Genomic DNA, 57671 nt, shown 5'->3' on the forward strand with positions numbered 1-57671 from the left:
AGAAGCCCAACTCGTTCTACGCGCGTACCGATCCGACGGACGTCGCCCGGGTCGAGGAGCGCACCTACATCTGCTCCGTCGACGAGGCGGACGCCGGCCCCACGAACAACTGGATGTCGCCGCCGGAGATGAAGCGGACGATGACCGATCTCTACCGCGGCTCGATGCGTGGTCGGACGATGTACGTCATCCCGTTCGTCATGGGCCCGGTCGAGGCCGAGTCCCCGATGTTCGGTGTCGAGATCACCGACAGCCCCTACGTGGTCGCCTCGATGCGGATCATGACGCGGATGGGCGCCCGGGTTCTCGAGGCGATGGGTGACGACGCGGACTTCGTGCACGCGCTGCACTCGATCGGCGCACCGCTCGCGCCCGGCCAGCAGGACGTCGCCTGGCCGTGCAACGAGACGAAGTACATCTCGCACTTCCCGGAGACCCGGGAGATCTGGTCGTACGGCTCGGGTTACGGCGGCAACTCGCTGCTCGGTAAGAAGTGCTACTCGCTGCGGATCGCGAGCGTGATGGGCCGGGACGAGGGCTGGCTCGCCGAGCACATGCTGATCCTCAAGATCACCTCGCCGGAGGGCAAGACCTACCACATCGCCGGCGCGTTCCCCTCGGCCTGCGGCAAGACCAACCTGGCCATGGTCGAGCCGACCATCCCGGGTTGGAAGGTCGAGACGATCGGCGACGACATCGCCTGGATGCGGTTCGGCCCGGACGGCCGCCTCTACGCGGTCAACCCGGAGTACGGGCTGTTCGGTGTGGCGCCCGGCACCGACTGGAAGACCAACGCCAACGCCATGCGCACCCTGGACCGGGGCAACTCCGTCTTCACCAACGTCGGCCTCACCGACGACGGTGACGTCTGGTGGGAGGGCATGGGGGAGCCGCCAGCGCACCTGATCGACTGGAAGGGCAACGACTGGACGCCGGAGAGCGAGGGCCTCTCCTCGCACGCGAACAGCCGTTTCTGCACCCCGATCACTCAGTGCCCGATCCTCGCCGACGAGTACTTCGACCCGAACGGCGTGCCGATCGACGCGATCCTCTTCGGTGGCCGCCGCAAGGACACCATCCCGCTGGTGACCGAGGCCCGCGACTGGGTGCACGGCGTCTACATGGGTGCCACGCTCTCCTCGGAGACCACCGCTGCCGCGTCCGGCGCCGTTGGCGTGGTCCGGCGGGACCCGATGGCGATGCTGCCCTTCATCGGCTACAACGCCGGGGACTACTTCCGGCACTGGATCGAGATGGGCAAGGGCGCCGACGGCGACGAGGCGAAGCTGCCGAAGATCTACTACGTCAACTGGTTCCGTAAGGACCCGGAGGGTTCGTTCCTCTGGCCGGGCTTCGGGGAGAACTCCCGGGTGCTCAAGTGGGTCGTCGAGCGGATCGAGGGCACGGCCGACGCGGTCGAGACGCCGGTGGGCATGGTTCCCGCACCCGACGCGCTGGACGTCGAGGGCCTGGACATGACCCCGGAGGACGTTCGGATCGCCCTGAAGGTCGACCCGGACGAGTGGCGCAACGAGCTTCCGATGATCACCGAGTGGTTCGAGAAGTTCGGTGACAAGCTGCCGGGCGTGCTCTGGGCCGAGCTGGACGCGCTGCGCGCCCGCCTCGACGCCGCACAGCCGCAGCGGTAGGTGTGAAGACCGCCCCCTGCGGGCAACATCGGATCCCATGAGGACGGCCGCCGAGACCCAGGTCCGGCGGCCGTCCGCCGTCCGGGTGCTCACCATCCTGCTCGCGACGACGGCGGCGGCCACCGTCGTGGTCGAGCTGCTCAACTGGTGGTACGCCCCGGAGCAGGGTTTCGGGCTGGCCGTACGGACCGGCTGGGCCATGCTGCGCTCGTTCGGTTTCCTGTTGTTGATCGGGCACGTCCGGAAGGGCCGGACGGTGGCCCGCCCGTTCGGGCTGATCCTCGCGGTCACCACGATCTTCGCCGTCGGCCGGCTCATCGTGCCTCGGCAGGGGGTGCCGCCGCTGCCCGGCCTGCTCGGCTTCGCGATCCTCACAGCGCTCTGTGCCGCAGTGGTCTGGCTGCTCTACCGCTCGTCGGCGTTGGCCGGGCACCTGGTCCGGCACCGTCCACGCCTCGTCATCGACCGGGCCGGCATCTCATGGCGGGAGACCCCTCCCCGCCGACCGCAGGCCAGCGCCTGGCTGCTGACCAGCCGGGTGGCGGCGTTCACCTACAGCCCGCTGATGCTGGTGCCGGCCCTGGTGGCCGGGGGTTCCATCCTGGACGGGCGGCTGACCGCGGTGCCGGCCGTGCTGCTCTGGTTCGGCGCCGGCATCGCCGCCAGCTACGCGGTGCTGTTCTGCACCGCGTTCCTGATGCGGGGCAAGGACTGGGCGCGTGGGCTGCTGGTCGTCGTCACTGTGGCCGTACTCGCGGTGGACCTGCCGCTGTGCTGGTGGCTGCTGGGCGTGGACGGCCTGGTCCGCGACGGCGGCCCACTGCTCGCCGCGGCAGGGCTGGCCCTCTACGGTTTGCGCCGGGCTTCCCGCGCGAACGATGCCGCGCCGGCCTGACGGCGGCGCCATCCCGGGCCCGGCTGGCCGCCATCCCTCAGCTCTGACCAGGTAGTGACAGCCGCTGGAGAGCTGCCCCAGATATGGGGCGACCCGCGCTGAAGCCGCTCCGGCTCCCGCTCCGGCTCCCGCTCCCGCTCCGGCTCCGGCTCCCGCTCCGCTCCGGCTCCGCTCCCGCGTCCGTGTCCCCGCCGCCCAGGCTCTGCCCGATGCCCCATATTCGGGGCAGGTCTACAGGCTGTTGGACAGGTAGGCCCGCCTCCCCGGCGCTGATGCCTCCCGACATGAGCGGCCCTACTTTGGCCACGCCTGGACTGCTCGCGCCTGCCGCTGGCGGCGTTCGCGTTCCTCACGGCAGGAAGTCAGCGCCGTGCGGGTGCGGCCCGCACGAGCGGACAGAGGGCAGGATGTCGGGTGGCGCCGGTCACAACGGTCGGCGTGGGCGGCGCGGGTGGATCGTCGGGGCGGTGCGGGGACGGGCACGGCCGCACCGCGTTGGTCGGAGGGAGGCGCGGTGAGCGACGAGTTCGACGTGGTGGTGGTGGGAGCGGGGCCGGCCGGGGCGGCCGCCGCGCTGACGGCGCGACGGGCGGGTGCCAGTGTGCTGCTGCTGGACCGGGCCGACTTTCCCCGGGACAAGGCGTGTGGCGACGGGATCGCCGCGCATTCGGTGGACGTGCTCGCCGAGCTGGGGGTGACCGAGGCGGTGGAGGGCTACGCGCCGCTGCCCGCGCTGCGGATGATCGCGCCGGGCGGCGGCGCCGTGGTCCGGGCGCTGCCCCGACCCGCGTACACAGTGCCTCGGAAGGTCTTCGACGCGCGTCTGGTGGCGGCCGCCGTGGCAGCCGGCGCCCAGCTGTGCCGGCACACCGTGCGCCAGGTCGAAGCGCGCGCCGACCGGGTGGTGCTCGACGGCGAGTTGTCCGGCCGGGTGGTGGTGGGTGCGGACGGCGCCGGGTCGGTGGTCCGTCGGGCGCTCGGCCACCCGCAGAATCCCGACCGGCACCTGGCGCTGGCCATCCGGGGGTACGCTCCGGCGCTGCCCGGCCCGTCCGAACAGCTCATCGTCACCTCGAAAGCCCGCTGGCCGGCGTACGCCTGGTCGTTTCCGATCGGTGACGGGCGGGCCAACGTCGGGTACGGGGAGGTGCTGCGCGGTGAGCCGTTGAGCCGGGCGTACCTGCTGGACCGGCTGGCCGCGCTGCTGCCCGGCACCGACCTGGCGACGGTGACCGCGTTGCGCGCCCATCACCTGCCGCTCTCCACCCACCGGCCGTCACCGGGTCAGGGGCGCACGCTGCTGGCCGGGGACGCGATGTCGCTGATCAATCCGTTCACCGGGGAGGGCATCTTCTACGCGCTGCTCTCCGGTGCGCTGGCCGGGGAGGCAGCGGCCCAGGCGCCGGCGACGGCTGCCCAGCGCTACGCCCACGGGTTGCGCCGCCGCCTCGGCACCCACCTGCGACACAGCTCGGTCGCGGCGTGGTTGGCCCGGCGGCGTCGGGTGGTGGATGCGGCGGTCCGGGCTGCCCGCCGGGACGACCGGGTGTTCTACGACGTGGTCGAGCTGGGGCTGGGTGACGGACGCCTCACGGCTCGCACGCTGGCAATGATCGGGATCAGTCTGCCCGGCGGGGATGGGGCTCCGAGGCGGTGATCTGGTCGAAGGGTCGCTACGCTGCTAGGTGATGACGCTGCGGAACCTTATCTACTCCGTCTACGAGCGCCGGCTCACGGCGAAGCTCGCGGGTAAGCCGGTGCCCCGACACGTCGGGGTGATGTGCGACGGCAACCGCCGTTGGGCGAAGGAAATGGGCTTCGTCGACCCGAACGACGGGCACCGGGTCGGCGCGGCGAAGATCAAGCATGTGCTCGGCTGGTGTGACCAGGCTGGCGTCGGGCACGTCACCCTCTATCTCCTGGCCACCGACAACCTGCGCCGTCCCGCGAGTGAGCTGGACCCACTCCTCAAGATCATTGAGGACCTGGCGGTGGAGCTGGCGGAGGAGGGCAACCCCTGGCGGCTGCGCATCGTCGGGGCTCTCGATCTGCTGCCGGCGCAGACCGCGGCGGCGCTCAAGGGCGCCGAGGAGCGCACCCGTGAGCGCACCGGCGGTGCGGAGGTCAACATCGCGGTGGGGTACGGCGGTCGCCGGGAAATCACCGACGCGGTCCGCTCGCTGCTGCTGGAGCACGCGGCCACCGGCGGCACGCTGGAGGAACTGGCCGAGGTGCTGGACGTCGAGCACATCGCCGAGCACCTCTACACCCGTGGCCAGCCCGACCCCGACCTGGTCATCCGCACGAGCGGCGAGCAGCGGCTGTCCGGCTTCATGCTCTGGCAGTCCGCGCACTCGGAGTTCTACTTCTGCGAGCTCAACTGGCCGGATTTCCGGCACATCGACTTCCTGCGGGCCCTGCGCTCGTACGCCACCAGACAACGCCGCTACGGCGTCTGAACGGGCGGCGACAGAGCTGTCGCCGCCCCGACCGGTCAGGGCAGGTGGGTCAGTGCCCGGGTGAGGAAGTCACCCAGCGCAGCCGGGGACTCGATCGTCAGGTCGGCGGCGTTCGCCACCTCCTGACCGGTCTCCGGGTTGGCCACAGCCACGCAGACACCGACGAAGTCCGGGTCGGCGGCGGCGCGGGTGCGCAGCGCCGCGAAGGCCTTGATGTCCGAGACGTCGTCGCCGAAGTACCAGGCGCCGGTCGCATCCTTGATCGCCTCGCCGATCACCATGCCCTTGTCCCGGTCGACCGGGGGCTTGAGCTCCAGCACCATCCGCCCGGCCTGCACCCGCAGCCCCAGCCGGTCGGCCTGCGCCTGCCCCCACTGCTGCACCGTGGAGCCGAGCTGCGGGGCGGTACGCCAGTGCAACGCCACGGAGAGCCGCTTGTACTCGACCAGCGTGCCGGGCGGCAGCTCCGCCCGGGCCTGGTCGGCCAGCTCCTGCATGGTCGGCACCCAGGGCAGCGCGGCCGGCTCGGTGACGGTTTCCCCGCCGCAGTGACTGTGCTCCAGCCCGTAGAGGCCGTAAAGGTCCACGCCGGTGAGCCCCCCGAGCTGGTCCCGGAGGAACTCGACGGGCCGGGCGGACACGATCGCGACCCGCTGCACGATCGGGGCCAACGCCTCGATCGCGGCCAGCACCTTGGGCGCCGGGCGCACCGCGGTCGGATCGTCGTCGACGGGCGCGAGCGTGCCGTCAAAGTCGAAGAAGAGCACGGTCCCGGCCGCCCGGCTGGCGGTGGTCCGCCAGGCCTGGTCGGCGTTCAACGGGGTTCTCGGCTGCTGATTGCCCAGATTCAACGGCGGCACGCGCGTCAGCGTACCCCGGCGATGGGGGCTCATTCCTGGCCGAGCGGACCCGTTCGGCGGTACGAGATCAGCGTTCGGCGGCTCCTCGTCCGCGCCGGCCGAACGGCACCACCGCCGCTTCCTGACCATGGCTCAACAGGTAGCCCTCCACGAACCCGGTATTGCGATCACCGGTGTGGTTCTCGATCTCGTTGAGCCGTGCCACCAGAAACTCGGTGAGGGCGCTGATCCGGTTGTCGAGGCGCTCGTGCAGCTCGGCGACGACGGCCAGGACGACCGCGGTGCCGGCGGTGACGAGCGCAAAGAGATTGACGAGCAGCGGAAGCTGCCCACCTTCGACCGCGAGGGTCACCACGTTGCCGGTCGCCCACAGTGTCAACGACACCGTTGCGACCACGACTGCCAACCACTTCAGGGTCATGGACAGACCCCTCCTTCTGTCCCGCAGGGCTAGGTTCGGCCTTGTCCCGTCCCCCCGCCGATGACGAGCCCAAGCAGTACGAATAGGGACGCTAGCGTGCCCGTTCCTGCCCCGGAGGTAAACGAATGAACCCGACCAGGCGTTCTTTCGCTATCTGAGGAACTACCCTGCTTGATTGCCCCTTTTTCGGACATCGACCGGCAGCGTTGGGCGGTATGCGAGATATCTGATCGTTTCCCGGATGTGGAACTTCTCCGCGTCCGACACGTTCGGGTCGACCAGACGGCGCAGTAGCGCCTCGACATCGGGGTCCATCGGAGGGGCGGGTTGACCGGTGCGGGGGCCGGCCGTGGTGCGGTCCCAACCGAGCGCGGCGAAGGCGGCGGCCGGATTCAGCCCGAGGCCCTCGCAGAAGGCGACCACCCGTTCGGCTTCCGGGTCGCTGGCCCAGTCGCCCCGGACCCAGCGGTTGATGGTCTGCCGGGAGACGCCGGTGCGCCGGGACACCTCGGTGCCACTCCAGGCCCGGGTCGCCCGTGCCTCGTCCAGGGCGCGTCGGACGAAGGTGGCGAAGGCGATCTTCCGCGCATTGGCCGTCTCGGTCACCCCGTGACGGTACGGCCAGCCGGCGACGGGCGCGCGCGCCGCCTCGCTGCTGTCACGCAGACGTGACGGGATCTTCGGGTTTCCGGTAAACGATTCAGCTTCACTGTTGAGGGGTGCCACGCGGGCAGAATAGATGCCCGTAGTGGCGAAGGTAAGCGGACGAAAAGCTGATACTGTCACGCCCATGGGACAATCTACGGTGTGTCTCGTGCATGAGACGATTGGTGCTCACATGCGTCACGCCTCCGGTGCCAAGGGGGTGTGGTGACCGAGCTCGCCACCCGCGCCCAGGCCTTCGGGCTGATCGCTGAGGGAGTGGCCGCGGGGCTGACCGCCCCCTGGCGCCTCTACCTGGCCCGAGGCTGCCGCTACCTGTCGCTGAGCGTCGGCGATCGCATCGAGTGGAACGCCTGGCGTACCCATCTCGGCTGCCCTGAGCTGAGCGTCCGCGTCTACGACGCCGGCGGTGAGATCCGCAGGTCCTCGGTGGCCGAGGTCGTGCTGGACGGCTGCCGGATCAGCGTCGAGCTGGTCGAGGAGGTCAGCACCGACGACCTGGACCGGCTGCTCGTCGCGGATCCCACCACCATCGAGCCGGAGGAGCGATGACCTGCCGTCCTGGCCGGGCCGGAGCTGCCCGATGAGCCCTCTTCTCGCGGTCTTCCTCGTCCTGGTGCTCGGTGCCACCAGCTATGCGGCCGGCCGGCTGCACGGGCAGCTCAGCTACCGCATCGGCTACCGCTTCGGTTACCGGCAGGGCTACTTCGACGGTGATCGGGGCGCCTGGAACAGGCGTCGCCGTGACGCTCAGGCGGCGATCGCCTCGGCCCTGTCGGTCGCCCCGGCGAGCGTGACCCGTTCGGCCAGCACCGTCGCCCGCCCGGGCACCACGTACACCGGCTCGTCGTTCACCGCGCCGGCCGCCCCGATCACCGGGCGGCACCCGACCGGCACGCTCGTCCGACGTACCGGTTGAGGTCGGTCGGCGGGCGTACACCCGCCGACCGACGCCACGAACGCGGTGCGTCGTCCGCGGCGGACACGCACCGTCGGGCCCCGTCAGACCGGTGACGGTGGCCCCACCGGCCGGGATGCGCGCAGGGGGCATGCATCCCGGCCGGTTCCGCCGCGTCCACCGCCGGCATCCGCGCTGCTGAGAGGCCAGGCCAACCGGTGTGCGCACACCCGACTTGGGAGATCCACGTCCGACCTCTAGCCGGAAGGGTCCGGCGGGGCTAGCGTCTAGGCATGGCACGGGGTTCTCCCGAGCCAGCCGGTCCGCCCGGATCTGCGACCTCGCGCATGGGGTTCCGCATCCGACCCCGTGTCCCCGGGCACCGGAGGAGGCGGAACACGGGTGGCGGGTGCCCATCCGTCGGAGCAGGCCTGTGACGACTCGCCGTACCACCGCCGGTGCCGACCAGACCCCGGCCGCGACTGCCACGACCCGCCGCGCCACCAGGAGCCGCCGTACGGCGGCCGCCGCGCCGGCCGACCCGAAGGAGCCGCGACCAGCCGGCCAGGCCTTTGTCCTGGACACGTCCGTGCTGCTCTCCGATCCGGCGGCGTTCCACCGGTTCGCGGAGCACGAGGTGGTGCTGCCCCTGGTGGTCATCACCGAACTGGAGGGCAAGCGGCACCATCCGGAGCTGGGCTGGTTCGCCCGGCAGTCGCTGCGGATGCTCGACGAGCTGCGGGTTCAACATGGTCGACTGGACCGGCCGGTGCCGGCCAACGACGTCGGCGGCACCCTGCGGGTGGAGCTCAACCACACCGACGACGGGGTGTTGCCGCCCGGTTTCCGCACCGAGAGCAACGATGCCCGGATCCTCTCCGTCGCGCTCAACCTCGCTGGCGAGGGCCGGGAGGTGACCCTGGTCAGCAAGGACATGCCGCTGCGGGTCAAGGCGGCCTCGGTGGGCCTGCGCGCCGACGAGTACCGCCACGGTCAGGCCAGCGACCCGACCTGGACCGGCATGTCCGAGATGGATCTGACCGATGAGCAGATCGGTTCGCTGTACGCCGGCGAGACGCTCGACCTCGACGAGGCGGCCGGGCTGCCCTGCCACACCGGCCTGGTGCTGCACTCGGGGCGTGGTTCGGCGCTCGGTCGGGTGCTGCCGGACAAGTCGGTCCGGTTGGTCCGGGGCGACCGCGAGGCCTTCGGGTTGCACGGCCGCTCGGCCGAGCAGCGCATCGCCCTCGACCTGCTGCTCGACGAGTCGATCGGCATCGTGTCGATGGGCGGCCGGGCGGGCACCGGCAAGTCGGCGTTGGCGCTCTGCGCCGGGCTGGAGGCGGTGATGGAGCGCCGCCGGCACAAGAAGGTGATCGTGTTCCGCCCGCTGTACGCCGTCGGCGGCCAGGAGTTGGGCTACCTGCCGGGCTCCGAGTCGGAGAAGATGTCGCCGTGGGCCCAGGCGGTCTTCGACACGCTCGGCGCGGTGGTCCACGAGAACGTGCTGGAGGAGGTCACCTCGCGGGGCATCCTCGAGGTGCTGCCGCTGACCCACATCCGCGGGCGCAGCCTGCACGATGCCTACGTGATCGTGGACGAGGCCCAGTCGCTGGAGCGCGGGGTGCTGTTGACCGTGCTGTCCCGGATCGGGCAGGGCTCCCGGGTGGTGCTCACCCATGACGTGGCCCAGCGGGACAATCTGCGGGTCGGCCGGCACGACGGGGTGACGGCCGTCATCGAAGCGCTCAAGGGTCATCCGCTCTTCGCGCACGTCACGCTCAGCCGTTCGGAGCGGTCGCCGATCGCCGCGATGGTGACGGATCTTCTGGAGGACATCCCGATCTGATGTCGTTATGTAGGTGTTTGTCCGCATTCTAGGTGTGGCACAGATCACAAACGGGTCGGTTGGTTTCCCATCAGCCTCACTGTGCGCAATCGTGTCCCACGAGCGTCCACGCACCATGAGCATCGTTGATGATCGTTTGTCCTGGGACGGGCGGCATCGGCGGCGGTCGGTGCGTCGGCGCGACCGGCAAGCGGTCGGGGCGCTCGTGGCACGGCTGATGGCCCACCTGTGGCCGGCCGCGCCGCGTCCTTGCCCCCGACGAAGGGACCACTTCGTGAGTCGGCTGTGGAGCCGGTTGGGTGCCCGAACGGCCGCCGTGGCGCTGCTCTCCGTGGGCGTAGCCGGCGGCTTCTATCTGGGCGAAGATCGGGAAACCCAGCAACAGGGCCTGACCGAGCAGGTCAGCGTCGAGGTCGACCGGGCCGATTTCGCGTACCAGCGCGAGCGGCAGTCGGCCCACCAGGTGAAGTTCGCCCAGCAGCGGGCCGCCGAATACCAGGCCAAGCTGCGTGCGGCGCAGGCCGCCAAGGAAGCCGCCGAGCGGGCCCGCAAGGCCGAGGCCGCCGCGGCGTCCCGTAAGCGCGAGCGCGAGGCCGCCGCCAACGCGCCCGCCAAGCCGTACACCGGGCCTATCCCCGCGTCCTGCGAGGAGTACAGCGGCAACCGCAAGACCGGCTGCGCCATGACGATCGACGCCGGCTTCGGCATCTCCGAGTTCCCCTGCCTGGAGAAGCTCTGGACCAAGGAGAGCGGCTGGAACCACAAGGCCCGCAACTCCTCGACCGGCGCGTACGGCATCCCTCAGGCATACCCGGGCAACAAGATGAGCTCCGTCGCGTCCGACTGGCAGACCAACCCGGCCACCCAGATCAAGTGGGGGCTGGGCTACATCAAGGGCAGGTACAAGACACCCTGCGGTGCCTGGACCTACTTCCAGAACAACAACACCTACTGACGGTCCAACGGCGGGGCAGGTGGGCGACCACCTGCCCCGCCGTCGCGCGTACGCCGGGCCGCTCGGACGGGACGTGAGTGGCGGTAGGCCGATTTTGCTGATAGCAGTTGTACGGTGACTCTGCACCCGTCAAGCGGCGACCCCTTCCGGTTCGGCACCGAGGCGTTCTACGCCGCGCTCGGCCGAGCCTTCGTCGCCATGTGTGCGGTGGTCCCGTTCCTCTTCCTCATCGAGGCCGTCGACCAGGGTCTCGCGTTCGGCCTGGACGCCACCGCCGGCATCATCCCGCAACGCATCGACGGGCTGGACGGGGTCTTCTTCTCCCCGTTCCTGCACCACGGCTTCGACCACCTCTACAGCAACAGCATCCCGCTGATCCTGCTGGGCACGTTCGTCCTGGCCGCCGGAGCCCGCCGGTTCCTCTGGTCGACCCTGGTCATCATCCTGGTCAGCGGGCTCGGCGTCTGGTTCACCGGCTCACCCAACTCGGTGGTGGTCGGCGCCAGCGGCGTCATCTTCGGCTACCTGGGCATCCTGCTCACGCGGGGCATCGTCGAGCGCAGCTGGTGGAACTTCGCCGTCTTCCTCCTGGTCGGCCTGCTCTACGGCTGGCAACTGGTCGGCATCCTCCCCACCGACGAGCGGATCTCCTGGCAGGGTCACCTGTTCGGGCTGCTCGGCGGGGTGGTCGCGGCGATCCTGTTCCGCCGGCGGCGCCCGGCCGTGGACGGGCCGGACTACTCGGGTGACACACTCCGCCTGCCCTGACCGATTCCCCGGCGCGCCTCTGGGACGTGCTTGCCGGACCGTCATCGCCCGCCTACGGTCGAGATCAGCAAGCGTTGATCCGTGAGCGGAAAGCGACGGTACGCCATGCGTGAGGTCGATGTCGCCGTGATCGGGGCCGGCCCGGCCGGTCTCTTCGCCGCGTACTACGCGGGGTTCCGGGGGTTGTCGGTGGCGGTGATCGACGCGCTGCCGGAACCGGGCGGCCAGGTCACCGCGATGTACCCGGAAAAGTTGATCCTCGACGTGGCCGGCTTTCCCGCCGTCAAGGGTCGCGACCTGGTGGCCAATCTGGTCGCCCAGGCAGCCCCGTTCAATCCGCAGTACCTGCTCGGCACGCGCGCCGAGAAACTCTCGTACGCCGATGGGCGTCCGGTGCTCGGCCTGGCCGGCGGCGAGCAGCTCGGCTGCGGCGCGGTCGTGGTCACCGGCGGGCTCGGCAGCTTCAGTCCTCGGCCGCTGCCGTGCGCCGACGGCACCCCCGGCTCGGGGATCGTCTACTTCGTCACCGAGCCCGCCGAGTTGGCCGGCCGGGACGTGCTGATCGTCGGTGGCGGCGACTCCGCCTTCGACTGGGCGCTGGCGCTACAGCCGTTGGCCCGTTCGGTGACCCTGGTGCACCGACGGGAGAAGTTCCGAGCGCATGCCTCGACGGTGGCCCGGGTGCTGTCTCTGCCGGTGCGGGTGGTGGTCAACGCCGAGGTCAGCCGACTGATCGGGGACGGCACGGTGACCGGCGCCGAGGTGACCGTACGCGGTGGTGCGGCCGAGACGCTGCCGGTGGACGTCGTGGTGGCAGCCCTCGGCTTCACCGCCGATCTGGGGCCCCTCGCCGAATGGGGGCTACAGCTCGACCGCCGGCACATCCTGGTGGACAGCGCGATGGCGACGAACCTGCCGAGGGTCTTCGCGGCAGGTGACATCACCGAATACCCGGGCAAGGTCCGGCTGATCGCGACCGGCTTCGGCGAGGCCGCGACAGCGGTCAACAACGCGGCCGTGGCCATCGACCCGGGCGCGCACCTCTTCCCGGGGCACTCCTCCGACGCCGGCTGACCCTTGGTATCGAGGACAGACCGGCTCGTGTCCGGATCGAGACGGCGCCTGGCGCTTCGCGGTCAGCGCCTGGCGGGCGGTGCCAGCGCCGCGATCAGCACGGCCACCATGGTCAGCGCGGCCCCGAGCAGGGTGTTCAGGCCGGGGTGCGAGGCGGCTGTGGGCGAGACCAGGTCCAGCAGGACCGCCCCCACGATCTGGCCCGCGATGGTGGCCAGACCGAGCAGCAGGACCCCGGTGAAGCGCACGATGGCCGCCGCGATGGCGATGAACACGATGCCGATCGGCCCGCCCAGGTAGAGCCACGGCTCGGTGGGGAGGTGACCGGTCGGCCAGCCGCGCACCGCGAGGTCGATCGCGAACGCCACGAGCAGGGTGACCGTGCCGACGAAGAAGTTGACCAGCGTGGCGGTCAACGCGCTGTCGGCCGCCGCCCGGACCCGGCCGTTGACCGCCTGCTGCCAGGCGGTGCCCACCCCGGCGATCAGGGGCAGCAGGGCCAGCGCCAACATGCCCGGGTCCTTGAGTCGGTCACCGACCGCGAGGCCGACCGCCAGCACGGTGAGCACCGCACCGGCGAGCCGTTGTCGGGTGACCGGCTGCCGGCCAGTCGGTCCGATTCCCGCCCGGTCCACGGCGAGGCTGCTGCCGCTCTGGCCGGCCACCACCGCCACGGTGAAGACGGCCACGCCCAGCGAGCCGATGGTCAGGCCCTGGGAGGCCACCAGGAACGCCCCGCACATGCCGCCGAGGCACTGCCACGGCCGCAGCGCGCCCCTCGCGAGCGCGCCCCGCAACGCGACCAGGCCACGCCGTCCACCGGGGGTGAGCGGCACCAGCACCAGGAGCACCACCAGGCCGCCGCCGAAGGAGACCACAGCGGCCGCGAAGCCGTCGGCCAGGCGTTCCCCCAGCTCGCCGTTGATGCGGGACTGCACCGCCACCGCGACCCCGGAGATCGAAGCCAGCGCGACACCGGTGATCCGGCGGGCGGCGGACAGGACCGGTGGGGTCGCTGTGTCGGTGATGGTCACTCCTGTTCGGCCAGCGGACGACCGTCGAAGTCGATCGCGGAGTAGAGCGCCAACTTCTCCAACCGGTGGTACGAGTCGATCACCCGGATGGTGCCGCTCTTCGAGCGCATCACGATCGACTGCGTGTACGCGCCGCCGGCCCGGTAGCGCACCCCGCGCAGCAGATCCCCGGAGGTGACCCCGGTCGCCACGAAGAAGCAGTTGTCGCCAGTTACCAGATCATCGGTGCTCAGCACCCGGTCCAGGTCGTGTCCGGCGGCGATCGCCTTCTCCCGCTCCTGCTCGTCGCGCGGCCAGAGCTTGGCCTGCATCGCACCGCCCATGCACTTCAACGCGCAGGCGGAGATGATGCCCTCCGGGGTGCCGCCGATGCCCATCAGCACGTCGACATCCGACTCGCCCCGGGCAGCCGCGATGGAGCCCGCGATGTCACCGTCGGAGATGAACCGGATGCCCGCCCCGGTCCGGCGGATCTGCGCGACCAGGTCGTCGTGGCGGCTCCGGTCCAGCACGCAGACGGTCACCTCGGAGACGTCGGTGCCCTTGACCTTGGCGATCCGGCGCAGGTTCTCCGCCACACCGGCGTTGATGTCGATCACGTCGGCGTACACCGGCCCGACGGCGAGCTTCTCCATGTAGAACACGGCGCTGGGGTCGAACATCGCGCCGCGCTCGGAGACGGCCAGCACCGCCACGGCGTTCGGCATGCCCTTGCTCATCAGGGTGGTGCCGTCGACCGGGTCGACGGCGACGTCCACCTCCGGGCCGGTGCCGTCGCCGACGTGTTCGCCGTTGAAGAGCATCGGGGCGTTGTCCTTCTCGCCCTCGCCGATCACCACCACGCCGCGCATCTGGATCGAGTTGATCAGCTTGCGCATCGCGTCGACAGCGGCTCCGTCGCCGCCTTCCTTGTCACCCCGGCCCACCCAACGGCCGGCGGCCATCGCCGCGGCCTCGGTGACCCGGACCAGGTCGAGGGCAAGGTTTCGGTCGAGATCCTGTGGGATCCGCGTCCTGGTGTTCGTCATGACGGCTACTCCTCCTCGCGACGGTGCGGGGACGACCGACGTCGGGGAGGCCCCCACTGCCGGCTTTGTCGCTGATCCTCACACGATGGCCGACCCGGGGTCGGCGCGGGGCGGTGATGGCCCGGATACCGCCGGTCGGGCGGCTGCGAAGATGGTGGGGTGGAACCCGCACAGCCAGCCGACCGCGTCCCCGCCGACCGCACGCCGCCCGACGGTCAGCCGCCGGTCGACGTCCCCAGCGGCCCCGGTGGTGAACCCGCCGCGACCGATCCGACGCCACCGCCTCCGCTGAAGTCCGGCAAGTCCGAACGCTCGCCGAAGGACATGGCGATCTCGCTGCTGGTGCTGCTCGTCCCGATCGCCCTCCTGCTGGCGTTCTACCGGGGATTTCTCGGCGGCGACGAGCCCACCACCGTCGATCCGGCACCCGCGATCGAGCAGGCCCGGTCGGCAAACGTGTTTCCGGTGAGCCAACCGGAGGGCCTCGGCTCTGACTGGTCGACGGTCAGCGCCCGCTACCAGACCGTCGAGGGCGGCGCGAACCTGCGGCTCGGCTACCTCACGCCGGAGGGGCGGGGCGTCCAACTCCTGCAGAGCAACGTGCCGGCGGAGCGGTTGCTCCCCGCGGAGCTGACCAGTCAGGGTCAGCCCCAGGGCCCCACCGAGCTGGGCGGGCGCACCTGGCAGCTCTACACGGCCCGGGGAAACCAGCAGGCGCTGGTGCTGCTGGAACCGACCCGTACGGTGATCGTGATCGGCGATGCCCGGGACAACGAATTGCGCGAACTGGCCGGCTCGCTGCGCTGAGCGGGCTCGGTCGATCGACGGCTCTGGTGGTGGCCCGGAAAGGGCAACCGGACAGAAGGGTGATTGTCCGACCCGTCAACAGGGAACAGAGAGGGAGTGATCCGGGCGCGCTGCTCGGCCCGGGTCGCGCGGCGCAGCCGACGGTGCTGCTGCGTCGCCCGGTTTCCGGCGCCGTCCAGGTCGTCGGGTGACCCTCTTGGGAGACACGCATGACTGTTCGACGACTCGGCGCCGGCCTGGTAGCCGCCGCTCTGTTCACGCCCGCCCTCGCTGCCTGCGGCGACGGGACGACCGGCACCGCCGGATCGACCGCGTCCCCGACGGCGAGCTCCTCCGTCGCGCCGAGCGCGGCCAGCGGTACGCCCGTGCCGGGCGATGCCAAGCAGGCACTGCTCGACTCCACCAAGGAGATCAGCAACGGCAACTTCCGGTTCGCCCTCACCGCCGTCGGCTCGACGGTGGAGGGGCAGGTGCACCAGCCGAGCCAGAGCGCGGCCATGAAGATCGCCATCGGTGGGCCCTCGTCCGACCTGGCGATGAAGCTCGACGTGATCCACTACAAGCCGGACAGCTGGGTCAAGCTGGAGCTGACCGGCCCCACCGCCAACAGCCTGCCGGCCATCAAGCAGCTCAACCTCGGTAAGTACCAGCACCTGGACCAGGCCCGGATCAAGGGCAACCGCAACCTCGGCTTCGACTTCGACAAGGTCGACCCGGCCGGCAGCGCGGTGCTGACCCAGGGCATCACCGAGGTACGCAGCACCGGCACCGGCGCGTACGCCGGCACCATCGACGTCACCAAGGCCGCCGAGGCGGGCTCGCTGAACGCCGCCACGATCGCCGCGCTGGGCACCCAGGCGAAGACGGTCCCGTTCACCGCGAAGGTGGACCCGCAGGGCCGCCTCAGCGAGCTGGTGTTGCAGTTGCCGGCCGCCGGGCAGACCGCCGCCCAGGAGATCAAGATGACGTACTCCGACTACGGCACCGCCACCGCCGCGCAGAAGCCGCCGGCGGACCAGGTCGTCGAGGCGCCGGCCGAGCTGTACAGCCTGTTCAACTGACGTACGTGGGTGGGGGCGGCTCCGGCCGCCCCACCCGCGGTCAGGAAGCGGGCTCCTGCCGGGCAGCGTCGATCCGTGCCCGCGCCCCATCCAGCCACCGTTGGCAGATCACCGCCAGCGCCTCGCCGCGCTCCCAGAGCGCCAGCGACTCCTCCAGGGACGTGCCGCCGGCTTCCAGCCGCTCGACCACCGAGGCCAACTCGGCGCGGGCCTGCTCGTAACTGAGCCGCTCGTCCGGCCCGGCCTTCGTGTCGTCAGTCATCGCGTCCATCTCCACATACCGCTCTCCAGGTCACTGTGTCGCCACTCAGCCGTCCACCGTGGCGGCCAGCTCGCCGTCGGCCAGCCGTACCCGCAGCGGGTCGCCCTTGCCCACCTCGGTCGCCGCCCGCACCACGTGCCCGTCGGCGCGCTGCACGATGGCGTACCCCCGGTCGAGGGTGGCGGCGGGGGAGAGGGCGCGCAGCCGGGCGAGGGTGTGCCGCAGCTCGTCGTCGGCGGCGGCTAGCCGGTGGTCCAGGCAGCGTCCGGCCCGTTGCCGCATCGCGGTCAGTTCGGTGGCGCGCTGGTCGACCATCACCTGGGGCCGGGCCAGCACCGGCCGGGAGCGCAGCAGGTCGAGGCGGTGGGTCTCCCGGTCGACGAGGTTGCGGACCGCCCGTTGCAGCCGGGAGCGGGCCTGGCCGATGAGGCGTACCTCCTCGGTGAGGTCGGGGACGATCCGCTTGGCCGCGTCGGTTGGGGTGGAGGCCCGCAGGTCGGCGACGTAGTCGATCAGTGGCGCGTCGGTCTCGTGGCCGATGGCGCTGACCACCGGGGTGCGGCAGGCGAAGACGGCCCGGCAGAGTGCCTCGTCGGAGAACGGGAGCAGGTCCTCGATGCCGCCACCGCCCCGGGCGATGACGATCACGTCGATGCTCTCGTCGGCGTCGAGCACCTTGAGCGCCGCGACGATGTCGGGCACCGCGGCGGGTCCCTGCACGGCCACGTTGACGGTGCGGAACTCCACTGCCGGCCAGCGCCGCCGTGCGTTGGTCAGCACGTCCCGCTCGGCCGCCGACGCGCGACCGGTGATCAGCCCGATCCGGCCGGGCAGAAACGGCAGCCGACGTTTGCGGGACCGGTCGAACAGCCCCTCGGCGGCGAGCAGCTTCTTGAGCTTTTCCAGCCGGGCCAGCAGCTCACCGAGCCCCACCTGGCGGATCTCGTCGGCGCGCAGGCTCAGCGTGCCCCGGGCGGCGTAGAACTCCGGCTTGGCGTGCAGCACCACGCGGGCGCCCTCGCGTAGCTCCGGCGCGCCGGCGTCCAGTACGTCCCGGTTGGTGGTGACGGTCAGGCTCAGGTCGGCCGACGGGTCACGCAGGGTGAGGAAGACGGTGCTGGCCCCGGGGCGGCGGCTGATCTGCGCCACCTGCCCGTCCACCCACACCCAGCCCAGCTTGGCGATCCATGCCCCCACCTTCTGGCTGACCACCCGCACGGGCCAAGGCTCCTCCGCGCTGCTCCGCGCCCCCTCGGTCACCCGCCCACCCTACGGACCCCCGTGGTGATCAAGAAGTTTGCGTCAGCATCGGGCGCGTTTCTGACGCAAACCTCTTGATCACCGGGTCAGTCCGGGGTCGTGGGCCGGTGGCCGTGGGGGAGTCGGCACGTACGATGGACGGGTGACTGAGGCTGAGGCGACTCCCCGGACCGGCAAGCGCGTGCTCCTGGCGAAGCCGCGCGGCTACTGCGCTGGCGTCGACCGTGCGGTGCAGACCGTCGAGGAGGCGCTGAAGCTCTACGGCGCCCCGATCTACGTGCGCAAGCAGATCGTGCACAACAAGCACGTCGTGCAGACTCTGGAGGCCCAGGGTGCGATCTTCGTGGAGGAGAACGAGGAGGTGCCGGAGGGGTCCACCGTCATCTTCTCCGCGCACGGCGTGGCTCCCGAGGTCTACGAGCAGGCGAAGCAGCGCTCGCTGAAGGCGATCGACGCGACCTGTCCGCTGGTCACCAAGGTGCACCACGAGGCGAAGCGGTTCGCCGCCGAGGACTACGACATCCTGCTCATCGGGCACGAGGGGCACGAAGAGGTCATCGGCACCGCCGGTGAGGCCCCCGCGCACATCCAGCTGGTGGACGGCCCGGACGGCGCCGACAAGGTCACCGTCCGCGATCCGGAGAAGGTGGTCTGGCTGTCTCAGACCACGCTGTCGGTCGACGAGACGCTGGAGACGGTCGCCCGGCTCAAGCAGCGACTGCCGCTGCTCCAGTCGCCGCCCAGCGACGACATCTGCTACGCCACCTCCAACCGGCAGCACGTCGTCAAGGAGATCGCCCCCGAGTGCGACGTGGTGATCGTCGTCGGCTCGACGAACTCCTCGAACTCGGTCCGCCTGGTCGAGGTCGCCGTGGACGCGGGCGCCCGTGCCGGTCACCTGGTCGACTTCGCCCACGAGATCGACGACGCCTGGCTGGAGGGGGCCACCACGGTCGGTCTGACCTCCGGCGCGAGCGTGCCGGACGACCTGGTCCAGGACGTGCTGACCCACCTCGCCGCACGGGGCTTCGCCGACGTCGAGGAGATCACCACCGCCAACGAGCGGCTGATCTTCTCGCTGCCGCAGGAGCTGAAGCGGGACATGAAGGCCGCGGCGGCCCGCGGCTGAACACGGGAACGAACTCGGACCGGCGTACGTCAGATCAGCCATGAGGACATTTCGGCTCGCCGTTCCAGTGCTGGCCGTCTGCGTGGCGCTGAGTGCCTGCGGCAGTCAGGACACCGGAGGCGGCACACCCAGCCCGACCCCGACGGGAGCGCAGCCGGTGACCAGCCAACCCACGCCCGACCCGACCGCCCTGCCGCCGACAGTCGACCCCACCCCGCCCTCGGGCCCGAAGACTCCGAAGCCACCGAAGCCCGGCGGCCCCAGCACGCCCCCGGGTGTGGGTGCCACCACCCTGACCGGCACCGTGCAGGGCGGCGTGGAGCCCAACTGCGTGCTGCTCGACGGCTACCTGCTCGTCGGCGGTCCGCGTGACGTGCTGACGCCCGGTGCGCAAGTCGAGGTCACCGGTCGGGCCGAGCCCGGCATGATGACCACCTGCCAGCAGGGCACCCCGTTCGTCGTGACGGCCGCCCGCCCCACCTGACACCTCCGAACGCGAAGGAGCCCGTCCCCGAACTCGGGGACGGGCTCCTCCGGTGTTTACGGACGGATCAGTTCACGGCACCGATGGAGACGGTGCCGCGGCCGACGACCGCACCCTCGTTCGTGACGATCGCCAGCTCACCGGAGAGCTGACGTCCGTCGGCCGGAACCGCCACCGCCGTCACCGTGCCGGTGATGGTGGTCGACTCGCCGTGCAGGAGCGGCACCGCGACGGCCGGCGCGGTGATCGTGCCCAGCGAGGCGGACGCGAACGCGTCGTAGTAGTCGTAGGCGGTGCTGGTGCCCGGCCCGTCGACCCCGTACGGCTCCACCACGACGCGGTAGGTGCCGGCCGGCGGGTTGGTCAGCGTCACCGCCTCCTCCGAGTCGCCGTCGGCGGCCCGGCCTACCTCGGTGTCACCCCGGTAGACGAACAGGTCCAGGTCGGAGCCCGCGTTGGCGGGGTTGCCGATCCGGGCGGTGAACGTCGACGTCCCGGCCGGGATCTCGACGGTCCACTCCTGGTTGGGGCCACCCTCGGTGATGGTCGGACGCTCGGTGCGCACACCGGTCAGCGCGCCGCTGCGGCCGCTGACCGAGACCGGGCCGAAGGCGTTGGTGACGTCCCAGCTCACCGGGGTCGGCTCGCCGGCCTCGACACTGGGCAGCTCGACCAGCGCCGGCTCGACCGTCAGGCCCTGCACCCGCGCCTGGAGCTTGAACGGGTTGTTCATCGCCGGGGAGGTCCGCCGCGACTCCACCTCGATCTCCCAGACCCCGGGAAGCGGGTTCTGGTAGTCCCGCTCCTGGGGCTTGCAGACGTTGGCGTCGGAGAAGTTGGTGTAGCAGACGGTGCTGGTGGTTGCCTCCGTCGGCACACCCAGCGGGTTGATGGCGATGAACCGGGTCTGCGACCCGGTGGCGATCCCGGAGAGGTTCACCTGGAGCGCCTTGGCACCCTCCGGCACCGTCACGAAGTACGACGTGAAGCCGTTCCGGTCGACCGATCCCTCGTTGGCGTACGAGAACGTCGGCTTCTTCACGTCGTTCGAGACCACGACCACAGTGGAGACCTCGAAGTCGACCACGTTCGTGGCCGGGTCGTCGATCCTCATGATCGCGCCGTGCGCGCCCTCAGCGGTCGGCTTGGCGGTGACGGAGACGGTGACGGCCTTGTTGAGCGGCAGTGCAACCGTCTTCGGCGCCTTGAACGTGCCGTCGTTGCCCTGGAGCGTGATGTTGTGCTTGATGGTGCCGGCCGGGCCGCTGGTGCGAGTGATCTTGACCGGGTAGGTCTTGCTCTGCCCGACCTTGTGGCCACCCTGGGCCGAGCCGCAGCGGTTGTAGACGCCGGTGCCCCGACCCGGGTTCGGCACGAACTTCACGCCGTCCCAGATGGTCAGTTGGCCGGACAGCGGGGTGCAGACCGCCGCGTCGGAGACGTACGACCGGGTCTCGACGCCCTGGCGCAGCAGTTTCCACGCACCCGGCACGTTGACCATGCCGTAGCCCTGCGCGTACGTCGGCACGTCGGCGATTGGCTTTGCCGAGCTGAACATCGCCCGCCGCAGCGCCGCCGGGCTGACGCCCCGGTCGGTGGCCTTGGCTGCCGACAGCAGCAACGCGCCGGCACCGGCCGTCTGCGGGGAGGCCATCGAGGTGCCGTTCAGCATCGCGTAGCCCGGGGGCAACGCGTAGCCGGCCTCGGGGACCGGGGCACCCAGCTGCCAGGTCGGTGCGGTGGAGATGGCCGAGCCGGGGGCGGCGATGTTCGGCTTGAAACCGCCGTCCTCGCGCGGGCCACGGGAGGAGAAGTTGAACAGCGCGTTCTTCTTCCGCACAACCGAGCCGTAGTTGGCCAGCCAGGTGTCCTTGCTGATGCTGGCGGCGGCGCTGATCACGTTGCTGGCGACGGACGGGTCGCCGACGGTGTTGAGGCCCGGGCCGGAGTTGCCGGCCGAGATCACGAGCTGCACACCGTACGTGTCGATCAGTTCGTTGTAGAGGCTCGCCCGGGCGTTGTTGCCGTCGTTCAGGCCCGGGAGCCCGCCGATCGACATGTTGACGATGTCGACCCCGCGGTTGGCCACCAGGTCGATCATGCCGGTGGTGAGAGCCGCCGCGGTGCAGCCGCCGCCCCAGGAGCAGGCGCGGGCGGAAACCAGCTTGGCGCCGGGGGCCGCGCCGTCGAAGACGTTGTTGCCCAGCATGTCGTTGGCGGCGGTGATGCCGGCGACGTGGGTGCCGTGGGTGCTCTCGACGATGCCGATGTTGACGTAGTCGTAGGTGCCCGGAAGCCCGATCGGCTCAGTGTTCACGTTCTTGCGGAACTCGACGACGAACGGCTGCCGCTCGGCGACCGCTGTCGCCGGGTTGTCGGTGCCGAAGTAACCGACGTCGTACTTCTCCTTGTACGGCCGCATCATCGCGTCGTCGGTGAAGTTGCGGTTCTGGTTGGCGTCCACCCAGATGTTGTTGGTGGCCGGGTCGTAGAGCACACCCCAGACGTCGGTCGTGTCGCCGTCGCGGTTGACGTCACCCCGTGCGTCGCTGGCGGCGGTGACGGACTCGCTGAACTGGTTGAACCGGTACGTGCCGGCCGGTGCCGTCCAGGTGCCGCCCGCGATGGTGAACGACGGGCCGGTGACCTCGGCCTGCATCCGACGCCAGGTCGCGTCCTCCAGCGGGTCGGTCGCGGTGACCCAGTCGACGATCTTGCGCTCGCCGGTGGTGGTCTGCTGGAGCGCCGGGTGCGCGAGGTCCACACCGGAGTCCATGATGCCGATCGTGACGCCCCGGCCGTCCCACTCCGGGTGGGCGTCAGTGAACGCGACCGCACCCGTCTCGTTGGTCGGCATGTACGGGTTCGACGCCCGGGTGGCCTCGCCCGGTGCCGCGACCGTGGCCTGCCGCGCGCTGGCGGTGCCGGTGGTGGTCTGCTCGGGGGTCGGGTCCGGCAGTTTGATGACCTCGTCCAGGTCGACGGCCGAGACGCCGGGGAGCCGTGCCGCCGCGAGGGCCTTGTCGGTCGGGACCTTGGCCAGGACGAAGCCCACCTTGTCCTGCCGCTGGCTGACGGTGCCGCCGAGCTTGGTGAGGGCGTCGGCGACATCGCTCGCCTCACCCTTTTCGGTGGAGACGATCAGGGTGACGGTCGGGGCCTTCTTGGCCCTGGCCTCACCGAGCAGTTTGGCGTCGTGAGCGCCCAGCGTCTCGGCGGCGGTGGCCGGGGAAGCGTCCGGTGTGGTGACAGGAGCGGCGGCCGCTGTGGCGGCACCACCCACGACGGTCAGGGCGCTCGTCGCCAGGACCGACGCGAAGAGCGCGGCCGAGGTGCGCCGGCTCAGATTTCGGGGTTTGCTCACGTTCTCTTTCCTCCAGAGAACAGGGCCCTCAGGGACCAGGGCACGTGGGTGAGCAAAATCTTTCGGGGTGTCGGTGAGCACTGTCACTACCGGCCAGTCCCTTGTGACCACTTCGTGACATGCGTGCACACGCGCTGTCACATGACTGACTAGCGGGCCGAGACCTCGCCGGCCTGGTCGGCCAGCTCAGGCGCCTGCGGCTGCCGGGGCGCCAACTCGACCTGCGCGGGCGTCGCCAACTCCTCGTCCGACACCCCCAGCTCGGCGAGCTTTCGGGCGCTGACCAGCACCCGCGCCTCCAATGAGCCGACCGCACGGTTGTACGCGGTCACGGCGCCGGCCAGCGACGACCCGAGCTTGCCCACGTGGTCGCCCAGGGTGGAGAGCCGCCCGTACAGCTCGCGGGCGAGGGTGTGCACCGCGAGGGCGTTGCGGGCCAGCGCCTCCTGCCGCCACGAGTAGGCCACAGTGCGGAGCAGGGCGACCAGCGTGGCCGGCGTGGCCAGCACCACGTTGCGGGTGAAGGCGTGCTCCAGCAGCGACGGGTCACGCTGGAGCGCGACGTCGAGGAACGGGTCGGCGGGGACGAACAGCACCACGAACTCGGGCGAGTTGTCGAACGCCGACCAGTACGACTTGGCGGCCAGCGCGTCGACATGCCCGCGCAGGTGCCGGGCGTGCGCGTCGAGGTGGGCATCCCGGCCGCGTTCGTCGCGGGACTCCATGGCCGTCAGGTACGCGTCGAACGGCGCCTTGGCGTCCACCACCACGGACCGGCCGCCGTGCAGCCGGACCACCAGGTCGGGGCGGACAACCTGCCCGTCGTTGTCAGCGGTGACCTGCTCGGAGAAGTCGCAGTGCTCCAGCATCCCGGCCGCCTCGACGATTCGGCGCAACTGGTGCTCGCCCCAGCGACCCCGCACCTGTGGTGCCCGCAGCGCCGCCACCAACTGTTTGGTCTCGGTGCGCAGCTCACCGGAGACGGCGCTCATCGAGCGCACCTGTTCGCGCAGCTCGGCGTACGCGTCGACCCGGTCGTGCTCCAGCTCGGCCACCCGCTGCTCGTAGCGGCGCAGGGAGTCGTGCAGCGGGGCGACCGCGCGGGCCACCGCCTCCTGGGACTGCGCGGTCGCCTCGTAGCTCAGGGCCCGCATGGACTGCTCCAGCCGGCCCTCACCCTCTCGGGTGGCGGCCAGGGTGGCATCGAGGCGGGCGATGTCGGCCGCCGAGCGGGACCGGGCCGCGAGCCAGCCCACCGCCCCGCCGGCGCCGAGGCACACGATCACCACAAGCAGCGTCGAGACGTCCATCACCGGAGCTTGCCAGACGGATATGACGTGACACCCGGGGGTACGTTCGATGACATGGAACTTGTGCTCTGCCTCGCTGTCGTGCTGGTCGGCGCACTTGGCGCCGCAGCGCTCATCCGCGCCCAGGCCGGCGCCCGCAGGCGTACCGAGCTCGGCGACGCCCGCGCGGAGGCGCAACGGTGGTACGAGCGTCTCGGCGGCCAGTTGATGAACCTGCAGGGCGAAGAGCCGGCGGTCCGCCAGGCGCTGGCCGACGCCGGTGAGCGCTACAACGCGGCCGGCTCGCAGCTGGAGCAGGCGCGTACGCCACACCAGTTCACGCTGGCTCGGGAGACCGCCCTGGAAGGGCTCGCGTACATCCGGGCGGCGCGTACCGCGTTGGGCATCGACCCGGGCCCCGAGGTGCCGGCGCTGGCCGCCGCCCGTGGTGTGGGCCAGCTCACGAAGGAGCGCGAGGTCGACGTGCAGGGGCAGACGTTCCGGGCCGGCCCCCAGCCCGGCCGGGAAACGCCCTACTACTACCCGGGTGGGCGTTATCAGGGTCGGCCGGTGCCGGCGGGGTGGTATTCGACGCCCTGGTGGAAGACGGCGCTGGGTGCCGGCGCCGGTGTGCTCGGCGGCATCCTGATCGCCGACGCGCTGTTCTCGCCCGCCTTCGCCGATCCCGGCTACGGCTACGACGCTGGCTACCAGGAGGGCTTCGGTGACGGTGTCGACCAGGGCGGGGACGGTGTCGACCAGGGCGGCGGCGGCGACCAGGGCGGCGGCGACCAGGGCGGCGGCGACTACGCGGGCGGCGATTTCGGTGGCGGCGACTTTGGTGGCGGCGGCGATTTCGGCGGCGGCGACTTCTGACCTGCCCCTAATCCCCACCCCCAACCCGGTCGATCATGGAGTTGTGGTGCCTGCTTCGCCCTTTCTGGCGGCTTTTGCGGGGCACCACAACTGCATGATCGACGCGGCTGGGTTGGTGGCCTGATTTCCTTCGGTCGATCAGCCGGTGTTGCGCATTCCGGCGGCGATGCCGTTCACCGTCGTGAGCAGCGCCCGCTCCAGGGCGGTGCCGTCGCTCGGCGCACGTCGGCCACCCGGAGCGGTGGCCACTGCCCGCCCGGCAGCCCCGGACTCCCGGTACTGCCGCAGCAGGGCCACCTGGAGGTGGTGCAGCGGCTCCAGGTAGGTGTCGCGGACGGCCAGGGTGCGCTGGAGCACCGGCGAGTTTTCCAGCAGGGCCGGTGAGGCGGTGACCGCCAACAGCTCCCGCTTGGTCAGCTCGTACTCCTGCTCGATCTGCTCGAAGATCGGGTGCAGCTTCTTCGGCACCAGCGTCTCGACATAGCGACGGGCGATGCTCAGGTCGGTCTTGGTCACCATCATCTCGACGTTCGACAGGAACGTGCGGAAGAAGTGCCAGTTACGGTGCATCTCGGCCAGCACGTCAGCCAGTCCGGCCTCACGCGCGGCGGCCAGGCCGGAGCCGACGCCGAACCAACCCGGCACGATCTGCCGGGTCTGCGTCCAGCCGAACACCCACGGGATGGCCCGCAGACCGGACAGGCCCGCGCCGGTGTTCGGGCGCTTCGCCGGCCGGGAGCCGATGTTGAGTGCGCCGAGCAGCTCGGTGGGGGTGGACGCCCAGAAGTACGCCGGCAGGTCCGGGTCCTCGACGAGCGACCGGTAGGAGCGGAACGCGGACTCGGAGACGACGTCCATGGTCGCGTCCCAGCGTTCCAACATCTCGGCCGGTTGCCGGGGCGCGGTGTGCAGCAGGGTCGCCTGGAGCACCGCCGCGAGGGTGAGCTCCAGGTTTTCCCGGGCCAGTGACGGCAGGGTGTACTTGTCGGAGATCACCTCACCCTGCTCGGTCACCTTGATCGCGCCGTCCATCGTCCCGTACGGCTGGGCCAGGATCGCCTCGTGCGTCGGCCCGCCGCCGCGACCGACCGTGCCGCCCCGGCCGTGGAACAGCCGCAGGTGCACTCCGTGCCGGGCCGCCACGTCACGCAGCGCGCGCTGCGCCCGGTGGATCGACCACTGGCTGGTGGTGATCCCGGCTTCCTTGTTGGAGTCGGAATAGCCGAGCATGACCTCCTGCACGTCGCCTCGGGCGCTCACCAACGCCCGGTACGCGGGCAGCGACAGCAGCTCGTCGAGGAGCTCACCGCCGGCGTTCAGCTCGGCCGGGGTCTCAAGCAGCGGCACGAACCCGACCCGGGCCCGCCCACTGTGCACGTCCACCAGGCCGGCCTCGCGGGCCAGCACCACGGCGGCCAGCACGTCGTCGACACCCAGGGTCATCGAGATGATGTACGACTCGATCACCTCGGCGCCGAACCGGTCCTGTGCCTCCCGGATCGTGCTGAACACGTCGAACGTCTTACGGGCCGGCTCGGACAGCGCCGTGTCCAGGGTGGACAGCGGCCGGCGGCCGGTCAGCTCGTCGGCGAGAAGCTTGGTGCGCTCCAGGCGGGTCAGCGCCGGGTAGTCGGAGACCTCGCCGACGGCCTCGTAGAGCTGGGCGAGCACCGCGTGGTGCGCCTCGGCGTGCTCCCGGACGTCCATCGTGGCCAGGTGCAGGCCGAACGCGGACACCGTACGGATGGTGGAGGCCAGCCGGCCGACGGCGGTGAGCTGCCCGGAGTTGCGGGCCAGCGACGCGCGCAGCAGATCCAGGTCGGCGATCAGCTCGGCGGAGCCCCGGTAGTCCCGACCCGGCACGTGCGCGGTGCCCTGGCGCAGCCTCTGCCGGGTGTTGGCGAGCTTCGCCTTCACGCAGCGCGCCTTGAGCCGGTACGGCTCCTCCGCGTTGACCCGCCGGAACCGCGTCGCCACCTCGGGCAGTGCGTCCAGGTCGGCGGCGAGGCTGGCGGAGAGGTCCAGGGAAACCCCGCGCAGCCGGCGGGAGACCGAGACCTCGCTGATCAGATGATCCATGGCCTTCTCGGTGGCCGCGATGCCGTGCTCGTGCTGGATGGTCAGCACCTCACGGGTGACCGCCGGGGTGACGAACGGGTTGCCGTCGCGGTCACCGCCGATCCAGGTGCCGAAGCTCAGCGGCCGGGCCGTCGGCGAGGTCTCCACACCGAGGGTGCGCAGCGTGTCGGCCAGGTCGTCGAGCACCTGCGGGGCGGCCTCGGCGTACAGGTCGCGCAGGTAGTAGATGGCGTTGCGGGCCTCGTCGGTCGGGTCCGGCCGGTCGAGCCGCAGCTCGTCGGTCTGCCACATCAGGTCCAGCAGCTCGGCCAGGCGGCGGTTGGCGGGGCCCTCGTCGCTGGCGCCGTAGAGGATCGCGTTGGCGGTCTCGGTGTCCAACTCGTCGGCGATCGCCCGCAGCTTGGACAGGATCGAGCGGCGGGCCGCCTCGGTTGGGTGCGCGGTGAAGACCGGTCGGACCGCCAGCCGGCGGGCCGCGTTGGCGATCTCCTCGGCGGGCACCCCGCGCTCGGCGATCATCTTGGCCGCCTGGTCCAGCCACCCGCCCTGCACCGCTCGGCGGCGGCGCAGATCCCGTGCACGGTGCACCTGCTCAGTGATGTTGGCCAGGTGGAAGTAGGTGGAGAAGGCGCGCGCCAGCTTGGTGCCGGTGGTCACGTCGAGCCCGCCGAGGCGCTGGGCGGCCGCCGGTGCGTCGGTGCGGACCTGGGCGCGGATCTCCTCGACGAGGTCGAGCAGTGGGCGACCCTCCTGTCGGGCCAGGGTCTGCCCGAGCAGGGTGCCGAGCCGGCGGATGTCGGCACGCAGCGCGGCATCCGGGCCGTCGTGGTCATGCTGATCGGTCACGGTGCGCTCCCTTACGTGGGTACGAAGGACAGCGCTGTCCGACTCACTGGATGGTATCCGCGTGCACCGGATGTCTGGAGGACCCCCGGGCGATCCAGTGCCCCTGGAACGGTGTTTTCGGACGTGATCTCAACCACCGTCGCCGGCGGGAGCGGGGCCGGGGCGGGTCGGGCCGGAGTCGGAGGTGACGGCCCGGCGACCGCGGACGAGGCTCGCGCCGAGCAGACCCAGCCCGCCGAGCACCGCCCAGAGCGCGAGGGCGAAGGCCGGCCAGCCGGCCGATCGCCAGTCGAAGTAGACCGCCGCCTTGCTCAGGTCGTTGGCGAGGCCGGGGATGTTCCACCGGTGCATGCCGCGCAGCACGCCGGGCAGGAACTCGGGCGCGTAGATGCCGCCGGAGCCGGGGTTGCCGAGCACCACCAGAAGCAGGATGACCAGCGCGGTGCCCGCGACGCCGAGCCAGCCCTGGACGGCGCTGGCGAACATCGCGGCGGCGAAGACGGCCAGCGCGCCGATCGCAGCGATCGTCGGTACGTCGTGGTGCCAGATGTCCAGCACCGGTCCGACCACGACCGCGCCGGCGATGCCGAGCAGCACGCTGTAGACGGCCAGGGCGGCGATGCGCAGCCCGGCCCGCCGCACCGTACGTGGGGTGGTGCCGGCGGATATCCCGAGCACGGTCGAGGCCAGGTAGCCGCCGAGCACGTAGCCGACGTTCAGGTAGAAGGGCACCACCCCGCGCGGGTCGGCCGAGGTGACCGGCACCTCGTCGACGACCTGTAGCGGGGTGCCGCTGCGGGTGGTGGCGGTGGTGAGCACCTCCTTGATCGCGCTGGTGGCGGAGGGGCCGGAGGCGCTCGCGATGGTGAGGAGCAGGCCGTTGTCGGGGCCGGTGCTGAGCACGGCGTACACCGCGCGGCTGAGCAGCCCGTGCTCGGCGGCGCTCGCGTCGTCGTACCCGACGGATGTGATGATGTTGGTCTGGCCGCGCACGGCGTCGAGCGTCGCCTGGGCGCGCTGGTCGCCGATGGCGACGCCGACCGGCAGGTCGCGGGGTGTGGGCTGATGCAGTGCGCCGACGTAGGCCGCGATGAACGCGGTGGCGAGCACCAGGGTGCCGAGAAGCAACCCGATGCTGCGCGGCGCCCAGTCCCGGTCTCGGCCCTGCGATGCGGTGTCCACGTTGTGAGCCTATGGCCGGTTTTGTAATCCGCAGGGCGGAAACCGGGTGGCCGGACCGTTAGCGTTCGATCATGGTGTCGCTGAAATACCCGCCCAAACCCCGGCCTGGCGACCGGGTCGCGGTCGTCTCACCCTCCGCCGGCCTGCCAGCCGTCTTCCCCCACGTGTACGAGTTGGGGCTTCGCCGGCTGCGCGAGGAACTCGGCCTGGAGCCGGTGGAGTATCCGACCACCCGGGTCCTGGGGGCCGACCCGCGCGACCGGGCCCGCGACCTGACCGCAGCCTTCGCCGACCCGAGCATCACCGCGGTGCTCGCCACTGTCGGCGGCGACGACCTGATCACGGTCACCCCGCACCTCGACAATGACGTGCTGCGGGCCAACCCCAAGCCCTACTTCGGCTACTCCGACAACACCAACGTGCTCAACCACCTCTACCGGCTGGGCATCGTCGCCTACCACGGTGGGTCGGTGCTGGTGCATCTCGGCCGGCCCGGCTCGCCGCACCCGCTGACCTTCGCCTCGCTGCGCGCGGCCCTGTTCACCACCGACTGGTACGAGTTGACGCCCGCCCATGACTGGGGGGACCGGCCGAACCCGTGGACCGAGCCGGAGACGCTGGCCCACGAGCCGGAGATGCTGCCCGGCGCGGGTTGGCGCTGGCAGGGCCCGCAGCGGGAGGTGCGGGGGCGCACCTGGGGCGGCAACCTGGAGATCCTGCACTGGTTGCTGGCCACCGACCGGGTGCCCACCGCCGCCGAGCTGGACGGGTCAGTGCTTCTCGTCGAAACCTCCGAGGAGATGCCCGGCGCACAGGAGGTGTTCCGGATCGTGCGGAACATGGGGGAGCGGGGCCTGCTCGCCGCCTTCCCGGCCATCGTCGTCGGTCGCCCCAAGGCCTGGGACTTCAACAAGCCCCTGTCGGTGCCGGAACGGCAGGCGTGGGGCGATGCCCAGCGGGAGGCGATCACCCGCGCGCTCGCGCCGTACAACCCGGACGCGGTGGTGGTCTTCGACGTCGACCTCGGCCACACCGACCCGCAGTTGATCATCCCGTACGGCGGGGAGATCCGGGTGGACGCCGTGGCGCGCAGGATCTCGGTGCGCTACTGACCGGCCGACCGCGCGTTGCCGCCGCCGCGGGTGGCGTCAGCGCCGCGGGTGGCGTCAGGGGTTGACGACGGCGAAGGCCCGGACCGGGAAGGTGCCCATGCCGGCCACCCTCGGTGGGGCCGCGGTGAACCGGAACCCCGTCGGGGGCAGCGCGTCCAGGCCGGTCAGGTGCTCCACGATCGGGATGCCGGCGGCGAGCAGCGCGCTGTGCGCGGGGCGCTGACCTCCGGCCGCCGGGCTCATGTCGTCGATGTTGATCGAGTCGATGCCGACCAGGGTCGCGCCCGCGTCAACCAGCGCCTGGGCGGCGTCCCCGGTCAGGTACGGCGCCTCCGGCGCGCCGTACCGCTCGGTGCCGAAGTGCGCATCCCACCCGGTGTGCAGCAGGACCGCGCGCCCGGCCACCTCGTACGGGGCCAGCATCAACCGGTCCACGGCCCGAACGCCGGCCGGCACCCGGACCACCACCCCGGGCAGGTCGGCGAGGCTGTCCAGCGACACCCCGGTCAGGTCATCGCCGCCCGCCCAGCGATGGGCGGGAGTGTCCACGTACGTGCCGGTGTTGGCGATCAGGTCGATCCGCGCCACGTGGAACTCGGTGCCCGCCGCGTACCGCTCGCGGGATGCCGCGAACGTCAGCCAGTCGGTGATCCGCGGCCCCGGCCAGCCCGGCAGGGTGATCATCCCGTCGCTGATCACGTGGCTCAGCTCGACCAGCCTGCGGGCGGGCGCCGGCCGGTCAACGGCAACGCCCCGGCCGCCCTTGTGCGGTTCTTCGATGATCGTCTTCGCGCTGATCCGCACCTCGGCGACCATCAGCAACCCAAGGTGCCGGACGAACAACGCCGCCAGGTCGTCGTCGCTGATCTCCTGACCGGGGACGTCCAGCCGGAACCCCTCGGTGCGCAGCCCGCCGCCGTTGGCGAAGCTCACCTCCGCGTCGAACTGTGCCCGCCACTGCTCATCCACCCCGAAACCCGACCATGTCAGAAGGCCGCCGGTCAAGATCTATCTCCCGTTTCCGACCGCCTCGGGCTGCCGGGTTCGGGGTCCCGCCCCAAGATCCGCACAACATCAGGGAAAGTGCTGCCTCCCGCGCCCCGGAAGCAGCAACTTGCCCGAAGTTGCGTGGATCTTGGGGTGGTTCACGGGCCCGCGCGGGCGTGGCGCGGACCTGGGCTGAGGGTGCGCGGCGCGGGGTGCGAGCCGTGGGGGTGTGGGGCGTGGCGCGGGCCTGGGTTGAGGGTGCGCGGCGCGGGGTGCGCGGCGCGGGGGTGCGGGTCGTGGGGTGCGCGGCGCGGGGTGCGGGTCGTGGGGTGCGCGGCGCGGGGGTGCGGGTCGTGGGGGTGCGGGTCGTGGGGGTGCGGGTCGTGGGGGTGCGGGTCGTGGGGCTGTGGGGCGCTGACCTGGGCGAAGCGGCGTGCGCGGGCTTGGGTGCGGGGCGTGGACCTGGGCCGAGGGGGTGCGCGGGCGGGGTGCCGCGCGCCGCGCGGCGTGGACCTGAGCGGAAGGGGGTGTGTGTCGGTGGACGGGGATAGGCTTGTCGTCGTGCACCCCCCGTCCGGCTGGACGAGGGGCCGCCGTCGTGTGCGTCGACTCCCCGGGAAGGATTCCCTTGCTCACCGGTCTGTTCTCCGCCGCCCTGGCCGACCCCGGGCTGACCCGGGCGCGTGACCTGGCGCGCTCCGGTGCCGCCCAGGTCGACGGCCTCGACATCACCGCCCCTGCGGCGTTGCGCCCGTTCGCGGTCGCTGCGGTCGCGGCCGACCCCGACGGCACCGGGGGTGGGGCCGGGCGACCCGTGCTCGCGGTGACCGCCACCAGCCGGGAGGCCGACGACCTGGCCGCCGCGCTGGGTGGGTTGCTGCCGGCGGAACAGGTGGTGGTCTTCCCCTCCTGGGAGACGCTGCCGCACGAGCGGCTGTCGCCACGCTCGGACACGGTGGGCCGACGGCTGGCCGTGCTGCGCCGGTTGGCGCACCCGGAGGCTGCCGACGCGCACGGGAGCACCGGGCCTCTGCGGGTGGTCGTGGCTCCGGTCCGTTCTCTGCTCCAACCGCAGCTCAAGGGGCTCGGCGATCTGGAGCCGGTGCAGCTCGCCGCCGGTGAGGAGGCCGACCTGGAGGAGGTCGCCCGCCGGCTGATCGACATGGCGTACGCCCGGGTCGACCTGGTCACCAAGCGCGGCGAGTTCGCCGTGCGCGGCGGCATCCTGGACGTCTTCCCGCCCACCGACGAGCACCCGTCCCGGGTCGAGTTCTGGGGCGACGAGGTGGAGGAGATCCGCACCTTCGCCGTCGCCGACCAGCGGACCATCGAGCAGGTTCCGCTGCTGTGGGCACCGCCCTGCCGGGAGCTGCTGCTGACCCCGGAGGTCCGTGACCGGGCCGCCGCGCTGGCCGAGCAGCACCCCGAGTTGGCGGAGATCCTCGACAAGCTGGCCGAGGGCATCCCGGTGGAGGGGATGGAGTCGCTGGCGCCGGTGCTGGTCGGTCCCGACTCGCTGGAGCTGCTTCTGGACGCGATGCCGTCCGGCACCCACGTGCTGCTCTGCGACCCGGAGCGCATCCGCACCCGGGCGCACGACCTGGTGCGTACCTCGGAGGAGTTTCTCCAGGCCAGCTGGGCCGCTGCTGCGGTCGGCGGCCAGGCCCCGGTGGACGTCGGCGCCGCCGCCTTCCGCACTCTCGGCGAGGTGCGCGCCACAGCCGGCAAACTCGGCCAGCCGTGGTGGACGCTGTCCCCGTTCGGTCTCGTCGAGGCGGAGACCGCGACCGAGACGCGGCAGCCCTGGGAGGACGCGCCGGAACAGGCCGCGGTCACCCCGGACGACGCCATCGCGGTGACCCTCGCCGCCCAGCCTGCCCCGCTCTACCACGGCGAGACCAGCCGGGTGGTCGACGACCTCAAACGCTGGGCCGGCGAGGGCTGGTCGATCGCGCTGGTCTTCGAAGGCCACGGCCCCGCCCAGCGGGCGGTGGAGGTGCTGCGCGACGCCGGGCTGGGCGCCCGGTTGACCGAGGAGGTGCCGACCGCGCCGGTCGCCGGTGAGCTGGTGGTCACCTGCGGTGCGCTGAGCAGCGGGTTCGTCGACGAGGCGTCCCGTTTCGTGCTGTTGACCGGCAACGACGTGACCGGCGGTCGGGGCACCTCGACGCGGGACATGCGCAAGATGCCGAGCCGGCGGCGCAACACCATCGACCCGCTGGAGCTGAAGGCCGGCGACCACGTCGTGCACGAGCAGCACGGCATCGGCCGCTACGTCGAGCTGGTGCAGCGCACCGTCAACGGGGCCAGCCGCGAATACCTGGTGATCGAGTACGCGGCCAGCAAGCGTGGTCAGCCCGGCGACCGCCTGTTCGTCCCCACGGACCAGCTCGACCAGCTCTCCCGTTACGTGGGCGGCGAGCAGCCGACGTTGCACAAGATGGGCGGCTCGGACTGGCAGAAGTCCAAGGCCCGGGCCCGTAAGGCGGTGCGGGAGATCGCCGCGCAGCTCATCCAGCTCTACGCAGCCCGCAAGGCGTCCAAGGGCCACTCGTTCGGCCCGGACACCCCCTGGCAGCGGGAGTTGGAGGACGCCTTCCCCTGGCAGGAGACGCCGGACCAGCTCGCCGCGATCGACGAGGTCAAGCGGGACATGGAGCAGACCGTCCCGATGGACCGGCTGATCTGCGGCGACGTCGGCTACGGCAAGACCGAGATCGCGGTCCGGGCGGCGTTCAAGGCCGTGCAGGACGGCAAGCAGGTGGCGGTGCTGGTGCCGACCACGCTGCTGGTGCAGCAGCACTACAACACGTTCGCCGAGCGGATGAGCCAGTTCCCGGTGGAGATCCGGCAGCTGTCGAGGTTCCAGACCCCGAAGGAGACCGAGCGGACGCTGGAGATGGTCGCCGACGGCACCGTCGACATCGTCATCGGCACCCACCGGCTGCTCCAGACCGCGACCCGGTTCAAGCAGTTGGGCCTGGTGGTCGTCGACGAGGAGCAGCGCTTCGGTGTCGAGCACAAGGAGCACCTGAAGACGCTGCGCGCGTCGGTCGACGTGCTGAGCATGTCGGCCACCCCGATCCCGCGCACCCTGGAGATGGCGATCACCGGCATCCGGGAGATGTCCACCATCGCCACCCCACCGGAGGAGCGGCACCCGGTGCTCACCTTCGTCGGCGCGCAGGACGACCGGCAGGTGGCGGCGTCCATCCACCGCGAGCTGCTCCGCGACGGGCAGGTCTTCTACCTGCACAACCGGGTCGAGTCGATCGACCGGGCGGCGCGGCGACTGCGGGAGCTGGTGCCCGAGGCGCGGGTCGCGGTGGCGCACGGCCAGATGGGTGAGGATGCTCTGGAGAAGGTCATGGTCGGCTTCTGGGAGAAGGAGTTCGACGTCCTGGTCTGCACCACGATCGTGGAGTCGGGCATCGACATCCCCAACGCCAACACGCTGATCGTGGAGCGGGCCGACCTGCTCGGCCTGGCCCAGCTGCACCAGATTCGCGGCCGGGTCGGCCGGGGCCGGGAGCGGGCGTACGCCTACTTCCTCTACCCACCGGAGAAGCCGCTCACCGAGCACGCCCACGAGCGGCTGGCGACCATCGCGCAGCACACCGAGCTGGGCGCCGGCATGTACGTGGCGATGAAGGACCTGGAGATCCGGGGCGCCGGCAACCTGCTCGGCGGTGAGCAGTCCGGGCACATCGAGGGCGTCGGCTTCGACCTGTACGTGCGGATGGTCGGCGAGGCGGTCTCCGCGTTCAAGGGTGAGCGGTCGGAGGACGAGCCCGACGTCAAGATCGACCTGCCGATCGACGCGCACCTGCCGCACGACTACGTGAGCGTGGAGCGGCTGCGCCTGGAGATGTACCGCAAGCTCGCCGAGGCGCGGGACGAGGAGCGGCTGACCGAGGTGGTCGCCGAGATGACCGACCGGTACGGCGAGCCGCCGGCCCCGGTGCAGAACCTGGTGGAGGTGGCCCGGTTCCGCCTCCTGGCCCGCCGGTACGGCCTCACCGACGTGTCGATGCAGGGCAAGCACGTGCGGTTCGGCCCGTTGCCGTTGCCGGATTCGAAGCAGATGCGGCTCAAGCGCTACCACCCGGACGCCGTCTACAAGCAGGCCACCGACCAGGTCAGCGTGCCTCGGCCGAGCACCCGTCGGATCGGCGGGGAGCCGCTGCGTGACCAGGCGCTGTTGCAGTGGTGCGCGCAGTTGCTCTCCGATGTGCTCGGTGCCCCCGCCCCGCTCGCCGTCCCGGCCGGGTCAGGTGCGGCCGGGTGACGCGCCGCGGTGAACTGGAAGCTCGGTGAGGTGGGGGCCGTCACAGCACGGGAGAGGGCATGAGAGAGTGGCGGGCATGCGTGCTCGCCGTGTGATCGCCGCCGCCAGCGTCGCGGCCCTGGGTGTCCTCTCCCTCGCTGCCTGCGGTAAGTCCGCACCGGGGGTCGCCGCGTACGTCGGTGACACCACCTATTCGGTGCAACGGGTCGACGAGATCCACGCCGAGGCCCAGGCGAAGTACGAGACGACCGCCCGGGCGGCGTTCCAGCAGCAGAACGGGCCGTCCGCGTCTCCCTCGCCGGAGATGCTCCGGATCGACGCGACCCCACAGGACATGCTCAACCTGCTCGTCGGCATCGACCTGGCCAAGCGGATCGTCGCGGAGAAGAAGATCCCGGTCCAGGACCAGCTCAAAGCCGACGAGTTGGGCAAGAGTTTCGGAGCTCCTGGCTCCGAGTACGCGAAGCTCGCCGCTGACTGGTACAACCTCTTCCTCGCCCTCCAGGCGGGTCTGCCGCCGGCCGAGCTGACCGACGAGCTGCGGTCGGTCGTCTACGCCAAGATGGTGGAGGGCGAGGTGGCCCCGGCCGGCTGGACGGTCGAGCAGCAGCGTTCGGCGTTCGCCGATCCGGCCATCGCCCCGCAGGTGGCCGCGGTGGTGGCCCTCAGCGCGGCGTTCGAGGCAGAGGTGGAGCGGGAGGACGTCTCGCTCAACCCGCGCTACTCCGCGCTGGAGATTCCGGCCCTGCTCCAAGTGCCGAACGGGGGCTTCGGCAGGTACAGCCTTCCCTACCTGGAGAAGGCGGGCACCGTCACCGACATCTCCACCCCGGAGCCGCTCCCGTCGGGCGCCAACCCGAGCGACGACGCAACGGCCCCGAGCGACGCGGCCACGCCCCCGAGCGACGAGGGCACGGCCAGCTGAGCATGTCGGCACGGATCGTCCTCCTGGTCACCTCACCCCGGTTGCCCGCCGGCCTGCTGACCTCCGCGGCCTGGGATGTCGTACGCCAGCACCCGGTGTTGACCGGCGCGGAGAGCGAGCTGGTCACGGCCGTGCGCCAGGCGGGCGCCGAGGTCACAGTGGTGGACGGGCCGGCGACGCAGCCGTTGCTGGATGCGGTGGCGACGCACGGCACTGTGGTGTGGCTGGCCGGTCCGGCGGGCGACGAGGCGCTGGCCCGTGAGTTGGGTCTGCGGTTGGCCCGGCAGCCGGGGTTGGCCGAGATGGAGCTGATGTACGGCTCGTGGGATCCGCCGGGCGCCCGACTGCTCGACGCGGTGGCCGTGATGGACCGGCTGGCCTCGCCGGGTGGCGACCCGTGGAAACGCGCGCAGACGCACCGCAGCCTCGCCGGTTATCTGCTGGAGGAGAGCTACGAGGCGTACGACGCGATCAGCGCCGACGACACCGACGCGCTCCGCGAGGAGTTGGGTGACGTCCTGTTGCAGGTGGTGCTGCACGCGCGGCTCGCCGAGGAGTTGCCCGAGGACGAGCGGTGGACCATCGACGACGTGGCCGGTGGCCTGGTCGACAAGATGATCCGGCGCAATCCGCACGTCTTCGCGGGTGCCGAGGCGGGCACTCTGGAGGACATCACCGAGAACTGGGAGCGGATCAAGCGCGCTGAGAAGGCACGCGACTCGGTGCTGGACGGCGTGGCCCTGAGCCAGCCCGCCCTGGCCCTGGCCGCGCAGATCCTGAAGCGCGCCGCCCGCAGGGGCATCGAGGTCCCACCGCCGTTGGCCGACACCCAGGTGGATGCCGAAGCAAGGTTGGGCGCGAGCCTCCTGGCCACTGTAGCGGCGGCCCGCGAGGCGGGCATCGACCCGGAAGCGGCCCTGCGCCGCGCCACCCTGGCCTACGCAGAGGCCATCCGAACCGCCGAAACCCCACCCGCCGAAACCCCCACCCCCGAGCTCCCAGACCCGCGTTGATCATGAAGTTGTTGCCACGACACGCCGAGGTCGACGGCAATAACTTCATGATCGACGTAACAGGTGGCAGTGGGTGGGCCGGTCGGTAGGGTGGGCCGGGTGGAGGCGTTTGGGGTACTAGCTGAGCGGGTTGTCGAGGCACTGCTGGAGTCACGGCCGGGGGTTGCCACCGCTGCCGGGGACCACCGGTTCGACGACCGGCTGCCGGACCTGTCCGTCGACGCGCTGGCCGCCGACCGGGCGATGCTCTCCGACGCGGCCAACGCCCTGTCCGAACTGGACCCGGACTCGCTCGACGTGGAAGAGCAGGTCGACCACGCTCTGCTCAGCTCATTCGTGGACCGGGAGCTGTTCGAGCTGACCGAGATCCGGTCGCACGAGTGGGATCCGCTGCGCCACAACCCCGGCGCGCTCCTGCACCCGCTGCTGGCCCGCCCGTATGCCCCGGCGGAGGTGCGGCTGACCCAGCTGGCCGGCCGGCTCGCCGCCGTACCGGACGCCCTCGCCACCGCCCGCGCGACGCTGCGGGACATGCCGCGGATCCACGCGGAGACGGCGGTCGGCCAGTTCGCCGGCACGGCCGCGCTGATCCGCGACGAGCTGCCGCCGCTGCTCGCCCAGGCCCCGAGCGCCCTCGACCGGGTCGAGCCGGCGGCCACGGCGGCGATCGCCGCGCTGGAGGAGTTCGTCGCGTGGCTGCGCGCCGGCCTGGCCGCCGACGCCGGCCCGGGGCGGGACCCGCGGCTGGGCCGCCGCCGCTGGGAGGCCCGACTCTGGCACACCCTCGACACCGAGCTGGGCGCCGCCGAGATCCAGCGCCGTGCCTGGGCCAACCTGGACCGGGTCACCGCGGAGATCCGCGAGGCGGCCGTCGAGCTGGTCGGCGGCCCGGCCGACGACGCGGCCGTCCGCCGGGCGCTGGACGTGCTCGCCGCCGAGCACCCGGACGACGCGACGATCGTCGACCTGGCCGGGGTGACCCTGGACGAGGCGACCGACTTCGTCCGCGCGCACGACCTGGTCACCCTGGTCGACGACCGGTGCGTGATCCAGGAGATGCCGGAGTTCGCCAGGGGTGTCGCGGTGGCCTACTGCGACGCGCCCGGCCCGCTGGAGACCGCGGCCGTGCCCACCTTCTACTGCATCGCGCCCACCCCGTCGGACTGGCCGGCGCAGCGGGTGGAGTCGTTCTACCGCGAGTACAACGACCACATGATCCGCAACCTGACCGTGCACGAGGCGATGCCGGGGCACTTCCTCCAGCTCGCCCACGCCCGCCGCTACGTCGGTGGCACCCGCGTCCGGGCGCTGGCCGAGTCCGGCCCGTTCATCGAGGGCTGGGCGGTCTACACCGAGGAGCTGATGGCCGGCCTCGGCTACGGAGGCCTGCCGGTGCGGTTGCAGCAGCTCAAGATGCAGCTCCGGATGACCATCAACGCCCTGCTCGACCAGTTGGTGCACGCCGACGACCTGCCCGAGGCCGAGGCGATGGCGTTGATGACCGGGCGCGGCTTCCAGGAGGAGGGCGAGGCGGCCGGCAAGTGGCGCCGGTCGTTGCTCACCTCCACCCAGCTCTCCACCTACTTCGTCGGGTACAGCGAGATGGCCGAGATCGCCGCCGCCCGCCCGGACGGCGTGTCGGTGCGCGACTGGCACGACGCGATGCTCGCCCACGACTGCCCGCCCCCGCGCCACCTGCGCACCCTGCTCGGGGTCTGAGCAACCCCGTCGCCCGCGCCGGTCACCGTGTCCCGCCTCAAGATCCGCACAACTTCTCGGATGTTGCTGCCTCCAGCGCCCCGGAGGCAGCAACTTCCCCGAACTTGTGCGGATCTTGAGAGCTGCGCACCGCGGTCACGATCCGCCTGGGCGGCGGTCCACGACGCCGGCGCCGGCCGGCGGGTCGAACGCGTCCTTGTCCACGGTCACGGAGTAGCGGCTCAGCGCCAGCTCCATCGGCTTGCCGTCGACGGGTCCGGTGAAGCTGCCCAGCACGCCCTCGGTGGTCACGCAGGCGGTGAAGTCGCCGGACGAGCCCTGCACCTCGACGCAGGCGGCGTGGTGCCCGGCGACGGTGGTGTCGCTCTGCTTGATGACCGCCTGCGGGTCGAGCGCGGCGGCGGTCAGCATCCCGATCACCACCGGCGGCGTGACCAGGCCCTGCTGGTTGGCCTCACCGAAGAGGGTCACTGTGGGTTTGCTGCCCGGGGTGGGCGGGGCGACAAGCGTGCACTGCGGGCGGGCGCCGGTCGTCGTACACCGGGTGACGGCCTCGGGGGTGACGGTGAGTCGCCCGCCGGGGTAGGTGTACGCGGAGCGTGCCGGGTCCTGTGCCTGCACGATCGCGGCGCTCTGGCCGCCGGGCAGCTGGTAGTCGGCCGAGTAGGTCAACTCCAGCGCCCGGTCGAGGCGGACGGCGAGGTCGTTGACGAGTTCCGAGCGACCCATGGCGACTCCGGCGTCCTCGAATGTCTGACAGCCGGTGACTGTGAGCGACGCGATGACCGACACGGCGAGCATGCGGAGGGTGGTCGAGGCGGCGGGCATGGCGACCAGCCTGGTGGATCCGGTCCGCGCAGCGCAAACCCGTTGCCGGTTGACGCCCGGAAATCCGGGAATGTCCGTCAGTGCGCGGCGACTCGGGTGCGCGGGCGACGCCGTGCCCGTTCGCGCCGCCCGATACGCTGCGTTCAACACCTGCCTCAGCCGCACCGTCGCGGCCCACCCACGGACCGGATCACAACAACGAGGAGCGACTCAGTGGCAACCATCGAGGGAATCGTCGCCCGGGAGATTCTCGACTCGCGGGGCAACCCGACGGTCGAGGTCGAGGTCGGCCTGGACGACGGCACGGTGGCCCGCGCGGCCGTGCCCTCCGGCGCCTCCACCGGCGCCTTCGAGGCGATCGAGCTGCGCGACGGTGACGCCGACCGCTACCAGGGCAAGGGCGTGGAGAAGGCGGTCTCCAACGTCGAGGACAAGATCGTCGACCAGATCATCGGGTACGAGGCCAGCGAGCAGCGGCTCATCGACCAGAAGATGCTCGACATCGACGGCACCGACAGCAAGTCGGAGCTGGGCGCGAACGCCATCCTCGGGGTTTCCCTCGCGGTGGCGAAGGCCGCTGCCGGCAGCGCCGAGCTGAGCCTCTTCCGTTACCTGGGCGGCCCGAACGCGCACCTCCTGCCGGTGCCGATGATGAACATCCTCAACGGTGGCGCGCACGCCGACTCGAACGTCGACATCCAGGAATTCATGGTCGCCCCGATCGGCGCCCCCACCTTCCGTGAGGCGCTGCGCTCCGGCGCGGAGGTCTACCACGCCCTCAAGTCGGTGCTGAAGAAGAAGGGCCTGTCCACCGGGCTCGGCGACGAGGGCGGCTTCGCCCCGAACCTGCCGACCAACGCGGCGGCCCTGGACCTGATCGCCGAGGCGGTCGAGAAGGCCGGTTACCGGCTGGGCACCGACATCGTGTTCGCGCTCGACGTGGCAGCCACGGAGTTCTTCGACAACGGCACCTACACCTTCGAGGGTTCCGCGAAGTCCGCCGAGGAGATGAGCAACTACTACACCAAGCTGGCCGGTGACTACCCGATCGTGTCGATCGAGGACCCGCTGGCCGAGGACGACTGGAGCGGCTGGCAGACGCTGACCGCCTCGATCGGCGACCGGGTGCAGATCGTCGGCGACGACCTGTTCGTGACCAACCCGCAGCGCATCGCGCGCGGCATCGCGGAGAAGTCGGCGAACGCGGTCCTGGTCAAGGTCAACCAGATCGGCTCGCTGACCGAGACGCTGGACGCGGTGGACCTGGCCCACCGGGCCGGCTTCAAGTGCATGATGAGCCACCGTTCCGGCGAGACCGAGGACACCACCATCGCCGACCTGGCGGTGGCCACCGGCTGCGGCCAGATCAAGACCGGCGCGCCGGCCCGCTCGGACCGCGTCGCGAAGTACAACCAGCTGCTCCGGATCGAGGAGGAGCTGGCCGACGCGGCGCGCTACGCCGGCGCCGGCGCGTTCCCGCGCTACCGTTCGGCCTGAGACGCGCGAAGCCTCGGGGGAGGGGTGTGACGATGCAGCAGCGCCGCACACCGGGTGGTCAGCGTCCCGCCCGCCGACCGGGTCAGTCCGGTCGGCCGGGTGGTGGCCGCGCCACGCGGGGATCGGTCCGGGAGGCCGGCGTACGCGCCGACCCCCGCGCCGCTGGTCGGGCGCCGGGTGCTGCCCGGGGCGCCGAGGGCGTTCGCTCGGCGAATCGTCCGGCCGCCGCTCGGCGTACCGCCGCCGGCGCAGGCGTGAAGCGGCTCGCCGCGCCCCACCCCCGTCGCTTCACCGGCCGGGCCACAGTGCTGTTCGCGGTCCTGATCGCGCTCGCGCTGGCCTACACGTACCCGGTCCGGGTCTACCTGGACCAGCAGGCCGACATCGAGCGGATGGAGGCGGCCCAGGCGGTGCAGGCGGCGGAGATCGCCAAGCTCGAGGCCGAGGCTGCCAACTGGAACGACGACGAGTACATCAAGACGCAGGCTCGGGAGCGGTTCTTCATGGGCGAGCCGGGCGAGAAGATGATGGTGGTGCTGCACGACCCGGAGGGCGCCGCCCGGGACGCCGGGAAGTCGGCCGGTTCGGCCGCCCCGGCGGGGCCGTCGACCTGGTACGACACGCTCTGGTCGAGCGTGCAGGCAGCCGACAGCCAGCAGCCGGGCAAGTGATCCACCGATCGACGCACCAGGAGAGACCGTGACTGTCGTACCACCGTCGGAGCCGGCGGCGGATTCCGTACCTCTGCCGCAGCGGGAGCCGGCCACGGAGGCCGACCTGGCCGCGGTGGCCGCGCAGCTCGGCCGGACGCCCCGGGGCACCCGGGCGGTCGCCCACCGATGCCCGTGCGGCCTCCCGGACGTGGTGGAGACGACCCCCCGCCTCGCCGACGGCACCCCGTTTCCGACGCTTTTCTACCTGACCTGCCCCCGGGCCACCGCGGCGTGCAGCCGGCTGGAGTCGGCGGGGCTGATGAAGGAGATGGCGGACCGGCTGACGACGGACCCAGAGCTGGCCGCGCACTACCGTGCCGCGCACGAGGACTACCTCGCCCGCCGGGAGGCGGTCGGTGAGGTGCCGGAGATCGCCGGAATCTCGGCCGGCGGGATGCCGGGCCGGGTGAAGTGCCTGCACGTGCACCTGGGGCACGCCCTGGGCGCCGGCCCGGGCGTGAACCCGTTCGGCGACGAGACGTTGGCGCTGGTCGAGCCATGGTGGTCGGCCGGTCCGTGCGTGGACGTCCCGGCGGGCGAATGAACGCGCCGACCGAGTCCTCGGCGTCCGAGAGTCAGATCGTGGTGCGGCGGGCCCGCACCGGGGACGTACGGGGCATCCGGCGGCTGGTGGACACCTACACCGACGACCGCCGCCTGCTGAGCAAGGCCACCGTCACCCTCTATGAGGACGTGCAGGAGTTCCGGGTGGCGGTCCGCGCCGACGACGGCGTCGTGGTGGGCTGCGGCGCGCTGCACGTGATGTGGGAGGACCTGGCCGAGATCCGCACGGTCGCTGTGGACCCGTCCTGCCGGGGCCAGCGGATCGGGCACCGGCTGGTGGGGGAGCTGATCGACGCGGCCCGGGAGCTGGGCGTGGCCCGGATCTTCGCGCTCACCTTCGAGACGCGGTTCTTCGGCGCGTTCGGCTTTCAGGAGATCGACGGCGCACCGGTGCCTCGCCAGGTGTACGAGCAGTTGCTGCGCTCGTACGACGAGGGTGTCGCGCAGTTCCTGGACCTGGAGCGGGTCAAGCCGAACACGCTGGGCAACACCCGGATGCTGCTGCGCCTGTAGGTCAGGCCTTGCGGGGGTGCGTCGCGAAGAACTCCCACATCAGGTCGGTGGCCGACAGCCCGGCGGAGGACGCGGCGAGCTGACCGGCTGTCGCCCCCGGCCAACTGTGGCCCATCTCGGGCAGGGTGTAGACGCTGACCTCGCTGCCGTCCGCGCAGCTCGCCACCGTGTGCGTCACACCCGGCACCCCGGCCGCCTTCGGGCTCGGCCGGCAGGAGAGCCGCTGCTGCCAGGTCTGCATGCCGGTCTGGAAGGTCGACGCGTACCGGTCCTGGCCGCCGATGAAGGTGATCACGGAGACGGGGCTCTTCGGCACGTAGCTGTCGGCAGTGGTCAGCTTCCCGCTGTAACCGCCGCTGACCACCCCGATCGCGGCGTACGTGCCGGTGCTCTCCACCGCCGCCCGGAAGCTCATGTCGCCGCCGTTGGAGATGCCGGTGAGGAAGACCTGGTTCGGGTCCGCGTGCCAGGTCCGCACCAGGTGACCGGTGAGAGCGGTGAGGAACCCGACGTCGTCCTGGCTGCCGCAGCAGACCAGCGCGTTGAAGCCTCCGCCCACGCCGTCGGGGTACGCGACCAGCACGTTGTCCTTGTCAGCCTTGGCCTCCAGGCCCGCCAGCTCCCTCATCGCAGAGCCGGTCCCGGGATAGAAGTGCAGCGCGATGACCAGCGCGGACGGCCTGCCCGGGTCGTAGCCGGGCGGTGCGTGCAGCAGGTAGGTGCGCTCGACCCCGTTGTGCGTCAGGGTGAGCTCGTGGTCGCCCGCCGCCGGGCGTTCGGTCGACGCGGAGGGAGCGGCGGTCGGGGCCGACGAGGGTTGCCCCCGCTCACCACAAGCCGCGGCCACGACCATGAGGCAGAGCCCCGTCAACACTGCCACTGTCCGCCGCACGCCGGCCACCCCCCGTCGACCCCGCCGTCCACCCTGGAGGGCGTCGGATTGTGGATCAACCCTTTCGGTCCTGGGCGAAGGACGGCAGGCTGTTTCCCATGCTTCGCCTCCATCTCGGGCCGGCGGATCTCTGCCGGGTGCGGTTCGGTGCCCGGCTGCACCCGGTCGGCACCGCTCTGCTGGCCGGCCAGTGGCTGCGGGATCCGACGGTGGCAGCGATGGCCCCGACGCTGGCCGAGCGGGCGGCAGCGCTGGAGAGCACAGGAGCCGCCCAGGCCGCCACCGCGGTTCTGCGGCACCTGCTGCCGGCACGGGGGCGCCTGCCGGACTTCGTCACCCCCTTCGCCGGTGTGGAGTCGGTCGCCGCCGGTCTGGAGGCGATTCAGGCGACCCCGCCACGACGGGTACGCGCCGAGGTCGGCGCGGCGTACGCGGACGTGGCCGCCACCCCGCTGCGGCGGCGGTTCGCCGCAGCCGACCCGGAGATGCTCGACCTGTTCGGCGGGGCCGTCCGCACCTGGTTCGACGCCGTCCTCGCGCCGCACTGGCCCGATCTGGTGTCCGCGTACCGCCAGCAGGTGACCTGCGCCAGTCAACGGCTGGCGCAGCACGGCCTGGCCAGCCTCTTCGCGGGCCTGCACCCGGCCATCCGGTGGCGGGAGCCGGTGCTGGAGGTGCGGACGTGGTGGGACGGCGAACTGCCCGGCACCGGCCACGGGCTCATCCTGCTGCCCTCCCCGCTGGCCGGCCCCCGGCCCCGGGTGCTGGTCGAGCCGGATCGCCCGATCCTGCTCGTCTACCCGGCGCTGATGCCTCCGCGCGGGGCCACCGCCGAGGGCGATCCCCTCGGCCGGTTGCTCGGCGCCACCCGGGCGCTGGTCCTGCGCCAACTCGCGGCCGACGGCGGGATGACCACCACGGTGCTGGCGCGGGCCGTCGGGATCAGCCTCTCCTCAGCCTCGGAGCACGCCACCGCGCTGCGGGCCACCGGCCTGGTGGCCAGCGAGCGGGACGGCGGGTCCGTGCGACACCACCTGACGGCGCTCGGCGCGAACCTGCTGCGAGGGCTGCCGGGCGACTCGTCCGAGGCGGGTCCGTCGGCCGCCCAGGCAGCCGGGTGGCCGCCCGCCCTGCCGTAAGGTTGCTGCCGTGACGACGCGAGTGGCGGCCATCGACTGCGGGACCAACTCGATCCGACTGCTGGTCGCCGACCTGCCCGGGGAGTCGGCCGGGCCGCAGGCGCCGCTGGTCGACCTGACCCGCCGGATGGAGATCGTCCGGCTCGGCCAGGGTGTGGACCGCACCGGTCGTCTGGCACCGGAGGCGATCGAACGGACCCGGGTGGCGCTCGCGTCGTACGCCGCCGACATCGAGAAGTTGGGCGCCGAGCGGGTCCGCATGTGTGCCACCTCCGCCTCCCGCGACGCCGCCAACGCCGCCGACTTCACCGAGATGGTGCAGCGCACCCTCGGCGTCGCGCCCGAGGTGGTCACCGGCGACGAGGAGGCCCGACTGTCGTTCACCGGCGCGGTGCGCGGGCTCCCGGCCGACGCGAAGGCGCCGTTCCTGGTCGTCGACATCGGCGGAGGCTCCACCGAGTTCGTGGTCGGTGACCGGGCCGCCGGCGTGCGCGCGGCCATCTCGGTGGACATCGGCTGCGTCCGGATGACCGAGCGGCACCTGCCCGGTGACCCGCCGACGTCCGAGCAGGTCGCGGCCGCTCAGGCCGACATCGCGGCCGCCGTCGACCGGGCGCTCGCCGTGGTGCCCGGCCGCGAGGCGGCAACCCTGGTCGGTCTCGCCGGGTCGGTCACCACAGTGGTTGCCCTCGCGCAGGGCCTGCGGGAGTACGAGCCAGAGCGCATCCACCACGCCCGGGTGTCGTACGAGGCGGTCGCCCAGGTGACCGCGGACCTGCTGAGTCAGACCCGTGAGCAGCGGTTGGCGAACCCGGTGATGCACCCGGGCCGGGCCGACGTGATCGGCGCCGGCGCGCTGGTGCTTCGCGTGATCATGGAGCGGGCCGGGATGCCGTCGGTGGTCGCCTCCGAGCACGACATCCTCGACGGCATCGCCTGGAGCCTGGCCATTTGATCGACTCGGTTTCCTGAAAGTCGCGGTGTCCCAGCAGGGCGGATACCCCGATTTCCAGTAAGTCGAGTCGATCAAGGTTTCGGTAGGGCCGCGCCCCCTCGCCTGCGTGTCGGGGCGGAATCGTTGACGCTACTGCGCATTGCGCACTAGTCTGCAATGCGTGGACACCACACAGTTGCTGAAGGGCGTGCTCGATCTGGCCGTCCTGGCCGTGCTCCGAGAGGAGGACGGCTACGGTTACGACATTCTGCGCCGGTTGCGCGAGGCCGGCCTGGAGGAGGTCGGCGACGCCTCGGTCTACGGGACGCTGCGCCGCCTCTTCGCCGCCGGCCTGCTCACCACGTACGTCGTGCCGAGCGAATCCGGGCCGCACCGCAAGTACTACTCACTCAACGCCGCGGGGCGTGACCAGTTGACCCGCTCCGGCAAGCTCTGGCGCTCGTTCGCCACCACTATGGACAGTCTGCTCGACGATCGGGGGATGGCGGCATGACCGTCATGGAGCAGGAGATCACCGACTACGTGGCGCGGGTCCGGGCCGCTCTGGCCGACCTGCCACCCACCCAACGCGACGAGCTGACCGAGGATCTCGCCGACCACCTCACCGAGGTTGCGGCCGAGGCGGAGGGCACTCTCGTCGAGCGGCTGGGCGAGCCCGAGACGTACGCTGCCGAGCTGCGCGCCGCGGCCGGCGCCGCCGCCGGGGGCGGTGGGCGGAATCTCGACCAGCGGGTCGCCGCCGCGCTGGTCGGGGTCCGCAGCCGCCTGCGCACTGTCGACACCCGTCTGGGCCCACCCCTGGGGTACGAGACGGCGAGCGACTTCCTCCGGTTGTTGCGCCCGGGCTGGTGGGTGCTGCGTGGCTACCTGGCGGCGATGCTGGTCACGGTCATCTCCACCGGCGGCAACTATTACAACCTGTTGCCCCGGTTCGGTGGAGAGCTGCTCGCAGGCCTGATCATGCTGGTCGGCTTCGTGCTCGCCTCCATCTGGATTGGCCGCCGCTCCGCCCGGCTGACCCGCTGGCCACGTTCGGCGGTGCAGGTGGGCAGCGCGGTGCTGGTGGTCTTCGCGTTGGCCGCACTGGTCAACACCGAGGACCGGCTCGGCCGTGACTACTACTACGACCAGACCTCGGTCGACAGCCAGTACGGCCAGATCCGGGACGTCTTCGTCTACGACAGCGAGGGCCGGCTGGTGGAGAACGCCCGGCTCTTCGACCAGAACGGCAATCCGATCCGGCTGGGCTACCCGGACTGTGGTGGCCGCATCGACGAGTACGGCAACCCGCTGCTGCGGCCGTACCCGTACTGCCCGGAGCAGGCGCCGTTCGGACCCCGGGCCCCGGGCGCGCCCCTCGCTCCCACGCCGCCCACCACCACGCCGGACCCGAGCAGCACACCCGGTCCGACCGGGACGCCGACGGCGACCGGAACGCCCACCGGCCAGCCCACGGCCGGCAGCACCGTGACGCCGAGCGACGCACCGACTCCGACTCCGACTCCGACGAGCTGAGTCGCGGTGTGAACTGGATCATGCTGCCGAAGCTGGGAAATAACTGAACGGACGAGGCGAGCGGGACGGCACCGTAAATCAATGATCGTTACGGTGTCGTCTGCTCATCAACCCCTCGGAAGGACCCCCCGTGTCAGACCAGGTCGCACCGCCCTCCGCGCCCGACGCCGCAGCACCCCAGCCGGCCGTCGAGACGCCGCAGCCGACGCCGGCCCAGCCGCAGGCGGCCACGTCAGATGCGACCGAGCCGCTGGAGGCGAAGCCGGGAACGGCCGACCCGCAGGCCGCCAAGCCGGAGGCGGCGGACCCGCAGGCGACCAAGCCAGATGTGACGGCCCCGCAGGCGGCCACGTCGGATGCGGCCGACCCGCAGGCGGCCACGTCGGATGCGGCAGTGCCGCCCGCGACCGCCACGGCGACGGCCGAGCCGGAGGCGAAGAAGTCCGGTGGGATGAAGGCTCTGGGCATCGTCGGCGCGATCCTCGCGATCGTCGTCGTCGCCGGCCTGAAGTTCGGTCTCGCCTCGGCGATCGGCGGCTACTTCAACAAGGACGAGACCGCCGACGCCAAGGCCGGCGACTGCATCGCCGAGCTGCCGGAGGTCACGGGGACCGGGCAGGAGAAGGTCGACGGCGCCAAGGTCGTCGAGTGCACCTCGACCGACGCGGCGTACACCGTGGTTGGTCGGGTGAACGACCAGAGCGAGGCGCAGGCCAAGGCCGGCACCGCGTGCGACTCGTTCTTCCAGAACGACGAAGAGGGCTACATCTTCTCCAGCGTCGAGCCGGGCAAGTCGGGCTACGTGCTCTGTCTGACCAAGAAGGCCTGACCGACGCGCCAGGCCAGCATCGACGGCGGCGGGAGCAGACCCCGCCGCCGTCGGCGTACCCGCAGTTACCGGCCGGCGAACAGGAGGTGAATGCCACTGTTCCGGCGTCTTCCGGACGGCCGCGTGGCGTGGCAGGCTACCGGCACGTAGGACCACTGGGCGACCAGCCAACGATGACTGACCGCTAGGAGGACGGCCCATGGGCGAAATGGTGAGCTACCGCAGCAACGGGGGCATGAGCGAGGGGTATCTCGCGATACCCGCCAGCGGCATGGCCAGCCCCGCCGTCATCGTCATCCAGGAGTGGTGGGGCCTCGTCCCGCACATCCGGTCGGTGGCGGACCGGTTCGCCGAGGCTGGTTTCGTCGCCCTCGCGCCCGACTTCTACCACGGTGAGACGACCAGCGAGCCGGACGAGGCACAGCGGTTGCTGATGGCGATGCGGATGGACGAGGCGGCGAAGGACATCGCCGGTGCGGCCGACTATCTCGCGGGGCGTCCGGAGGTGACCGGTAAGGTCGGTGCCGTGGGCTTCTGCGCCGGTGGCAGCCTCGCCCTCTGGTCAGCCACCATCTCCGAGCGGATCGTCGCGACCGCCGGCTTCTATCCCGTGCTGCCGTGGGAGTCGATGCGCCCCGACTGGGCCGACTATGCAGGCAAGGCCGCGGTCATCCACTGCTCCGAAGAGGACGGCACCTCGGCCGCCGAGGGCGTACAGACCGCCCGTCGGGCCATCGAGGAGGCCGGCGGTGACTGCCACCTCTACGACTACCCGGGCACCTCGCACGCCTTCTTCAACGACGACCGGCCTGAGGCGTTCGACCAGCGTGCCGCGTCCAGCGCCTGGGCTCGCACCCTGGAACTCTTCCGGGCCAAGCTTGGCTGAGTCGCATACCCCCGAGGAGGTGGTCGCCCGCGCAGCGCGGGCGACCGACCTGGCGGACCTCGACGCGGGTGTCAGCGACTGTTTTGCCTGCCCACGGCTGGTCCGGTGGCGGGAGGAGGTGGCCCGCACCCGCCGGGCCGCCTTCCGCGACCAGGAATACTGGGGCCGGCCGGTGCCGGGTTTCGGCACCGCCGACGCGCGGATCGCCATCCTCGGGCTGGCGCCCGCCGCGCACGGCGGCAACCGCACCGGCCGGATCTTCACCGGTGACCGTTCCGGCGACGTGCTGTTCGCCGCGCTGCACCGGGCCGGGCTGGCCAACCAGCCGACCAGCGTCGCCGCCGACGACGGGCTCGCCCTGCGGGACATCCGGATCTTCTCGGCCGTCCGATGTGCGCCGCCGGACAACAAGCCGACGCCGCAGGAGCGGGACACGTGCGCACCCTGGCTGCACCGGGAGGTCACGCTCATCCGGCCCACGCTGCGCGTCGTGGTCGCGCTCGGCGCGTTCGCCTGGGCCGCGTGGTGGCCGGTGCTCCGTCAGGTGTACGGGCTGCGCCCGCCCAGCCCGCGACCGGCGTTCGGTCATGGGGCACACTGGTCCGGCACGGACGCGCCGGACCTGTTGGGCTGCTACCACGTCAGCCAGCAGAACACCTTCACCGGGCGGCTGACACCAGAGATGCTGGACGATGTCTTCGGTCAGGCTAAACAGCTGGCCGGGGTGGACTGAGACGCGTGGGGCGGTGGCGATGACAGACGGAACACGCCCGCCCACGCCGTCCCCTGCCGCCGAGCAGGGGGTGTTGCGCCCGGCCCTCGGGTTGCTTCGCCGGTGGTGGCCGGTCGCCGCGGTCGCCGCGTTGCTCGTCGGTGCTGCGCTGGCGTCCGCCAACTCGTCGATCGGGGCCAGTCGGATCCCGCCAGCCGCGGAGAACGTCCCCTGGGTGCCCGAGTACCCGACCGCCGAGCCGCCGCCGTCGATTCCGGTCGAGCCGCGCGACGCCGGTGAGGCCACCCAGGCGCACATACCGCAGTGGATCGCCACCGTGGCGATGGTCCTGCTCGGGCTGGCCATCTTCGCCGCCCTCGGTTACCTGACCTGGATCCTGATCCGAGGTGCGTTGCGCCGCACCACCCGGAATCTGCCCACGCAGCGGGCCCGGCGTAGCGCCGAGGGCACCGCCCGGGAGGTGGTCGCGGCCCTCGACGCCGGCCTGGTGGAACTCGACGACCGGGACACCGACCCCCGGGTGGCGGTGATCGCCTGCTGGGTACGCCTGGAGGAGGCCGCCGCCGCGGCCGGTGTGCCACGGCTCGCCGGGGACACCCCCACCGACCTGGTCAGCCGGCTGCTGCACGGTGACCCGGCGGCCGGCGTGCCGGCGATCGTCAGCACCGATGTGCTGAACGAGTTCGCACACGTCTACCGGGAGGCTCGGTACGCGACCCGCCCGGTCGACGAACGCACCCGCGACCAGGCGCGCGCCGCGCTGCGCCGGCTGCGCGGCGAACTCACCGCGGTGGTGACCCCGTGAGCGCGAGGAGTGAGCCGGGTCTGCGAGCCCCGCAGTCGCGAACCAGAGGTGCAGCGCATGAGTAGCACCAGCATCGACGACCTGCTCGCGTTCGAGGAGGAGGCGACGCCGGCGGGCCCCCAGGCGCGCCGTTCCCGGATCCGCCCGGTGCTGCGCTCGCTCGCGTGGGCCGCCGCGGTGGTCGCGGTGCTGCTCGTCGGCCTGCGCGCTGTCGGCCTCCAGGTCTCGCTGCCCGTGCTGATCGCCGGGGTGCTGGCCGTGCTGGCCGTCCGCCGGGTCACCGCCCTGCTCGCGCCGCCACCCCCGCCGCCAGCCGGTTCCCGGAACGTGTCGGGTGAGGAGGACGGCAGTTACAACTGGGGTGCCCGGGACGCGCTGCGCAGCGCGATCAATCGCTGGGAATGGCCGTTGGACTGGTCCAACACCCGACCCGAACGTTTCAGCGGGGTGGTCCTGCCCCGCATCGGTGAACTGGCCGACGAGCGGATGCGCCTGAAGCACGGCGTCACCCGCGAGTCGGATCCGGCCCGCGCCCGCGCCCTGCTGGGCGACCGGCTCTGGACGTTCCTGGAGACCCCGCCTCGCCGCACCCCGTCGCCGCGCGACCTCGCGGTGATCGTCGCCGAACTGGAGAAGATCTGATGAACGACGTGGACCGGACCATTGCCCCCGCCGAGGTCGGCCATCTGGCTCGGGCGGTCCTGGACGCGGTCGGCACCGTCGTGGTCGGTAAGCGGGACGCGTTGGAGCTGGTCCTCGCCGGCATCCTCGCGGGCGGGCACGTGCTCCTGGAAGACCTGCCGGGGCTGGGCAAGACGCTGACCGCGCGCTCGTTCGCCCAGGCGCTCGGGTTGGACTTCCGCCGGTTGCAGTTCACCCCCGACCTGCTGCCCGCCGACGTCACCGGCTCGTTCCTGTACGACCAGCGCAACGGGGACTTCACCTTCCGGGCCGGCCCGGTCTTCACCAACCTGCTCCTCGCCGACGAGATCAACCGGACGCCGCCGAAGACGCAGTCCGCGCTGCTGGAGGCGATGCAGGAGAAGCAGGTCTCGGTGGAGGGTGTGACCTACAAGCTGGACGAACCGTTCCACGTGCTGGCCACTGCCAACCCGATCGAGTACGAGGGCACGTACCCGCTGCCCGAGGCCCAGCTCGACCGGTTCCTGCTGCGGGTCTCCTTCGGTTACCCGCAGCACGAAGAGGAGTGGGAGGTGCTGCGCCGTCGGATGAGCCGTCGCCGCGAGGAGGCGGAGATCAAGGCGGTCGTCGACGCGGCAACGCTGCGGGCCATGCAGGCCGCCCTGGAGGACGTGGTGGTGGAAGACTCCATCGGCCACTACATCGTGTCCCTCACCGCGGCGACCCGGGAGCACCCGTCGGTGCTGGTCGGCGCTTCGCCTCGCGGATCGTTGGCGCTGCTGCTGCTGGCCCGGGTGCGCGCGGTGTTCGGCGGACGCGACTACGTGGTGCCGGAGGACGTCAAGGATGTCGCGGCACCTGCACTGGCCCACCGGATCACCCTGCGCCCGGAGATGTGGTTGCGCCGGGTCGACCCGGCGTTCGTGGTCGGCGAGGTGCTGGAAGCGACCCCCGCCCCGGCCAGCGGCGCCCTGCCCAGCTACGCCGCCGGCGGGCCCCGGAACTGATGACCGGACCGACCGTGCCGAGATCCACCGAGCCGGAACCGGCTGCCGGCTGGGCACCCACCCCGGCGCTCGGCCGGGCGGTCCTGCTCGCCGGCCTGCTGCTGGTGGCGGGGGTGCTGCTGGGGCGGGTCGACCTGATCGTGCTGGCTGCCCCGTTCGCGCTGGGCACCGCGTACGCGCTGCGCCGACGCCCCACGGCGCTGCCGCAGGTGTGGATCACCCCGGGGGACGACGGGCCGCTGGTCGAGGGTGGCGACGTGACGGCGGCGGTGAGCGTCGGCAACCCGGACACTGTCGACTACGACCTGGTCGTGCTGCGTACCCGCGTGTCGCCGTGGCTGCGGATCTTCCGGGCCGGTTTCGCCCGGGACGGGGTCACCGCCGACGTGCCACCCGCGGCGACGACGCCGACCGGCAGCCAGGGTCCGGCCAGCGGCGCGAGTCGTTCCGCCGCCGATCGGCCGTTCGTGACGTCGGTGCCCACCGGGTCGGCGGTGGACCTGGAACTGGTCGGCCGTGCCCTGCGGTGGGGCCGGCATCCGGTCGGCCCGGCCGGTGCCCGGGTTGCGACGGCGGGTGGGCTGCTGGTCTCCCGCGCGGTGATCATCGAGCCGGTCCGCGTGCGGGTGTACCCGCGTACCGAACCGTTCGAGGCGGTGGAGGCGATGCCCCGCGCCGCCGGCCTGGTCGGGGCGCACCACTCACGGCGGCCCGGTGAGGGTGGTGAGCTGGCGGGCGTACGCAGATTCGGTCCCGGGGACCGGCTGCGCCGTATCGACTGGCGGGTGTCGTTACGGGCCCGGCAGTTGCACGTGGCGGCCACCCTCTCCGACCGTGACGCGGAGGTGGTGGTGCTGCTCGACGTGCTCGCCGAGGCCGGCCGTTCCGGTGGGGTGGACGGCGCCGCCTCGGTGCTGGACACCACCGTCCGGGCCACCGCCGCGATCGCCGAGCACTACCTGCACCGTGGCGACCGGGTCTCCCTGCTGGAGTACGGCCCGTCAGCCCGTCGGCTGCGACCGGCGGCCGGGCGACGGCAGTACCTGACCGTCCTGGAGTGGCTGCTCGACGTACGCGTGACCTCGTCCTCCCATGAGCCGTACGACCAGGTGTTCGGCCCGCAACTGCTCTCCTCGGACGCGTTGGTGGTGGTGCTCACCCCGCTGCTGGACGAACGGTCGGCGCAGATGCTCGCCCGGCTGACCCGGGCCGGCCGGTTCGTGGTGGCGGTCGACACGTTGCCGACCGACCTGTCGTCACCGAAGGACCGGGGCTGGGCCGAGGTGGCGTACCGGCTGTGGCGTCTGGACCGGGAGATCATGATCGGGCAGCTCCGGGAGCACGGCGTCCCCGTGGTGCGCTGGGCCGGCGCCGGCAGCCTCGACCAGGTGCTGCGGGATGTGGCCCGGCTGGCGACGGCCCCAAGGGTGGGTGGCCGGTGAGCGCGAGGAGTGAGCTTGCGAGCCCCGCAGTCGCGAACGGACGGAGGGCGCGGTGAGCGAGCTTGCGAGCCCCGCGGTCGCGAGCGAGCGGAGGCGCAGATGATCGACGTTGTTGCCGGGCGGGTCCGGTCCTTTCAGAATGCGGTCAGCCGGATCAGCGCCGCTCCACTGCTGGTTCGGGCGGCGATCTTCGTCACCGTGCTTGCCGGGTTCGTCCTCGCCTTCCCCGCTGAGGTGCTGTCCGGTCGACCGATCCTGTTCCTGACAGTTGCCGCCCTGTTGCCGGCTTTCGGCCCGCGCCGGGTCTGGGCGACGTTCACGGCGTTGGTCACGATCGGTGGCTGGTTGGTCGCCACGGACGGGTACGGCCGCCCGGTCGCCCTCTGGCGTCTTCTCGCCCTCGCGGCCCTGCTCTATGTGGCGCACACCCTCTGCGCCCTGGCCGCGCTGTTGCCCTACGACGCGGTGGTGGACCCGGAGATGATCACCCGTTGGTTGTTGCGGACGGCGGCCGTCCTGCTGGGCACCGCCGTGCTGGGGGTGCTGTTGTTGCAGGCCGGGGACACCGGTGGGGAGGCCGGATACCAGTGGGTCACGGTGCTGGGTCTGCTGCTGGCGGTGGGTACGGCAGCGTTGCTGGGCTGGCTGTTGCGACGGCGGTGACCGCTGCGACCTGAGGGTTACGCAGGTCACATGGGTTGTGCTCCGTCACAGATGGGGGCCGCGAGCGGGATTACCTGAGCCGGCCGGGGAAAGATAGACAACGTGAATCCGAAGCGGATCCTTGTGGTGGGTGCCGGGCACGTCGGTCTGTACGCGGCGCTGCGCCTGTCGAAGAAGCTCAGCTCCCGTGAGGCTGAGGTCATGGTGGTGGATCCCCAGCCGCACATGACCTACCAGCCGTTCCTGCCGGAGGCGGCGGCGGGCAACATCTCCCCGCGGCACTCCGTGGTGCCCCTGCGGCGGGAGTTGCGTCGCTGCAAGATGGTGGCCGGCACTGTCACGCGGATCGAGCACGGCCGCAAGGTGGCCACCGTGCAGCCGATCAGCGGCCCGGCCCGGGAGATCACCTACGACCACGTGATCGTGGCGCCGGGTTCGGTCTCCCGCACTCTGCCGATCCCCGGCCTGCACGAGCAGGGCATCGGATTCAAGACCATCGGCGAGGCGATCTACCTGCGCAACCACGTACTGGACCGGCTCGACGTGGCTGCGGCCACGCCGGATCCGGACGTCCGTCGTGCGGCGCTGACCTTCACCTTCGTGGGCGGTGGGTACGCCGGCATCGAGGCGCTCGCCGAGATGGAGGACATGGCTCGCGACGCCCTGCGTTACTACCCGGAGCTCAAGCAGGACGAGGTTCGCTGGGTGCTGGTCGAGGCCACCCAGCGGGTGCTGCCCGAGGTCGACCGGGACATGGGCGCCTACACCGTCCAGCAGTTGATGAAGCGGAACATGGACATCCGGCTGGACACCCGGCTCGAGTCCTGCGTCGACGGGGTGGTCAAGCTCTCCGACGGTGACAGCTTCCGGTCCGACACGATCGTGTGGACGGCCGGCGTGAAGCCGTCGCCGATGCTGGACTCGACCGACTTCCCGCGCGACGACCGTCGGCGGATCACCTGCCTGCCCACTCTCCAGGTGGTCGACGGCGACCAGGTGGTCGAGGGCGCGTGGAGCGCCGGCGACTGCGCCGCCGTGCCGGACCTCACCAAGGAGCCGGGCAACTTCTGCTCGCCGAGCGCCCAGCACGCGGTGCGCCAGGCCGCCAGGATGGCCGACAACATCACGGCCGTGATCCGGGGCCGCGAGCCGGTCAACTACAAGCACAAGCACGTCGGCAGCGTCGCGAGCCTCGGCCTGCACAAGGGCGTGGCCCAGGTGTACGGGATCAAGATGACCGGCTGGCCGGCGTGGGTCATGCACCGGACGTACCACATGAGCCGGATCCCGTCGTTCAACCGCAAGGTCCGGGTGGTCGTGGACTGGTCGTTGGCGTTCTTCCTCAAGCGTGAGGTGGTGGCCCTCGGGCAGCTGCACGACCCGCGCGAGGAGTTCGTCGAGGCGTCCCAGCCGGTCGGCGCGCCGCGCGTCTGATCTCAGGTCTGCGAAAGGGCCCCTCCCGGTCGGGAGGGGCCCTTTCGTGCTGCGGTGCCGGAAGCACCCTGCCGATCATGGAGTTGTGGTGCCGGTTTGGTTCCACAGCGGGCGCTTTGTCACCCACCACAACTGCATGATCGACCCGGGCGGGGTGGGGTGGGCGGGGGTGGGGGTGGGGGGTGGGGCGGGTGGCGTCAGACGCGCCAGATCCAGGCGTCGGCGATCCGGGTGGCGGGGCCGTACAGCTGCTCCAGGGTCGCGCGCAGACTCTCGGCGTGCGGGGCGTCGTCGGCCAGCGCGATGCAGGAGGCACCCCAGAACTCGGCGTCCCGTGCGGCCTGGCGGCGCTGCTCGTCGCCGATGGCCGGTTGGTCACCGCGCCGGGCGACATCCGCCAGCAGCGCGGAGGTGGGCTGCTTGAAGGTGCCCATCGCCGCGGTGCCGCCCCGCCCGTACGGGCCGATGAAGAACCCTTCCGGCAGACCGAAGGCGGCGTCGGCGGCGGTCGCCCAGCGCATCTGCCAGGGCTCCTTCGGCGTGGGCAACGGCACCGGGACGAGCACCCCGCCGGTGCGTACGCACTGCCGCCAGTGGCCGCCGCTGACGAATTCCGGCACGGCGGGCCGTTCGGCGGTCGGCAGCGGGGTCGGGAAGATCGGCAGCAGTGCCGCGCCGACGGCCAGGGGCACGAGCCGTCGTGCCCGGCCGGTGCCGCGTAGAGCCCGGTCGACCGCCAGCACCACCAGCGTCGCGATGATCGGCAGCAACGCCAGCGCGAACCGCATCGGCAACGCGCCGTCCACCACCGGCAGCCCGCCGATCAGGGCGTACGGGCCGGGCAGCGCTGTCCTGGTGCCGCCGAGCACCACCTCCGGGCCGAGCGAGAGCGCACCCATCACGAGGCCCGCCGCGACGCAGGCGAGGACCAGTCGGCGTCGCCCGGCCCAGATCGCGCAGACCGCGGCGACCAGCAGCAGGGGCCAGCCGAGGAAGGTGTTGTACTCGGCCGGGCCGGTGGTCAGCCGGGCGGACTGGTCGCTGCCGGCCACCGACAGGGGGGAGATCGTCCACCAGCTGCTCAGGTCGGCGGAGAAGTAGGCCGGCGTGAACATCCCGTCGGCGACCCCCTGCGGGCCGGCGAACTGGAACCACAGCGGGTAGCCGAGCACCAGCAGGGCGAGCCCGGCGGCGATCGCCAGCCCGCCGGCGAAGCCGGGCAGCGCCCGTCGGGCCAGGTCCCGGTCCGCCACGGCGTAGCTGATCGCCATCACCAGCAGCGTGACGGCGGCGAGGAAGAGCACCTCCTCGCCGATGAAGACCTGCGCGGTGACCGCGGCGGCCAGTCCCGCCGCCGAGGTGAGCATCCGCCGGCGAT

52 protein-coding genes (2 of these 52 only partly in view) are annotated in these 57671 nt (G+C 71.6%); 37 read left to right on the forward strand and 15 right to left on the reverse strand.

What is annotated here, in order from left to right; all coding sequences use genetic code 11:
- The 4 genes from CLT68_RS10690 to CLT68_RS10705 form a co-directional block, all read left to right on the forward strand.
- A protein-coding gene (locus tag CLT68_RS10690) for a phosphoenolpyruvate carboxykinase (GTP) (RefSeq protein WP_099850521.1) crosses the window boundary here: on the forward strand, positions 1-1649 show its 3' portion. It extends 196 nt beyond the left edge of the window; only the last 1649 of its 1845 coding nucleotides appear in the window; its start codon lies off the left edge, out of view; the stop codon is at positions 1647-1649.
- A gap of 37 nt (positions 1650-1686) precedes the next feature.
- A complete protein-coding gene (locus CLT68_RS10695; protein WP_099850523.1) occupies positions 1687-2544 on the forward strand; it encodes a hypothetical protein in 858 nt (285 codons plus the stop codon).
- 514 nt (positions 2545-3058) lie between these two features.
- A complete protein-coding gene (locus tag CLT68_RS10700) occupies positions 3059-4201 on the forward strand; it encodes a geranylgeranyl reductase family protein (RefSeq protein WP_099850525.1) in 1143 nt (380 codons plus the stop codon).
- 31 nt (positions 4202-4232) lie between these two features.
- Complete coding sequence (locus CLT68_RS10705; RefSeq protein WP_088946206.1) at positions 4233-5003, forward strand: isoprenyl transferase; 771 nt, start codon at positions 4233-4235, stop codon at positions 5001-5003.
- Positions 5004-5038: 35 nt separating this feature from the next.
- Here the strand turns inward: CLT68_RS10705 and otsB are convergent, their stop codons facing one another.
- The 3 genes from otsB to CLT68_RS10720 form a co-directional block, all read right to left on the reverse strand.
- Entirely contained in the window at positions 5039-5863 is an 825-nt protein-coding gene (gene otsB / locus CLT68_RS10710; protein WP_099850527.1) for a trehalose-phosphatase, read from the reverse strand.
- A gap of 67 nt (positions 5864-5930) precedes the next feature.
- Complete coding sequence (locus CLT68_RS10715) at positions 5931-6284, reverse strand: hypothetical protein (protein WP_099850529.1); 354 nt, start codon at positions 6282-6284, stop codon at positions 5931-5933.
- Positions 6285-6446: 162 nt separating this feature from the next.
- A complete protein-coding gene (locus CLT68_RS10720) occupies positions 6447-6890 on the reverse strand; it encodes an XRE family transcriptional regulator (protein ID WP_088946209.1) in 444 nt (147 codons plus the stop codon).
- A gap of 264 nt (positions 6891-7154) precedes the next feature.
- Between CLT68_RS10720 and CLT68_RS10725 the strand changes: the two genes are divergently transcribed.
- The 6 genes from CLT68_RS10725 (at position 7155) to CLT68_RS10750 (ending at position 12491) form a co-directional block, all read left to right on the forward strand.
- Positions 7155-7499, forward strand: coding sequence for a hypothetical protein (locus tag CLT68_RS10725; RefSeq protein WP_088951461.1), 345 nt, complete (start codon positions 7155-7157; stop codon positions 7497-7499).
- Between the two features lie 31 nt (positions 7500-7530).
- Positions 7531-7866 carry a hypothetical protein gene (locus CLT68_RS10730; protein ID WP_099850530.1) on the forward strand — a complete coding sequence of 112 codons (336 nt, stop codon included), beginning with the start codon at positions 7531-7533 and terminating at the stop codon, positions 7864-7866.
- Between the two features lie 412 nt (positions 7867-8278).
- Positions 8279-9694 carry an RNA 5'-3' helicase PhoH2 gene (gene phoH2 / locus CLT68_RS10735; protein ID WP_099850532.1) on the forward strand — a complete coding sequence of 472 codons (1416 nt, stop codon included), beginning with the start codon at positions 8279-8281 and terminating at the stop codon, positions 9692-9694.
- 274 nt (positions 9695-9968) lie between these two features.
- Complete coding sequence (locus CLT68_RS10740) at positions 9969-10649, forward strand: aggregation-promoting factor C-terminal-like domain-containing protein (RefSeq protein ID WP_099850534.1); 681 nt, start codon at positions 9969-9971, stop codon at positions 10647-10649.
- 114 nt (positions 10650-10763) lie between these two features.
- Positions 10764-11417 carry a rhomboid family intramembrane serine protease gene (locus CLT68_RS10745; protein ID WP_099850536.1) on the forward strand — a complete coding sequence of 218 codons (654 nt, stop codon included), beginning with the start codon at positions 10764-10766 and terminating at the stop codon, positions 11415-11417.
- A gap of 105 nt (positions 11418-11522) precedes the next feature.
- On the forward strand, positions 11523-12491 hold the full coding sequence (locus CLT68_RS10750) for an NAD(P)/FAD-dependent oxidoreductase (protein ID WP_099850538.1): 969 nt from the start codon (positions 11523-11525) through the stop codon (positions 12489-12491).
- A gap of 62 nt (positions 12492-12553) precedes the next feature.
- On the opposite strand, the gene CLT68_RS10755 is transcribed toward CLT68_RS10750, so the two are convergent.
- Positions 12554-13519, reverse strand: coding sequence for a DMT family transporter (locus CLT68_RS10755; protein WP_374223726.1), 966 nt, complete (start codon positions 13517-13519; stop codon positions 12554-12556).
- A 2-nt stretch (positions 13520-13521) separates the two neighbouring features.
- Entirely contained in the window at positions 13522-14553 is a 1032-nt protein-coding gene (glpX, locus tag CLT68_RS10760; RefSeq protein WP_088946216.1) for a class II fructose-bisphosphatase, read from the reverse strand.
- Positions 14554-14712: 159 nt separating this feature from the next.
- On the opposite strand from glpX, the gene CLT68_RS10765 reads away from it, so the two are divergent.
- Entirely contained in the window at positions 14713-15360 is a 648-nt protein-coding gene (locus CLT68_RS10765) for a DUF4245 domain-containing protein (protein WP_099850541.1), read from the forward strand.
- A 209-nt stretch (positions 15361-15569) separates the two neighbouring features.
- A complete protein-coding gene (locus CLT68_RS10770) occupies positions 15570-16421 on the forward strand; it encodes a hypothetical protein (protein WP_099850542.1) in 852 nt (283 codons plus the stop codon).
- 40 nt (positions 16422-16461) lie between these two features.
- On the opposite strand, the gene CLT68_RS10775 is transcribed toward CLT68_RS10770, so the two are convergent.
- Positions 16462-16683, reverse strand: coding sequence for an exodeoxyribonuclease VII small subunit (locus CLT68_RS10775; protein ID WP_030328827.1), 222 nt, complete (start codon positions 16681-16683; stop codon positions 16462-16464).
- 45 nt (positions 16684-16728) lie between these two features.
- Complete coding sequence (xseA, locus tag CLT68_RS10780) at positions 16729-17943, reverse strand: exodeoxyribonuclease VII large subunit (RefSeq protein WP_099850544.1); 1215 nt, start codon at positions 17941-17943, stop codon at positions 16729-16731.
- A 142-nt stretch (positions 17944-18085) separates the two neighbouring features.
- Here xseA and CLT68_RS10785 point away from each other — a divergent pair, with 142 nt between their 5' ends.
- Positions 18086-19072, forward strand: a complete 987-nt coding sequence (locus tag CLT68_RS10785; protein WP_088946220.1) for a 4-hydroxy-3-methylbut-2-enyl diphosphate reductase — start codon at positions 18086-18088, stop codon at positions 19070-19072.
- Positions 19073-19112: 40 nt separating this feature from the next.
- Positions 19113-19556, forward strand: coding sequence for a hypothetical protein (locus CLT68_RS10790; protein ID WP_099850546.1), 444 nt, complete (start codon positions 19113-19115; stop codon positions 19554-19556).
- Between the two features lie 67 nt (positions 19557-19623).
- Here CLT68_RS10790 and CLT68_RS10795 read toward each other — a convergent pair whose 3' ends face one another.
- Both CLT68_RS10795 and CLT68_RS10800 read right to left on the reverse strand, forming a co-directional pair.
- Positions 19624-22920 (reverse strand): S8 family serine peptidase, encoded by a 3297-nt coding sequence (locus CLT68_RS10795; RefSeq protein WP_099850549.1) that lies wholly within the window; start codon positions 22918-22920, stop codon positions 19624-19626.
- Positions 22921-23069: 149 nt separating this feature from the next.
- The gene (locus CLT68_RS10800; RefSeq protein WP_099850551.1) at positions 23070-24230 is read right to left on the reverse strand and encodes a DNA recombination protein RmuC; all 1161 of its coding nucleotides are present in this window, start codon (positions 24228-24230) and stop codon (positions 23070-23072) included.
- A 54-nt stretch (positions 24231-24284) separates the two neighbouring features.
- Here CLT68_RS10800 and CLT68_RS10805 point away from each other — a divergent pair, with 54 nt between their 5' ends.
- Positions 24285-25085 carry a hypothetical protein gene (locus CLT68_RS10805; protein WP_099850553.1) on the forward strand — a complete coding sequence of 267 codons (801 nt, stop codon included), beginning with the start codon at positions 24285-24287 and terminating at the stop codon, positions 25083-25085.
- A gap of 138 nt (positions 25086-25223) precedes the next feature.
- Here the strand turns inward: CLT68_RS10805 and ppc are convergent, their stop codons facing one another.
- Positions 25224-28010 carry a phosphoenolpyruvate carboxylase gene (gene ppc / locus CLT68_RS10810; RefSeq protein WP_099850555.1) on the reverse strand — a complete coding sequence of 929 codons (2787 nt, stop codon included), beginning with the start codon at positions 28008-28010 and terminating at the stop codon, positions 25224-25226.
- A gap of 129 nt (positions 28011-28139) precedes the next feature.
- Positions 28140-29192: a hypothetical protein gene (locus CLT68_RS10815; RefSeq protein ID WP_099850557.1), complete on the reverse strand. Its 1053-nt coding sequence runs from the start codon at positions 29190-29192 to the stop codon at positions 28140-28142.
- Between the two features lie 71 nt (positions 29193-29263).
- Here CLT68_RS10815 and CLT68_RS10820 point away from each other — a divergent pair, with 71 nt between their 5' ends.
- Positions 29264-30304, forward strand: coding sequence for a S66 family peptidase (locus CLT68_RS10820; protein ID WP_099850559.1), 1041 nt, complete (start codon positions 29264-29266; stop codon positions 30302-30304).
- 54 nt (positions 30305-30358) lie between these two features.
- Here the strand turns inward: CLT68_RS10820 and CLT68_RS10825 are convergent, their stop codons facing one another.
- Positions 30359-31273, reverse strand: a complete 915-nt coding sequence (locus CLT68_RS10825; protein ID WP_099850561.1) for a cyclase family protein — start codon at positions 31271-31273, stop codon at positions 30359-30361.
- Between the two features lie 646 nt (positions 31274-31919).
- Here CLT68_RS10825 and mfd point away from each other — a divergent pair.
- The 4 genes from mfd (at position 31920) to CLT68_RS10845 (ending at position 39236) form a co-directional block, all read left to right on the forward strand.
- Positions 31920-35579: a transcription-repair coupling factor gene (gene mfd / locus CLT68_RS10830; protein WP_099850563.1), complete on the forward strand. Its 3660-nt coding sequence runs from the start codon at positions 31920-31922 to the stop codon at positions 35577-35579.
- A gap of 76 nt (positions 35580-35655) precedes the next feature.
- Positions 35656-36504 (forward strand): hypothetical protein, encoded by an 849-nt coding sequence (locus CLT68_RS10835; RefSeq protein ID WP_143743161.1) that lies wholly within the window; start codon positions 35656-35658, stop codon positions 36502-36504.
- Between the two features lie 2 nt (positions 36505-36506).
- Positions 36507-37517 (forward strand): nucleoside triphosphate pyrophosphohydrolase, encoded by a 1011-nt coding sequence (locus CLT68_RS10840; RefSeq protein WP_099850567.1) that lies wholly within the window; start codon positions 36507-36509, stop codon positions 37515-37517.
- A gap of 99 nt (positions 37518-37616) precedes the next feature.
- Positions 37617-39236, forward strand: coding sequence for a DUF885 domain-containing protein (locus CLT68_RS10845; RefSeq protein ID WP_099857012.1), 1620 nt, complete (start codon positions 37617-37619; stop codon positions 39234-39236).
- Positions 39237-39371: 135 nt separating this feature from the next.
- Here CLT68_RS10845 and CLT68_RS10850 read toward each other — a convergent pair whose 3' ends face one another.
- Positions 39372-40064, reverse strand: coding sequence for a hypothetical protein (locus tag CLT68_RS10850; RefSeq protein WP_099850569.1), 693 nt, complete (start codon positions 40062-40064; stop codon positions 39372-39374).
- 213 nt (positions 40065-40277) lie between these two features.
- On the opposite strand from CLT68_RS10850, the gene eno reads away from it, so the two are divergent.
- The 4 genes from eno to CLT68_RS10870 are packed head-to-tail and all read left to right on the forward strand — an operon-like array spanning position 40278 to position 43351.
- Positions 40278-41561: a phosphopyruvate hydratase gene (gene eno, locus CLT68_RS10855; RefSeq protein ID WP_088946234.1), complete on the forward strand. Its 1284-nt coding sequence runs from the start codon at positions 40278-40280 to the stop codon at positions 41559-41561.
- Between the two features lie 32 nt (positions 41562-41593).
- Positions 41594-42232: an FtsB family cell division protein gene (locus CLT68_RS10860; protein WP_099857014.1), complete on the forward strand. Its 639-nt coding sequence runs from the start codon at positions 41594-41596 to the stop codon at positions 42230-42232.
- A gap of 28 nt (positions 42233-42260) precedes the next feature.
- Entirely contained in the window at positions 42261-42818 is a 558-nt protein-coding gene (locus CLT68_RS10865; RefSeq protein WP_088946235.1) for a DUF501 domain-containing protein, read from the forward strand.
- A complete protein-coding gene (locus CLT68_RS10870; RefSeq protein ID WP_099850571.1) occupies positions 42815-43351 on the forward strand; it encodes an amino-acid N-acetyltransferase in 537 nt (178 codons plus the stop codon). The genes CLT68_RS10865 and CLT68_RS10870 overlap by 4 nt, the downstream gene beginning before the upstream one ends.
- 1 nt (position 43352) lies before the next feature.
- Here the strand turns inward: CLT68_RS10870 and CLT68_RS10875 are convergent, their stop codons facing one another.
- Positions 43353-44243 (reverse strand): CE1 family esterase, encoded by an 891-nt coding sequence (locus CLT68_RS10875; protein ID WP_486482133.1) that lies wholly within the window; start codon positions 44241-44243, stop codon positions 43353-43355.
- Between the two features lie 98 nt (positions 44244-44341).
- Between CLT68_RS10875 and CLT68_RS10880 the strand changes: the two genes are divergently transcribed.
- From CLT68_RS10880 to CLT68_RS10940, 13 genes are all read left to right on the forward strand, one after another.
- Positions 44342-45382, forward strand: a complete 1041-nt coding sequence (locus tag CLT68_RS10880; protein ID WP_099850573.1) for a winged helix-turn-helix transcriptional regulator — start codon at positions 44342-44344, stop codon at positions 45380-45382.
- Positions 45383-45404: 22 nt separating this feature from the next.
- A complete protein-coding gene (locus CLT68_RS10885) occupies positions 45405-46337 on the forward strand; it encodes a Ppx/GppA phosphatase family protein (RefSeq protein ID WP_099850576.1) in 933 nt (310 codons plus the stop codon).
- A 160-nt stretch (positions 46338-46497) separates the two neighbouring features.
- Positions 46498-46830, forward strand: coding sequence for a PadR family transcriptional regulator (locus CLT68_RS10890; RefSeq protein WP_074316865.1), 333 nt, complete (start codon positions 46498-46500; stop codon positions 46828-46830).
- Positions 46827-47852 carry an HAAS signaling domain-containing protein gene (locus CLT68_RS10895; RefSeq protein ID WP_099850578.1) on the forward strand — a complete coding sequence of 342 codons (1026 nt, stop codon included), beginning with the start codon at positions 46827-46829 and terminating at the stop codon, positions 47850-47852. Before CLT68_RS10890 ends, CLT68_RS10895 begins: the two co-directional genes overlap by 4 nt.
- A 130-nt stretch (positions 47853-47982) precedes the next feature.
- Positions 47983-48681, forward strand: a complete 699-nt coding sequence (locus CLT68_RS10900; protein ID WP_486482134.1) for an LppU/SCO3897 family protein — start codon at positions 47983-47985, stop codon at positions 48679-48681.
- A 199-nt stretch (positions 48682-48880) separates the two neighbouring features.
- Complete coding sequence (locus tag CLT68_RS10905; RefSeq protein ID WP_099850582.1) at positions 48881-49567, forward strand: dienelactone hydrolase family protein; 687 nt, start codon at positions 48881-48883, stop codon at positions 49565-49567.
- 19 nt (positions 49568-49586) lie between these two features.
- Entirely contained in the window at positions 49587-50300 is a 714-nt protein-coding gene (locus CLT68_RS10910; protein WP_099850585.1) for a uracil-DNA glycosylase, read from the forward strand.
- 19 nt (positions 50301-50319) lie between these two features.
- The gene (locus CLT68_RS10915) at positions 50320-51105 is read left to right on the forward strand and encodes a DUF4129 domain-containing protein (protein ID WP_099850588.1); all 786 of its coding nucleotides are present in this window, start codon (positions 50320-50322) and stop codon (positions 51103-51105) included.
- Positions 51106-51162: 57 nt separating this feature from the next.
- A complete protein-coding gene (locus CLT68_RS10920) occupies positions 51163-51747 on the forward strand; it encodes a hypothetical protein (protein WP_099850590.1) in 585 nt (194 codons plus the stop codon).
- Positions 51747-52754 (forward strand): AAA family ATPase, encoded by a 1008-nt coding sequence (locus CLT68_RS10925; RefSeq protein WP_099850592.1) that lies wholly within the window; start codon positions 51747-51749, stop codon positions 52752-52754. The genes CLT68_RS10920 and CLT68_RS10925 overlap by 1 nt, the downstream gene beginning before the upstream one ends.
- Positions 52754-54196, forward strand: coding sequence for a DUF58 domain-containing protein (locus CLT68_RS10930; protein WP_099850594.1), 1443 nt, complete (start codon positions 52754-52756; stop codon positions 54194-54196). The genes CLT68_RS10925 and CLT68_RS10930 overlap by 1 nt, the downstream gene beginning before the upstream one ends.
- Before the next feature lie 102 nt (positions 54197-54298).
- Positions 54299-54859, forward strand: coding sequence for a hypothetical protein (locus tag CLT68_RS10935; RefSeq protein ID WP_486482423.1), 561 nt, complete (start codon positions 54299-54301; stop codon positions 54857-54859).
- 102 nt (positions 54860-54961) lie between these two features.
- The gene (locus tag CLT68_RS10940; RefSeq protein ID WP_088946248.1) at positions 54962-56293 is read left to right on the forward strand and encodes an NAD(P)/FAD-dependent oxidoreductase; all 1332 of its coding nucleotides are present in this window, start codon (positions 54962-54964) and stop codon (positions 56291-56293) included.
- A gap of 197 nt (positions 56294-56490) precedes the next feature.
- Here the strand turns inward: CLT68_RS10940 and CLT68_RS10945 are convergent, their stop codons facing one another.
- A protein-coding gene (locus tag CLT68_RS10945) for a hypothetical protein (protein WP_199177020.1) crosses the window boundary here: on the reverse strand, positions 56491-57671 show its 3' portion. 679 nt of this gene lie beyond the right edge of the window; the window shows 1181 of its 1860 coding nt (coding positions 680-1860); its start codon lies beyond the right edge, outside the window — the gene reads right to left on this strand; the stop codon is at positions 56491-56493.

This window comes from Micromonospora sp. CNZ299, from assembly GCF_002754415.1.

Bases quoted from the DNA above. Each gene is read 5' to 3' on its own strand.
- CLT68_RS10840 (WP_099850567.1), top strand. From the start codon at position 36,507: ATGTCGGCACGGATCGTCCTCCTGGTCACCTCACCCCGGTTGCCCGCC.
- CLT68_RS10800 (WP_099850551.1), bottom strand. From the start codon at position 24,230: ATGGACGTCTCGACGCTGCTTGTGGTGATCGTGTGCCTCGGCGCCGGC.
- glpX (WP_088946216.1), bottom strand. From the start codon at position 14,553: ATGACGAACACCAGGACGCGGATCCCACAGGATCTCGACCGAAACCTT.
- CLT68_RS10820 (WP_099850559.1), top strand. From the start codon at position 29,264: ATGGTGTCGCTGAAATACCCGCCCAAACCCCGGCCTGGCGACCGGGTC.
- CLT68_RS10790 (WP_099850546.1), top strand. From the start codon at position 19,113: ATGAGGACATTTCGGCTCGCCGTTCCAGTGCTGGCCGTCTGCGTGGCG.
- CLT68_RS10705 (WP_088946206.1), top strand. From the start codon at position 4,233: ATGACGCTGCGGAACCTTATCTACTCCGTCTACGAGCGCCGGCTCACG.
- CLT68_RS10880 (WP_099850573.1), top strand. From the start codon at position 44,342: ATGCTTCGCCTCCATCTCGGGCCGGCGGATCTCTGCCGGGTGCGGTTC.
- CLT68_RS10835 (WP_143743161.1), top strand. From the start codon at position 35,656: ATGCGTGCTCGCCGTGTGATCGCCGCCGCCAGCGTCGCGGCCCTGGGT.
- CLT68_RS10805 (WP_099850553.1), top strand. From the start codon at position 24,285: ATGGAACTTGTGCTCTGCCTCGCTGTCGTGCTGGTCGGCGCACTTGGC.
- CLT68_RS10930 (WP_099850594.1), top strand. From the start codon at position 52,754: ATGACCGGACCGACCGTGCCGAGATCCACCGAGCCGGAACCGGCTGCC.
- CLT68_RS10850 (WP_099850569.1), bottom strand. From the start codon at position 40,064: ATGCCCGCCGCCTCGACCACCCTCCGCATGCTCGCCGTGTCGGTCATC.
- CLT68_RS10730 (WP_099850530.1), top strand. From the start codon at position 7,531: ATGAGCCCTCTTCTCGCGGTCTTCCTCGTCCTGGTGCTCGGTGCCACC.
- CLT68_RS10775 (WP_030328827.1), bottom strand. From the start codon at position 16,683: ATGACTGACGACACGAAGGCCGGGCCGGACGAGCGGCTCAGTTACGAG.
- CLT68_RS10715 (WP_099850529.1), bottom strand. From the start codon at position 6,284: ATGACCCTGAAGTGGTTGGCAGTCGTGGTCGCAACGGTGTCGTTGACA.
- CLT68_RS10770 (WP_099850542.1), top strand. From the start codon at position 15,570: ATGACTGTTCGACGACTCGGCGCCGGCCTGGTAGCCGCCGCTCTGTTC.
- CLT68_RS10925 (WP_099850592.1), top strand. From the start codon at position 51,747: ATGAACGACGTGGACCGGACCATTGCCCCCGCCGAGGTCGGCCATCTG.
- CLT68_RS10750 (WP_099850538.1), top strand. From the start codon at position 11,523: ATGCGTGAGGTCGATGTCGCCGTGATCGGGGCCGGCCCGGCCGGTCTC.
- CLT68_RS10860 (WP_099857014.1), top strand. From the start codon at position 41,594: ATGCAGCAGCGCCGCACACCGGGTGGTCAGCGTCCCGCCCGCCGACCG.
- CLT68_RS10895 (WP_099850578.1), top strand. From the start codon at position 46,827: ATGACCGTCATGGAGCAGGAGATCACCGACTACGTGGCGCGGGTCCGG.
- CLT68_RS10870 (WP_099850571.1), top strand. From the start codon at position 42,815: ATGAACGCGCCGACCGAGTCCTCGGCGTCCGAGAGTCAGATCGTGGTG.
- CLT68_RS10915 (WP_099850588.1), top strand. From the start codon at position 50,320: ATGACAGACGGAACACGCCCGCCCACGCCGTCCCCTGCCGCCGAGCAG.
- CLT68_RS10920 (WP_099850590.1), top strand. From the start codon at position 51,163: ATGAGTAGCACCAGCATCGACGACCTGCTCGCGTTCGAGGAGGAGGCG.
- CLT68_RS10695 (WP_099850523.1), top strand. From the start codon at position 1,687: ATGAGGACGGCCGCCGAGACCCAGGTCCGGCGGCCGTCCGCCGTCCGG.
- CLT68_RS10905 (WP_099850582.1), top strand. From the start codon at position 48,881: ATGGGCGAAATGGTGAGCTACCGCAGCAACGGGGGCATGAGCGAGGGG.